43 protein-coding genes (2 of these 43 running past the window's edge) are annotated in these 57,671 nt (G+C 65.0%); 29 read left to right on the forward strand and 14 right to left on the reverse strand.

Going from position 1 to position 57,671, the window contains the following annotated elements; all coding sequences use genetic code 11:
- Positions 1 to 699, reverse strand: the 5' portion of a protein-coding gene (gene murA / locus ACDK93_RS15300; protein ID WP_458069751.1) for a UDP-N-acetylglucosamine 1-carboxyvinyltransferase. Its footprint begins 561 nt before the window's first position; the window shows 699 of its 1,260 coding nt (coding positions 1–699); the start codon lies at positions 697 to 699; its stop codon lies off the left edge, out of view.
- Positions 700 to 784: 85 nt separating this feature from the next.
- Positions 785 to 1,024 carry a BolA family protein gene (locus ACDK93_RS15305; protein ID WP_458069752.1) on the reverse strand — a complete coding sequence of 80 codons (240 nt, stop codon included), beginning with the start codon at positions 1,022 to 1,024 and terminating at the stop codon, positions 785 to 787.
- A 241-nt stretch (positions 1,025 to 1,265) separates the two neighbouring features.
- Here ACDK93_RS15305 and ACDK93_RS15310 point away from each other — a divergent pair, with 241 nt between their 5' ends.
- The 16 genes from ACDK93_RS15310 (at position 1,266) to ACDK93_RS15385 (ending at position 17,447) form a co-directional block, all read left to right on the forward strand.
- Complete coding sequence (locus ACDK93_RS15310; RefSeq protein ID WP_458069754.1) at positions 1,266 to 2,276, forward strand: KpsF/GutQ family sugar-phosphate isomerase; 1,011 nt, start codon at positions 1,266 to 1,268, stop codon at positions 2,274 to 2,276.
- A gap of 83 nt (positions 2,277 to 2,359) precedes the next feature.
- Positions 2,360 to 2,905, forward strand: coding sequence for a KdsC family phosphatase (locus tag ACDK93_RS15315; protein ID WP_458069756.1), 546 nt, complete (start codon positions 2,360 to 2,362; stop codon positions 2,903 to 2,905).
- A complete protein-coding gene (gene lptC, locus ACDK93_RS15320; protein WP_458069758.1) occupies positions 2,902 to 3,582 on the forward strand; it encodes an LPS export ABC transporter periplasmic protein LptC in 681 nt (226 codons plus the stop codon). The genes ACDK93_RS15315 and lptC overlap by 4 nt, the downstream gene beginning before the upstream one ends.
- Complete coding sequence (gene lptA / locus ACDK93_RS15325) at positions 3,566 to 4,084, forward strand: lipopolysaccharide transport periplasmic protein LptA (protein WP_458069760.1); 519 nt, start codon at positions 3,566 to 3,568, stop codon at positions 4,082 to 4,084. The genes lptC and lptA overlap by 17 nt, the downstream gene beginning before the upstream one ends.
- A gap of 3 nt (positions 4,085 to 4,087) precedes the next feature.
- Positions 4,088 to 4,807 carry an LPS export ABC transporter ATP-binding protein gene (gene lptB / locus ACDK93_RS15330; RefSeq protein ID WP_458069761.1) on the forward strand — a complete coding sequence of 240 codons (720 nt, stop codon included), beginning with the start codon at positions 4,088 to 4,090 and terminating at the stop codon, positions 4,805 to 4,807.
- 100 nt (positions 4,808 to 4,907) lie between these two features.
- The gene (locus ACDK93_RS15335) at positions 4,908 to 6,386 is read left to right on the forward strand and encodes an RNA polymerase factor sigma-54 (protein ID WP_458069763.1); all 1,479 of its coding nucleotides are present in this window, start codon (positions 4,908 to 4,910) and stop codon (positions 6,384 to 6,386) included.
- A 150-nt stretch (positions 6,387 to 6,536) separates the two neighbouring features.
- Positions 6,537 to 6,860 (forward strand): ribosome hibernation-promoting factor, HPF/YfiA family, encoded by a 324-nt coding sequence (hpf, locus tag ACDK93_RS15340; protein WP_179477652.1) that lies wholly within the window; start codon positions 6,537 to 6,539, stop codon positions 6,858 to 6,860.
- A gap of 216 nt (positions 6,861 to 7,076) precedes the next feature.
- Positions 7,077 to 8,027 carry an HPr(Ser) kinase/phosphatase gene (gene hprK, locus ACDK93_RS15345; protein WP_458069765.1) on the forward strand — a complete coding sequence of 317 codons (951 nt, stop codon included), beginning with the start codon at positions 7,077 to 7,079 and terminating at the stop codon, positions 8,025 to 8,027.
- A 4-nt stretch (positions 8,028 to 8,031) separates the two neighbouring features.
- Positions 8,032 to 8,937 (forward strand): RNase adapter RapZ, encoded by a 906-nt coding sequence (rapZ, locus tag ACDK93_RS15350; RefSeq protein ID WP_458069766.1) that lies wholly within the window; start codon positions 8,032 to 8,034, stop codon positions 8,935 to 8,937.
- Between the two features lie 37 nt (positions 8,938 to 8,974).
- Entirely contained in the window at positions 8,975 to 9,367 is a 393-nt protein-coding gene (locus ACDK93_RS15355; protein WP_179477655.1) for a PTS sugar transporter subunit IIA, read from the forward strand.
- Positions 9,368 to 9,375: 8 nt separating this feature from the next.
- Complete coding sequence (locus ACDK93_RS15360; protein WP_458069768.1) at positions 9,376 to 9,645, forward strand: HPr family phosphocarrier protein; 270 nt, start codon at positions 9,376 to 9,378, stop codon at positions 9,643 to 9,645.
- A gap of 165 nt (positions 9,646 to 9,810) precedes the next feature.
- Complete coding sequence (ptsP, locus tag ACDK93_RS15365; RefSeq protein WP_458069769.1) at positions 9,811 to 11,574, forward strand: phosphoenolpyruvate--protein phosphotransferase; 1,764 nt, start codon at positions 9,811 to 9,813, stop codon at positions 11,572 to 11,574.
- 111 nt (positions 11,575 to 11,685) lie between these two features.
- A complete protein-coding gene (gene lexA / locus ACDK93_RS15370) occupies positions 11,686 to 12,294 on the forward strand; it encodes a transcriptional repressor LexA (protein ID WP_458069771.1) in 609 nt (202 codons plus the stop codon).
- Positions 12,294 to 12,929: a translesion DNA synthesis-associated protein ImuA gene (gene imuA, locus ACDK93_RS15375; protein WP_458069772.1), complete on the forward strand. Its 636-nt coding sequence runs from the start codon at positions 12,294 to 12,296 to the stop codon at positions 12,927 to 12,929. Before lexA ends, imuA begins: the two co-directional genes overlap by 1 nt.
- Positions 12,930 to 12,939: 10 nt before the next feature.
- Positions 12,940 to 14,346 carry a Y-family DNA polymerase gene (locus ACDK93_RS15380; RefSeq protein WP_458069773.1) on the forward strand — a complete coding sequence of 469 codons (1,407 nt, stop codon included), beginning with the start codon at positions 12,940 to 12,942 and terminating at the stop codon, positions 14,344 to 14,346.
- Positions 14,343 to 17,447, forward strand: a complete 3,105-nt coding sequence (locus tag ACDK93_RS15385; RefSeq protein ID WP_458069775.1) for an error-prone DNA polymerase — start codon at positions 14,343 to 14,345, stop codon at positions 17,445 to 17,447. Before ACDK93_RS15380 ends, ACDK93_RS15385 begins: the two co-directional genes overlap by 4 nt.
- A gap of 14 nt (positions 17,448 to 17,461) precedes the next feature.
- On the opposite strand, the gene ACDK93_RS15390 is transcribed toward ACDK93_RS15385, so the two are convergent.
- Positions 17,462 to 18,349, reverse strand: coding sequence for a LysR family transcriptional regulator (locus ACDK93_RS15390; protein WP_458069777.1), 888 nt, complete (start codon positions 18,347 to 18,349; stop codon positions 17,462 to 17,464).
- 87 nt (positions 18,350 to 18,436) lie between these two features.
- Here ACDK93_RS15390 and ACDK93_RS15395 point away from each other — a divergent pair, with 87 nt between their 5' ends.
- Positions 18,437 to 19,474 (forward strand): YeiH family protein, encoded by a 1,038-nt coding sequence (locus tag ACDK93_RS15395; RefSeq protein WP_458069779.1) that lies wholly within the window; start codon positions 18,437 to 18,439, stop codon positions 19,472 to 19,474.
- Between the two features lie 161 nt (positions 19,475 to 19,635).
- Here ACDK93_RS15395 and ACDK93_RS15400 read toward each other — a convergent pair whose 3' ends face one another.
- Complete coding sequence (locus ACDK93_RS15400; RefSeq protein WP_458069780.1) at positions 19,636 to 20,634, reverse strand: MerR family transcriptional regulator; 999 nt, start codon at positions 20,632 to 20,634, stop codon at positions 19,636 to 19,638.
- Positions 20,635 to 21,036: 402 nt separating this feature from the next.
- Between ACDK93_RS15400 and ACDK93_RS15405 the strand changes: the two genes are divergently transcribed.
- From ACDK93_RS15405 to ACDK93_RS15425, 5 genes are all read left to right on the forward strand, one after another.
- Entirely contained in the window at positions 21,037 to 21,780 is a 744-nt protein-coding gene (locus ACDK93_RS15405) for a bacteriorhodopsin-like (protein ID WP_458069782.1), read from the forward strand.
- 201 nt (positions 21,781 to 21,981) lie between these two features.
- The gene (gene crtI / locus ACDK93_RS15410) at positions 21,982 to 23,463 is read left to right on the forward strand and encodes a phytoene desaturase family protein (protein ID WP_458069783.1); all 1,482 of its coding nucleotides are present in this window, start codon (positions 21,982 to 21,984) and stop codon (positions 23,461 to 23,463) included.
- Positions 23,464 to 23,474: 11 nt separating this feature from the next.
- A complete protein-coding gene (locus tag ACDK93_RS15415) occupies positions 23,475 to 24,440 on the forward strand; it encodes a phytoene/squalene synthase family protein (protein ID WP_458069784.1) in 966 nt (321 codons plus the stop codon).
- Complete coding sequence (locus ACDK93_RS15420) at positions 24,430 to 25,593, forward strand: lycopene cyclase family protein (protein WP_458069786.1); 1,164 nt, start codon at positions 24,430 to 24,432, stop codon at positions 25,591 to 25,593. The genes ACDK93_RS15415 and ACDK93_RS15420 overlap by 11 nt, the downstream gene beginning before the upstream one ends.
- Entirely contained in the window at positions 25,590 to 26,492 is a 903-nt protein-coding gene (locus ACDK93_RS15425) for a Brp/Blh family beta-carotene 15,15'-dioxygenase (protein WP_458069788.1), read from the forward strand. Before ACDK93_RS15420 ends, ACDK93_RS15425 begins: the two co-directional genes overlap by 4 nt.
- A 78-nt stretch (positions 26,493 to 26,570) precedes the next feature.
- On the opposite strand, the gene tsaB is transcribed toward ACDK93_RS15425, so the two are convergent.
- From tsaB to ACDK93_RS15470, 9 genes are all read right to left on the reverse strand, one after another.
- Positions 26,571 to 27,263 (reverse strand): tRNA (adenosine(37)-N6)-threonylcarbamoyltransferase complex dimerization subunit type 1 TsaB, encoded by a 693-nt coding sequence (gene tsaB, locus ACDK93_RS15430; protein ID WP_458069789.1) that lies wholly within the window; start codon positions 27,261 to 27,263, stop codon positions 26,571 to 26,573.
- Positions 27,260 to 28,642 carry a cell envelope integrity protein CreD gene (gene creD, locus ACDK93_RS15435; RefSeq protein WP_458069791.1) on the reverse strand — a complete coding sequence of 461 codons (1,383 nt, stop codon included), beginning with the start codon at positions 28,640 to 28,642 and terminating at the stop codon, positions 27,260 to 27,262. The genes tsaB and creD overlap by 4 nt, the downstream gene beginning before the upstream one ends.
- Before the next feature lie 225 nt (positions 28,643 to 28,867).
- Positions 28,868 to 30,405, reverse strand: a protein-coding gene (locus ACDK93_RS15440) for an IS3 family transposase (RefSeq protein ID WP_458069793.1) whose coding sequence is annotated in 2 segments (ribosomal slippage) — positions 28,868 to 29,946 and positions 29,946 to 30,405 — 1,539 coding nt in all. Because the reading frame shifts where the segments join, the coding sequence is not laid out codon by codon here.
- 384 nt (positions 30,406 to 30,789) lie between these two features.
- Positions 30,790 to 32,745 (reverse strand): ATP-dependent DNA helicase, encoded by a 1,956-nt coding sequence (locus ACDK93_RS15445; RefSeq protein WP_458069795.1) that lies wholly within the window; start codon positions 32,743 to 32,745, stop codon positions 30,790 to 30,792.
- Positions 32,746 to 32,803: 58 nt separating this feature from the next.
- Positions 32,804 to 33,343 (reverse strand): tetratricopeptide repeat protein, encoded by a 540-nt coding sequence (locus tag ACDK93_RS15450; protein ID WP_458069797.1) that lies wholly within the window; start codon positions 33,341 to 33,343, stop codon positions 32,804 to 32,806.
- A 2-nt stretch (positions 33,344 to 33,345) separates the two neighbouring features.
- Positions 33,346 to 35,703 (reverse strand): penicillin-binding protein 1B, encoded by a 2,358-nt coding sequence (mrcB, locus tag ACDK93_RS15455; RefSeq protein WP_458069799.1) that lies wholly within the window; start codon positions 35,701 to 35,703, stop codon positions 33,346 to 33,348.
- Between the two features lie 134 nt (positions 35,704 to 35,837).
- Positions 35,838 to 36,680 carry an SDR family oxidoreductase gene (locus tag ACDK93_RS15460; RefSeq protein ID WP_458069800.1) on the reverse strand — a complete coding sequence of 281 codons (843 nt, stop codon included), beginning with the start codon at positions 36,678 to 36,680 and terminating at the stop codon, positions 35,838 to 35,840.
- A 39-nt stretch (positions 36,681 to 36,719) separates the two neighbouring features.
- The gene (locus tag ACDK93_RS15465; RefSeq protein ID WP_458069801.1) at positions 36,720 to 38,456 is read right to left on the reverse strand and encodes a tetratricopeptide repeat protein; all 1,737 of its coding nucleotides are present in this window, start codon (positions 38,454 to 38,456) and stop codon (positions 36,720 to 36,722) included.
- Between the two features lie 135 nt (positions 38,457 to 38,591).
- Complete coding sequence (locus ACDK93_RS15470; RefSeq protein ID WP_458069803.1) at positions 38,592 to 40,715, reverse strand: RelA/SpoT family protein; 2,124 nt, start codon at positions 40,713 to 40,715, stop codon at positions 38,592 to 38,594.
- A gap of 198 nt (positions 40,716 to 40,913) precedes the next feature.
- On the opposite strand from ACDK93_RS15470, the gene ACDK93_RS15475 reads away from it, so the two are divergent.
- On the forward strand, positions 40,914 to 41,399 hold the full coding sequence (locus ACDK93_RS15475) for a hypothetical protein (RefSeq protein ID WP_458069804.1): 486 nt from the start codon (positions 40,914 to 40,916) through the stop codon (positions 41,397 to 41,399).
- 4 nt (positions 41,400 to 41,403) lie between these two features.
- On the opposite strand, the gene hrpA is transcribed toward ACDK93_RS15475, so the two are convergent.
- On the reverse strand, positions 41,404 to 45,675 hold the full coding sequence (gene hrpA, locus ACDK93_RS15480) for an ATP-dependent RNA helicase HrpA (protein WP_458069805.1): 4,272 nt from the start codon (positions 45,673 to 45,675) through the stop codon (positions 41,404 to 41,406).
- 114 nt (positions 45,676 to 45,789) lie between these two features.
- Here hrpA and ACDK93_RS15485 point away from each other — a divergent pair, with 114 nt between their 5' ends.
- From ACDK93_RS15485 to ACDK93_RS15510, 6 genes are all read left to right on the forward strand, one after another.
- Entirely contained in the window at positions 45,790 to 46,257 is a 468-nt protein-coding gene (locus ACDK93_RS15485) for a Dps family protein (RefSeq protein WP_458069806.1), read from the forward strand.
- Between the two features lie 231 nt (positions 46,258 to 46,488).
- Complete coding sequence (locus tag ACDK93_RS15490; RefSeq protein WP_458069807.1) at positions 46,489 to 49,110, forward strand: glycosyltransferase family 2 protein; 2,622 nt, start codon at positions 46,489 to 46,491, stop codon at positions 49,108 to 49,110.
- A 218-nt stretch (positions 49,111 to 49,328) separates the two neighbouring features.
- Positions 49,329 to 51,107 carry an autotransporter assembly complex protein TamA gene (locus tag ACDK93_RS15495; protein WP_458069809.1) on the forward strand — a complete coding sequence of 593 codons (1,779 nt, stop codon included), beginning with the start codon at positions 49,329 to 49,331 and terminating at the stop codon, positions 51,105 to 51,107.
- 14 nt (positions 51,108 to 51,121) lie between these two features.
- Positions 51,122 to 54,928 carry a translocation/assembly module TamB domain-containing protein gene (locus ACDK93_RS15500; RefSeq protein WP_458069811.1) on the forward strand — a complete coding sequence of 1,269 codons (3,807 nt, stop codon included), beginning with the start codon at positions 51,122 to 51,124 and terminating at the stop codon, positions 54,926 to 54,928.
- A gap of 206 nt (positions 54,929 to 55,134) precedes the next feature.
- On the forward strand, positions 55,135 to 56,883 hold the full coding sequence (locus ACDK93_RS15505) for a DUF3300 domain-containing protein (RefSeq protein WP_458069812.1): 1,749 nt from the start codon (positions 55,135 to 55,137) through the stop codon (positions 56,881 to 56,883).
- Between the two features lie 202 nt (positions 56,884 to 57,085).
- On the forward strand, positions 57,086 to 57,671 hold the start of the coding sequence (locus ACDK93_RS15510) for a M13 family metallopeptidase (RefSeq protein WP_458069813.1). 1,466 nt of this gene lie beyond the right edge of the window; only the first 586 of its 2,052 coding nucleotides appear in the window; its start codon is at positions 57,086 to 57,088; the stop codon falls past the right edge of the window.

Below are 57,671 nucleotides of genomic sequence, written 5' to 3' on the forward strand. Positions count from 1 at the left end.
GCGGTCGGGCAGCACTTCGTATTCGGCGCCGTGCAGGCGCTCCACGCCGTGGATGATCATGGTGGGGGTGCCCGCACCTTCGATCTGCGCGCCCATTGCGATCAGGCAGTGGGCCAGATCGACCACCTCCGGCTCCTGCGCCGCGTTTTCGATGATCGTGGTGCCCTGCGCCAGCGTCGCCGCCATCATGATGTTTTCGGTACCGGTGACGGTGACCATGTCCATCAGGATGCGCGCGCCCTTGAGCCGCTTGGCGCGAGCCTTGATATAGCCGTTTTCGACCGTGATCTCGGCACCCAGCGCCTGCAGGCCGCGGATGTGCTGGTCCACCGGGCGCGAGCCGATCGCGCAGCCGCCGGGCAGCGACACTTCGGCCTGACCGAAGCGCGCCACCAGCGGACCGAGCACCAGGATCGAGGCGCGCATGGTGCGCACCAGATCGTAAGGCGCCACGCAGGTGCTGGTGGTGCGCGGGTCGACGTGCATCTTCATGCGGTCGTCCAGCACCAGCTGCACGCCCATCTGGCCCAGCAGTTCAATGAACGTGGTGACGTCGTGCAGGTGCGGCACGTTGCCGATGCTGACGGGTTCGTCCGCCAGCAGGCAGCCGGCGAGTATCGGCAGTACGGCGTTCTTGGCGCCGGAAATGCCGACCTCGCCGTTGAGCGGCACGCCGCCGCTGATCAAAATCTTGGCCATCATGTTCCTAGGTTGGTGCGCTCCTTCGTGAGCGCCGAAAACAAACCGGCATCCCTGCCGGACGCTTCAATTCAATGCGACAACATCAACGGCGCGCCGCCGCTTCCTCTGGCGTCAGCGTTTTCAGCGCCAGCGCGTGGATCGCTCCGCCCATCAGATCGCCGAGCGTGGCGTAAACCAGACGATGGCGGGCCAGCGGCAGCTTGCCGGCGAACTGGCTGGCGATCACGGTCGCCTCGAAATGCACGCCGTCGGCGCCGCTGACGTCAACCTGGGCGCCGGCGAGGCCGTTTTCGATCAATGCCTGGATGCTGGCTGGATCCATGAAAGGGAATTTCCTCGGAAATGACAGCTGACTGGGCGTCAACCGATAAGCCGGTTTGCCGACGGTGGAATCCAACGCGTCGGCTTATGACGTTAAAATGCGAATGTGCCATGGTAATGGAAATAAGGTGGCGCAGAAATGGCGAAAGCGGCCCGCGACTTGGCTGGCCGCTGTTCGGTGTCATCATGGCGCCGGGTTTAAACCGCCGGTTGCCGATACTTTCCCTCTCTTTAGAGACTACATGAACGCTCGCATCGCCCCGCCTGCCGCCATCGCCCTGGATCCGGACATGATCGTTCGCAGCGCGCGCTCGGTGATCGGCCTGGAGGCATCGGCGATCGAGGCCTTGCGGCCGCGGATCGGGCCGGCGTTTGTCGAGGCCTGCCGCATCATCCTGGCCTGCAAGGGCCGCGTCGTGGTCAGCGGCATGGGCAAGTCCGGCCACGTGGCGCGCAAGATCGCTGCGACGCTGGCCTCCACCGGCACGCCAGCTTTTTTCGTCCATCCGGGTGAGGCCAGCCACGGCGATCTGGGCATGATCCTGCCCGAGGACGTGGTGCTTGCGCTGTCGTATTCGGGCGAAACCGACGAGCTGCTGTTCATCCTGCCGATGATCAAGCGTCAGGGCATTCCGCTGATCGTCATCACCGGCAAGTCCCAGTCGTCGCTGGCCACCGAAGCCGACGTGGTTCTCGATGGCAGCATTACCAGCGAGGCCTGCCCGCTGGGCTTGGCCCCCACGACCAGCACCACGGTGGCGCTGGTGCTCGGTGATGCGCTGGCGATCGCGCTGCTGGAAGCCCGCGGCTTCACTTCGGACGATTTTGCCCGCTCGCATCCGGCCGGCAGCCTGGGCCGACGGCTGCTGCTGCACATCAGCGACGTGATGCACAGCGGCAGCGACGTGCCGCGGGTGTCGCCCGATGCCAGCATCACCACCGCGCTGGTTGAGATGACTCGCAAGCATTTGGGCATGACAGCCGTGGTGGGTGCCGACCAGCGCCTGCTCGGCGTGTTTACCGACGGCGACCTGCGCCGCGCGCTGGACGACGTCGGCGTGGACCTGCGCGGCGCCAAGGTCGGCGAGCTGATGACGCGCGAGCCGAAAACCATCGGCGCCGGCAAGCTGGCTGCCGAGGCGGCGCAGCTGATGGAAAAGCTCAAGATCAACGCCCTGCTCGTCGTCGATGATGAACAGCACGTGGTCGGCGCACTGAATATTCATGATCTGCTCCGTGCGCGCGTGGTCTGATTTGGCGCTGTCTGATTTCACTTGGCAAATCAGAAAAATCAAACACGCCGTTCTTGACTTGGCTCTCCTCAGAACATCATCCCGTGCCCAATAATTACCTTACCGACATCCCTCCCGAGGTTCTGGCCCGCGCGGCCAATATCCGCGTCGCCGTATTCGACGTGGATGGCACGCTGACCGACGGTCGGCTCTGGTATGGCGAAGATGGCCGCGAAACCAAGGTGTTTCACGTACACGACGGGCTCGGCCTGAAGCGGCTGAAGCAGAATGGCGTGGTGGTCGCGATCATCAGCGCGCGGATCAGCCATCCGGTGGCGCTGCGCGCCGAAGAGCTCGGCATCGAGCACGTGTATCAGGCGCAGGACAACAAGGCCGCCTGTCTGCTCGAACTGCTGGATGCACTCCATCTCACGGCCGAGCAGGCCGCCTTCATCGGCGACGACCTGCCCGACGTGCCGCCGATGAGACTCGCCGGGCTCGCGGTAGCCGTGGCCAATGCCCATCCGGTCGTTGCCGAGCAGGCGCACTGGCAGACCACGAAGAGCGGCGGGCTCGGTGCGGCGCGTGAGGTATGCGATCTGATCCTGCATGCGCAGGGCAAAGACGCCGCCGCGGTGCCATCCCATTGAGTATTCGCCGCTACCTGCGCGATCGCAGCCTGCTGGCCGCGACGCTGGCCATCGGCCTGCTGGCCGGCGCCGGTCAGTTGGTACTATGGTGGATCGGGCCGGCCGTTGCGCCGAATGATTTTGTCGGGCCGCCGCGCTCGGGCTACACGCTGATCAACAGCCACGTCACCGAGTACGACGTGCTGGGAAAACAGAGCATGCGCCTGCAGTCGCCGCATATCGAACGGCGCGAAGGTGATGAGTCGCTCTATCTCAATACACCGACTTTTCAGCTGCCGCCAAAGGTCCCGGGCCTGCCCGACTGGGACGGCAACTCGCTCTACGGCTGGGTCAACAAGGAAGGCACCCTGCTCAAGCTGCAGGGTCCGGTGTACCTTCATCGCCCGGCCTACGTCGATACCAAGGGCGTCGCCCAGGCTGAAACGATCATGCACACGTCCGAAGTCACCGCGTGGCCGAAGGAACAGCGCATGGAAACGGCTGAACCGGCGAATATCGTGCAGGGCCAACGTACAATGAGCGGGATCGGCATGCGTGCCAGTCTCAACGACAACCATCTGGAGCTGCTCGATGCTTCCCACATCACCTTCCCGCCGCGCACGCCCAAGCCGTCCCCTGCTCGGCCTGCTGCTCCTAAGCCTGCTCGCCCTGCAGCCAGCGATGGCACGACAGGATGATCGGCAGAAGCCGATGAACCTGGACGCCAAGTCCATCGATGGTTTCAACACGCCCAATACCGTGACCACGCTGACCGGCAATGTCACGGCGACACAGGGAACGTTGAAAATGACCGGCGCCAAGGGCTTGGTCAGCATCGATGCCAATACGCAGATAAGCCATATCCACGTCATTGCCGGGCCGGGCAAGCTGGCGCACATCGAGCAGATCGATGATGCCGGTAACCTGATGACCGGTGACGCCGACACGCTGGACTACGACAACATCAACGGCATCGCCGTGCTTACCGGCCATGCGGTGGTGCATCAGCAGGGCCGCGGCGAATCGCACGGCGACAAGCTGATCTACAACACCCAGACCCAGCAGATGACCGGCACCAGCGGCAGCGATGGTCAGGTGCACATGGTACTGCTGCCCAAACCGCAGCCTGCTGCTGGCCCCAAGCCCGCTTCCGCACCGCCTGCTCCCCCCAGCAGCGCGCCTTCCTCCAAGCAGCCATAACCGATGCTTTCTGCCGAAGGTCTGCAAAAAAGCTTCAAGGCGCGCCAGGTCGTGCGCGACTTCGCGTTTTCCATTCGCGAAGGCGAAGTGGTCGGCCTGCTCGGACCCAACGGGGCGGGCAAGACCACCTGCTTCTACATGGTGGTCGGGCTGATCGAAGCCGACGCCGGCAGCATCAAGCTGGACAAGCAGGACATCACCGGCCTGCCGATGCACTCACGTGCCAAGCTGGGCATTGGGTACCTGCCGCAGGAGGCATCGGTGTTCCGCCGGCTCAGCGTGTCGGACAACATCCTGGCCGTGCTTGAGCTGCGCGACGGCCTGAGCCAGCAGCAGCGCGCCAGCGAACTGGAAAGCCTGCTCGATGAATTGAAGATCGGCCATATCGCCGACCAGAAGGGCATCAGCCTCTCCGGCGGCGAGCGGCGACGGGTGGAAATTGCTCGCGCACTGGCCGCGCAGCCGCGCTACATGCTGCTGGACGAACCGTTCGCCGGCGTTGATCCCATCTCGGTCGGCGAAATCCAGCGCATCGTGCGGCACCTGAAGGAACGCGGCATCGGCGTGCTGATCACCGACCACAACGTGCGCGAAACCCTGGGCATTTGCGACCGCGCCTATATCCTCAACGACGGCGAAGTGCTGTCGCGCGGCACGCCGGCGCATATCCTGGCCGACGAGAAGGTGCGCGAGGTTTACCTGGGTCGCGAATTCCGTCTTTGAGGCGGCGGTCACAACCCGCGTATTCACCGTTTGCACACGCCTATGGCCGCGTCGGCAGCCACGCGCTAGGATGTGATCGAGTTCCTTCGATTGGTCTGGCATGAAACCTGCTCTACAGTTTCGCCTCCATCAGCAGCTGACCCTGACGCCACAGCTGCAGCAGGCGATCCGCCTGTTGCAGCTGTCGCAGCTGGAGCTGGAAGCGGAGTTGCGGCAGATCGCCGAGAGCAATCCGCTGCTCGAGTTCGCCGAAGAAAGCGAGGATGTCGAATCGGTCGACGGTGCGGACGAGGACGCCGAGTACACCAGCCCCGAGCGGCCGAGCGCCGCGGCAGGTACCGAAAACGACAACAGCAACGACGACACCAGCGAATGGGCCGACGGCGGCGGTGCCGCCGAATCGCCGATCGATTTTTCCAGCGGCGGCCTGGGCAGCAAGAGCAGCGGCACGGGGTCGCGCGGCGACGACGATTTCGAGCCGCAGAACGCCGCTCCGGAGACGCTGCAGCAGCATCTGCTGTGGCAGCTCAACATGGCCTCGTTCAACCCGCGCCAGCATGCGATCGCCCTGGTGCTGATCGACGCGATAAATGCCGACGGCTATCTCGACGACAGTCTGGAGACCCTGCTGACAGCGCTGCCTGAGGGCATCCGGGCCAGCATCGAGGACATGGAAGCCGTGCGCCGGCGCCTGCAGGGCTTCGATCCGGCCGGCGTGGGTAGCCTGGACCTGCGCGACTGCCTGCGCGTGCAGCTGGAACAGTTCGCCCCCGACACGCCGCATCGCGATCTGGCGCTGCGCATCGTCGACACCGAGCTGGAGCTGCTGGCGCGCAACGACCGTGCGCGTCTGGCACGGCGACTGCGCGTCAGCGAAGACGACGTGGTCTCGGCCGCCCTGCTCATCCGCAGCCTCGACCCGCGCCCCGGTGCCGCGCTCGACGCCACGCCGGTGGAATACGTGGCTCCCGACGTATACGCCCTGCGCGACGGCACCCGCTGGCGGGTCAGCCTCAACGCCGACTGTCAGCCCAAGCTGGGGCTCAACCAGCACTACTGCGGCCTGATTGCCCGAGCACGCGGCGAAGATGCCAGCTGGATGCGCGGCCAGCTGCAGGAGGCGCGCTGGCTGATCAAGAGCCTGGAGTCACGCGCCGAAACCCTGCTCAAGGTCGCCGAGGTGATCGTGCGCCGGCAGAGCGCCTTCCTCGACTACGGCCCGGAAGCCATGCACCCGCTGGTACTGCGCGAAGTGGCCGAAGAAGTCGGCATGCACGAGTCGACCATCTCCCGTGTGACCACACGCAAATATTTGCATACGCCACGTGGTACGTTCGAGCTGAAATACTTTTTCTCCAGCGGCGTCTCCACCGAAGACGGCGGCAGCGCATCGGCCACCGCCATCCAGGCGATGCTGCGCAAGCTGATCGGCGCCGAAGACGCGCGCAAACCGCTATCCGACCAAGCCATCGCCGAGGAACTTCATCGCAAGGGCATCCAGGTTGCCCGCCGCACCGTCGCCAAATATCGCGAAGGCCTGCGCATCCCCAGCTCCAGTGAACGTCAACGCGCCAATTGACCGATCGCGGAAATCCGGGGGGAACTTGTCCATGTCCAAAGCGTCCACATACCTGTAGAGAGTGATAAACGACGCGTCTCCTGCCGCATGACAGAGACCCGTCGCACCCGCCGCGAAATGCGGCAAATGCACCAAGTAGAGGAGGCGCCCATGCAATTCCAACTCAGCGGTCAGCATATTGAAGTCACTCAGGCCTTACGGGACCACGTTACTGCCAAGCTCGACAAACTCACGCGACTGGACAACCGGCTGATCAGCCTCTCCGTCGTCATTTCCGTCGACAAGCTGCAGCAGTTTGTTGAAGGCACCCTGGCCACCACCGGCGCCACCCTGCACGCCGAAGCCGCTGAAACCGACATGTACGTCTCCATCGATGTGATGTTCGACAAGCTGCTCTGCCAGCTGCGCAAGCATCGAGAAAAAGTCTGCGACAAGCACCAGCGCGAGGCGCGCGAAGTCCGCCTGGCGGTGTAAACCCCCACGCTACGGCCCGCTGTGCCACCGATCCATAATCGGTCAATCCGCGATCGCCGGCACAACGGGCCGATTCGTCGTGATGTTCTTCTCCATATTCGTCCACAAGACTGCGGCTGAAAGGCCGCAGCGTGAGCGCCACCACGTCCAAACTGGCACAATGGTCACGCTGCCGCACCGGCCCACCGGGCTGTTATTGCGGCGCAAGGACCGGCCTTGGATCGAATCAGCGCGCGACAACTTTACGATGGTGTTCACGAACGCATGGGCCTGCGCTGGATTTCCGGCATGCGGGGCGAGGCGCGTGCGCTCGATCCCGGCGCTGCGCAGTCGCGCCGGCCGTCGTTGATCGGCTATCTCAACGTCATCTACCCGAACAAGATCCAGATCGTCGGCACCGAAGAGCTGAATTTCCTCGACGGGCTGGATTCGCGCCAGCGCTGGGAAGTGATACACAAGGTTGCCGCATATCAACCGGTCGCGCTGATCGTCAGCAAAGACCAGGCGATTCCGTCGGACCTGCGCGAGGTCGCCGAGGAAACCAATACGCCGCTGTGGAGCAGCCCCAAGCGCGGACATGAGCTGCTGACCTATTTGCAATATCATCTGGCGCGGCAACTCGCGGCCAAAACCACCCTGCACGGCGTGTTTCTCGAGGTGTTCTCCATCGGCGTCTTGATCACCGGCGAAGCCGGCTCGGGCAAGAGCGAGCTCGCGCTGGAGCTGATCAGCCGCGGCCACCGCCTGGTCGCCGATGACGCTACCGAATTCACCCTGATCGCGCCGGACGTGATCGACGGCACCTGTCCGGAGTTGCTGCAGGATCTGCTCGAAGTGCGCGGTCTTGGCGTGCTCAATATCCGCGAAATGTTCGGCCACATGTCAGTCAAGCCGTCGAAGTATCTGCGACTGGTCATCCATCTCAAGCCCATGCGTGATGGCGAGGAAACCGACGCGCTGACACGGCTTACGGGCGACATCGGCCATCGCGAAATTTTCGATGTGGCCGTGCCGATGATCACCATTCCGGTCGCCTCGGGACGCAACCTCGCGGTGCTGGTGGAGGCTGCGGTGCGCAGCCACGCACTGAAGAGCAAGGGCATCGACCCGGCGCAGACCTTTATCGATCGCCAGGCGCATCAACTGAACCGGCTACCGCCGTGGTGATGGCATGACTGACGACGGCAAACCGCTGATTACCCCGCTGGTCGACGCGCGCGAGATTCATCTGATCGTGCTGACGGGTCTGTCCGGCGGCGGCAAGACGGTGGCGCTGCGCGCGCTGGAAGATCTCGAATTCTATTGCGTCGACAACCTGCCGTCGGCACTGCTGCCGGAGCTGGTCAACGCGGTCATTCAAGGCAACGGCGGCATGCACCGGCGCATTGCCGTGGGCGTGGATGTGCGCAACCGCGGCACCGATTTCGTGCATATGCCGAAGGTACTTTCCGACCTGGCCGCCGCTGGCGTGCAGGTGCAGCTGGTGTTTCTCGACTGCCGCGACGAGGTGCTGATCAAGCGCTACTCGGAAAGCCGGCGGCGCCATCCGCTGGCCATGCGCGGCGTGTCGCTGGCCGACGCCATCGCCGAGGAGCGACGCCTGCTGCGCCCGCTGATGGCGATTGCCGAAAAGGTGATCGACTCCAGCGAGCTCAACGTGCATCAGCTGCGTCGGCTTATCGCCACCAGCTACGCGCGGGCCACCGAAGGGCTGACGCTGATGTTCCAGTCGTTCGCGTTCCGGCGCGGGCTGCCGCTGGATTCGGATTTCGTATTCGACGCGCGCTGCCTGCCCAATCCGCACTGGCAGCCGCATCTGCGGCCGCTGTCCGGCAAGGACGCGGCGGTGCGCGATTTTCTCGACGTGGAGCCGCTGGTCGGCGAATACTTTGCCGACACCGCACGCTGGCTGGACGCCTGGGTGCCACGCTTCGAACAGGACGACCGCAGCTACATGACCATCGCCATCGGCTGCACCGGCGGCCGCCATCGTTCGGTCTATCTGGTCGAAAAACTTGCCGCCCATTTTCGCGCCCAGCGCGAGGGCGTACTCACCTTTCATCGCGAACTCGAGTGACCATCATGCCTCGTCATATCACTACAGGGTCGCCGGCATGAACGTCAGCGTGCTTTTGATGACACACGAAGCAGTCGGCAATGCGCTGATCGCCGCCGCGCACCACGTCATGCCCAAGCTGCCGCTGCAAGTTGCCGCCGTGGAGGTGCCGCCACAGGCCGATCCGGACGTGATGCGAACACTCACCGCGCGTCACGCGCGCGAACTCGATCACGGCGACGGTGTCCTAGTGCTGGCCGATCTGTATGGCGCCACGCCGTGCAACATCGGTCTGTCGCTCGGCGCACTCGGCGTGCATCTGCGCTGCGTCTCCGGACTCAACCTGCCCATGTTGCTTCGTGTACTCAATTACGCCGACAAACCGCTGGACGAACTGGCCGAAATCGCGGCCAGCGGTGGCCGCGGAGGAATCTTCATTGACCATGCATGACGCTATTTATGTTTGAACAAGAGATCGTGGTTTCCAACAAGCTCGGCCTGCATGCGCGAGCCTCGGCGAAGCTGGTGCAGCTGGTTCAGGGATTCAAGTCGACCGTTTGGCTGGTCAGTCGCGGCCGCGAGGTCAATGCCCAGAGCATCATGGGCGTGATGATGCTGGCCGCCGGTATCGGCACGCCGCTGATCATTCGCGCGGACGGCGCGGACGAGCAGGCCGCCGTCACCGCCGTCGCGGATCTGTTCGCGCGCAAGTTCGACGAGGGAGCATGAAGTGAAGCAGGGAACAGGGAACGGGGAACGGGGAACGATAGCGCTTGAGGCGCGGTCGGGGACCTATGCTCTTTTTTCTGCCTGTCCAGAGCTGCTTCGTTTTCACTCGACGCCACACGTTCCCCGTTTCCCACTCCCCGTTTCCCGCTCCAAAGGAGCCGCCCCATGAGGCACGTCCTCAGCGGCACGATTGCGGCTCACGGCATGGCGCTGGGTCGCGCGCGTCTGGTGCAGCCGAGCCGCTACAGCGTCGATACCCGACCGCTGGCCGAGGACGAGGTCGAGGAACAGATCGATCTGCTGCATCGCGCGCTCGATACCGCGCGGCAGGAGCTGCGCGAGCTGCGCGGCAAGCTGCACGGTGCGCTGGCGCGTGAGGTCAACGAATTCATCGACGCGCACAGCCTGCTGCTGGACGACGCCGAATTGCTGCGCGGTCTGGACGACATGGTGCGCATCGGCCATTACCGTCCCGGCGCCGCGCTGAAAAAGCAGCGTGATCGTCTGGCTGCCGTGTTCGAGGCGATGGACGATCCGTATCTGCGCAGCCGCAAGGAAGACATCGAGCAGGTGATCAACCGGGTCATCTCCGCGCTGCAGCGCCAGACCAGCCCGGAAGAACGCAAGCTCGCCGCGCGCGTGGGCGAAATCCTGATTGCCGACAGCATCGCGCCCGGCGACATGGCGCAGCTGGCCGGCAACGGCCTGCTCGGCGTCGTCGGCAGTTCCGGCAGCCCGTATTCGCACAGCGCGATTCTTGCCCGCAGCCTGGGCCTGCCGATGCTGGTGGGCACGCGCGACGCGCTGTCGAACATCCACGACGATGACCTGATCCTGCTGGACGCCGAACGCGGCGAAGCGATCGTTCATCCCACCGCCCAGGATTTATCACGCTATCGCGCCTGGCAGCGCGAGGCGGCGATCGAAGGCAGACGCCTGGCCATGCTGGCCAATGCGCCCACGCGCACCCGCGACGGCGTCGACATCTGCCTGCTCGCCAACGCCGAAAGCGCCAGCGACGTGGCCGCCGCCCGTTCGCGCGGCGCCGATGGCGTGGGCCTGTATCGCACCGAATTTTTGTTTCTGCGGCACAAGGATCTGCCGTCGGAAGACGAGCAGTTCATCGCCTATCGCGACCTGGTGATGGGCATGGGCGGCCTGCCGGTGACGATCCGCACGCTCGACCTCGGCGCCGACAAGGCCGATGCCGCCGGCCTCGTGGTACGCGGCGAAGAAAACCCCGCGCTGGGCGTGCGCGGCGTGCGCCTGTCGCTGCGCTACCCGGCCGTGTTCACCACGCAGATCCGCGCGATTCTGCGCGCCGCCTGCTACGGCCCGGTGCGCGTGCTGGTGCCGATGGTCACCCAGCCTGACGAGTTGATCGCCGTGCGCACCCTGTTCCGGCTGGCCCGACAGGATTTGAAACGCGAAAACGTCGACCTGCCGGAAAAGCTGCCGCTGGGCGCGATGATCGAAGTGCCGGCCGCGGCGATCAACGTGCGCGCGCTGCTGGAGTATTCGGATTTTCTCGCCATCGGCACCAACGATCTGGCCCAGTACGTGCTCGCCGCCGATCGCGGCAACGACGCGCTGGAAAACATCTATAACCCGCTGCAGCCCGCGCTGCTGCGGCTGCTGTCGCACGTCATCAGCGCCGGCCGTCGGGCCAGGAAGCCGGTCAGCCTGTGCGGCGAAATCGCCGGCGATGTGAACTTCACCGCGCTGCTGCTGGTGCTGGGCCTGTGCGAATTCAGCATGCATCCGACGCAAATCCTGCACGTGCGCGACCGCCTGGCCACGCTCGATCACGCGCACCTGCGCCGCCAGGCCTCGCGCCTGCTGCGCGCGCACACGCACGAACAGGCCGAGGCGCTGATGGGCCAGATTCTTGCCGAATGCCCGGCGCGCGCCGATCACGCGCTGAGCTGATTGCCGGCCGCGCCGCGGCCGAAGCATGCGCTGGCGCTGCTTTCGAACCACGATTTCCTTGTCCGTCCGTCACTTGCATAACCGACGCCGGATGGTACTAATATTAGTACCATGCCGCTCTCGCCTACCCAGCAAACCCTGCTCGATTACCTGCGCCAACACATCGATGCGCAGGGCTATCCACCGTCGCAGATGGAGATTGCGGCGGCGCTGGGCTTTCGGCAGAACCGCTCCGCGCGGCTGCATCTGGAGGCGCTGGCCAGGGCCGGCCATATCGAATGGCTGGGCGGTCAGGCGCGCGGCATCCGGCTGATCGACCGGCAGGCGCCGGCCACGCTGGTGCAGGTGCCGCTGCTCGGTCGCGTGGCGGCGGGCAAGCCGATCTCCTCCGATGCCGAGGTGCGTCGCCAGGTGTCGCTGGATGCCTCGCTGTTCCATCTGCGCCCCGATTACCTGCTGGAAGTGCTCGGCGAATCGATGCGGCTCGATGGCATCCTGCCGCATGACCTGATCGGCGTGCACCGCACGCCCGAAGCGCGCAGCGGCCAGACCGTGGTGGCACGGCTCGATGGCGAGTTCACCGTCAAGCGGCTGGAGCGCAGGGGCGCGCGCATCCGCCTATTACCGCGCAATCCGGCGTTCGCCCCGATCGAGGTCGATCCGCGCAGCAGCGACTTCGCCATCGAGGGCCTGTTCGCCGGGCTGATCAGGCCGGGCTGATGGCCAGCGTCGTCGCCCTCGACAGCCTGCTCGATTCACGCCGGGTCTGGCGCGGCCAGCCGCAGGCGCGCCCACCATCCAGGCAGCCGACCGGCTTTGCCGCGCTGGACGCCCAGCTGCCCAGCGGCGGCTGGCCGGAATCGGCGCTCAGTGAATTGCTGCTGCCGATGGACGGCATCGGCGAGCTGCGCCTGCTGTGGCCCACGCTGGCGCGGCTATCGCAGGCCGGCGATGCCGCGTCCGATGAAAAAATCGTGCTGATCGCCCCGCCCTACCTGCCGTTTGCCAGCGCCTGGGCAAATGCCGGCATCCGCCTGGACAAGCTGCAGATCGTGCTGGCGCAGCCGCGCGACGTGCTGTGGGCGACCGAGCAATGCCTGCGCTCGGCGGCGTGTGCGGCCGTGCTGTGCTGGCCGCTGCAGGCCGACGATCGCGCGCTGCGCCGGCTGCAGGTAGCGGCGGAAACCGGCCAGTGCCTTGGTTTCGCCATGCGCGACGCCAAAGCCGCGGCCAATCCGTCACCGGCAGCCCTGCGCATCGTCATCGATGCCGCACCGGCGCAGCTGCGCGTCATCAAATGCCGCGGCGGCAATCCGCCGACGCAGCCGCTGCCGCTTTCCGCGCTCACACGTTGAGGCGGACGCGATGCTGTGGGCCTGCATTCTCTTGCCGCAACTGGCGCTCGACGGCGTCCTTCGCCGACACGCCGCACCCGACCAGCCGCTGGCGCTGATCAGCGGCCCGTCGCAGCGACGCGTGCTGCATGCGGTCAACGAGGCCGCGGAAGCCGAAGGCCTGCATTCCGGCCAGCCGCTGACCACGGCGCAGACGCTTTGCCATCACTTTGCCAAGGTCGACGTCGACAGCGCCGCGGTCGAGCGCACGCACGATTTCCTCGCCGCCTGGGCGTACCGCTACGGCTCGCTGGTCAGCCGCAGCCTGCCCTCGACGCTGCTGCTGGAAGTGGAAGCCAGCTTCAAACTGTTCGGCCCGTGGCCACGGCTGGAAGCGCGCCTGCGCCACGATCTTTCCGAGCTGGGCTTCCGCCACCGCATCGTGCTGGCGCCCAATCCCTGGGCCGCGCGCGCGCTGGTCAACCGGCACGATGGCCTGGCCATCAGCCAGGAGGCGCCGCTGCAGAAGGCGCTGGGCCAGCTGCCGGTCGATGCCAGCGGCCTGCCGCTCGACGTCTGCGAAAGCCTGGGCCGGATGGGCCTGCGCACGCTGCAGCAGGTATTTGCCCTGCCGCGCGCAGCGCTGGGCAAGCGCGTCGGTGCGCCGGCGCTGCAGCAGCTCGATCGCCTCACCGGCGCCTTGTCCACGCCGCTGCCGTATTTCCAGCCGGCCGATGTGTTCGAGGCGCGCATCGAGTTCAACTACGACGTCACGTCCAGCCAGGCGCTGCTGTTTCCGCTGCGTCGGCTGATCGACGATCTGGCCGTCTATCTGGCCGGTCGCGACGGCGGCGTGCAGCAGTTTTTGCTGCGGCTGGAGCACGATCGCGGTCCGGTCACCGACGTGCGCATCGGCCTGCTGGCGGCCGAGCGCGAACCGGCCATGCTGTTCGAATTCGCACGCGGACGGCTGGAACCGCTGACGCTAACTGCATCGGTCGGCGCGATGCAACTGATCGCCAGCGAGCTGCCGCCGTTCGTACCGGCTGCCCGTGATCTGTTCGATGCACGCCCACAGCAGGCCATGCCGTGGCAGCAGCTGCGCGAACGGCTGCGCGCGCGGCTCGGCGATGACGCCGTGCATGGACTGGCCATACGCGCCGATCACCGGCCCGAACGGTCATGGCAAATAGACGTCCAAACCAAATCATCGCCACTACCCCTGCCGCGGCCGGGATGGCTGCTTAAACAGCCCATACCGCTACGCGATCATCGTCTGCGCGTTCTGGCTGGCCCCGAGCGCATCGAAAGCGGCTGGTGGGAGGCCGATGTGCGCCGCGATTACTACGTGGTGGAAACCAGCATGGGTCAGCGCGCGTGGGCCTATCGGCCGGTCGGCGAGCTGGGCGAATTCATGCTGCACGGCTGGTTTGCGTGAGCGTGTCGCTGCCCGACTATGCCGAGCTGCACTGCCTGTCGGCTTTCAGTTTCCAGCGCGGCGCGTCGGTGGCGATCGAGCTGTTCGAACGCGCCACGGCGCTGGGCTATCACGCGCTGGCGATCACCGACGACGGCTCTCTGGCCGGCATCGTGCGCGCGCTGCAAGCCGCGCGGAAAACGGAAATGAAACTGATCGTCGGCAGCGAAGTGCAGCTGGATGACGGCCCCAAGCTGGTGCTGCTGGTCGAATCACAGGCCGGCTATACGCGGCTATGCCAGCTGCTCACCCTCGCACGTCGGCGCGCGCCGAAAGGACACTATCAACTGCGCCGCGATGACGTGACGGATACCGAGGGCCTGCTGGCGCTGTGGCTTCCTCGCGAGGAAAGAGACCTGGCATGCGACGACGCGCACGGCACATGGGTCACGTCGCGCTTCCCGGACCGCTGCTGGCTCGCCGTCGAACTGCATCGTGGTGCCGACGATGCGGCCAGACTCAGCCAGCTGCAGGCGCTCGGCGAACGCCTGCAGCTGCCGTTGGTGGCCAGCGGCGATGTGCACATGCACGTGCGCTCGCGCCGCGCGCTGCAGGACACGATGACTGCGATCCGTCACAAGACCACGGTGGCCGAGGCAGGCCACCGTCTGTTTGCCAACGGCGAACGGCATCTGCGCTCGCGCAAGGCGCTGGCCGCGATCTATCCCCCGGAACTGCTGGCCGAAAGCGTGACGATTGCCGAGCGCTGCCAGTTCGATCTTGGAAAACTGGAATACGCGTACCCAAAAGAACTGGTGCCCGAGGGCTACAATCCGGATACCTGGTTGCACCATCTCGCTACAGAAGGCGAACGCTGGCGCTGGCCGGAGGGCACACCCGACAAGGTGAGCCAGCAGATCGCGCACGAATTGGCGCTGATCACGGAAAAGAAATACGCCTCGTACTTTCTGACCGTGCACGACATCGTGCGCTTTGCGCGCGCGGAAAAAATCCTCTGTCAGGGTCGCGGTTCGGCGGCCAACTCGGTCGTCTGCTACGTGCTCGGCATCACCGCGATCGATCCCACGGAAATGGAGATGCTGTTCGAGCGCTTCATCTCCAGCGAGCGCGACGAGCCGCCGGATATCGACGTGGATTTCGAACACGAGCGGCGCGAGGAAGTGCTGCAGTACGTGTTCAACCGCTACGGCCGCGATCGCGCCGCGCTCACAGCGGTCGCCACGCAGTATCGCGGCCGCGGCGCCGTGCGCGATGTGGCCCGCGCGCTGGGCCTGTCATCCGATCTGGCCGGCGAACTGGCCGCGACGATGGATCGCTGGAGCGAGGAAGCGCCGATCCCGGCATATCTGCGCGATTGCGGCTTCGATCCGGATTCGCCGCTGCTGCGCCAGGTAATCGCGCTGACCACCGAGCTGATCGGCTTTCCGCATTACCTCTCGCAGCATCCCGGCGGCTTCGTGATTTCCGAGCATCCGCTGTCGACCCTGGTGCCGGTGGAAAACGCGGCGATGGACAACCGCACGGTCATCCAGTGGGACAAGGACGACCTGGACGCGATGCGCATGCTCAAGGTCGACTGCCTCGCGCTCGGCATGCTCACCGCGGTGCGCAAAACGCTGGCATTGTTGCGCGAGCACGGCCGCGGCGACCACACGATGGAAAGCCTTCCCAAGGACGATAAAGCGACCTACGACATGATCGGACGTGCCGATACGATCGGCGTATTCCAGATCGAATCGCGCGCGCAGATGGCCATGCTGCCGCGGCTGAAACCGGCCTGCTATTACGACCTGGTGATCGAAGTGGCGATTGTGCGGCCCGGGCCGATTCAGGGCGACATGGTGCATCCGTACCTGCGCCGGCGTAACGGGCAGGAGCCGGTGGTCTATCCCTCGGAAAAATTGAAGGCGGTGCTGAAACGCACGCTGGGCGTGCCGCTGTTTCAGGAGCAGGTGATGCAGATCGCCATCGCCGCCGCCGATTATTCGCCGGGCGAAGCCGATCAGCTGCGCCGGTCGATGGCGGCATGGAAGCGCCACGGCGGGCTGGAGTCGCATCGCGAAAAGCTGCTCGCCGGCATGCTGAAAAATGGCTATACCGCCGACTTCGCCGAGCGCCTGTTCGAGCAGATCAAGGGCTTTGGCAGCTACGGCTTTCCCGAATCGCACGCCGCCAGCTTCGCCCTGATCGTGTGCGTCAGCAGCTGGCTGAAGTGCCACGAACCGGCAGCCTTCGCTTGCGCACTGATCAACTCCGCGCCGATGGGTTTTTATTCGCCCGACCAGCTGCTGCAGGACGCGCGACGTCATGGCATCCGCGTGCTGCCTCTGGACGTGCGCCACAGCGCCTGGGACTGCACGCTGCAGGATCACGTCGATCGCCGCGAGCAACCGGCGATCCGCATGGGCCTGCGCTTGATCAACGGCCTGCATCCGGCGACGGCCGAACGCATCGCGCTTCAACGCAAGCGGCAGCCCTTTATCGATGTCGCCGATCTTTGCGCACGCACGCACATCGATCGACGCCAGCAGTCGCTGCTGGCCGATGCGGGTGCACTACGCGGGCTGGCCGGCCATCGCCATCGCGCGCGCTGGGCCATCGCCGGCGTCGAATCATCGCTGCCGCTGTTTGCCGATCTGCCAACACAGATCGAGCACGAACCCATCGCACTGCCCGCGCCTACCGCCAGCGAGAACATGCGCGCCGACTATCTGCTTACCGGCACCACGCTGGGCCAGCATCCGCTGGCTTTTCTGCGCCCGGAACTGCAGCGGCGGCGCTATCGCGATTCCTCGGAACTCGGCGCGATACCCAACGGCCGGCACATCCGCGTGGCCGGCATGGTGACCTTGCGGCAGCGCCCGCAGACCGCCAGCGGTGTGATCTTTCTCACCCTGGAAGACGAATACGGCCTCACCAATGTCGTGGTGTGGACCACTGTCTCCGAACGCCAGCGCCGCGTGCTGCTGCAGTCGAATCTACTCGCCGTGCATGGTTACCTGGAAAGCCAGTACGGCGTGCAGCATCTCATCGCACAGCGGCTGGAAGACCTCACGCCGATGCTCGGCTCGCTCGACGTCAAGTCGCGCGATTTCCATTGACACGACCCGGCCACTCAGCGTTTGGGCTCGACACTTTCCAGAAACGCATCCAGCAGCACGCCGCGGTATTTCTGCCGGTGCAGCACGATCGATAGCTTGCGCTGCAGATCGAGGAACGGCGTTTTCAAGGCCTTCAGCCGGCCTGCGGCCAGCGCATCGGTGACCGCCACGGCGGGCAGGAACGCGATGCCCAGACCGGCCACCACGCTTTGCTTGATCGCCTCGATCTGATCGAGCTCCAGTACGGTTTCACCGGGTGGCAGCTGCGCCATCACGCGTTCGCTGATCGTGCGCGTGGCCGAGCCCGGCTCGCGCATGACCCAGCGCGCGCCGGAAAAATCCGCCGGCTTCAGGCCGCGCTTGCGTACCAACGGATGATCCGGCGGGGCGCACACCAACAGTACGTCATCGCGCCACGGCCGCACCTCCAGGAGGGGATGCGTCACCGGACCTTCGACACAGCCAACATCGAGACTGTGATCGAGCACGCCCGCAGCGATGGTTTCCGTATTGGCCACGCGCAGACGAATAGCAACCTGCGCGTGGCTGCGCACGAAGGCGCCCAGCAGTTCGCCGACGCGGTAATTGCCCACCGTATTGCTGGCGCCGATGCGCAGCTCTCCCGTCAGAGCCGCCGCGCCTTCGCTGCCGCGGCGCCCGAACTCGGCGTGACGCTCCAGCAGCTCCTGCGCGAGCGGCAGCAACTCACGGCCGCGTGCATTCAGCCGCAGGCGACCGCGCTCGCGTGCAAATACCGGCGCGTCGAGCTGACGTTCCATTTCCGCCAGCGCCATGCTGGCGGCCGGCTGGGTCAGATGCAGGCGCTCCGCCGCCGCGCGCACGCTGCCGTGCAGGGCGATCTGCACAAACACATCGAGCTGGCGCGGACTGATATTGATCATAAGTCGATCTTATCGCTTCTATCAGATATTCCAAGTTTTCCTGATGGATGGCAGCGGGGACAATGGCGCATCCCAAGGACACACGCCATGAACACTCAAGCCATCCACACGCAGCCCACGCAACGGCACACAGTTGTCCCCGGTCTTGCCCTGGCGGTCGGCATCGCGCTGGTCGCGCTCTGGCTGGGCCACCGGCTGCCGCTGGTCGGCGGCCCGGTGATCGGCATCGTGCTGGGCATCATCGTCGGTAACCTGGCCTCGCCGGGCGAGCACTTCCGGCCGGGCGTCGCCTTTGCCGGCAAGTACGTGCTGCAGTGGTCGATCATCGCGCTGGGTTTCGGCCTGAGCCTGAGCCAGGTGGCGAAGACCGGGCTGCAGTCGCTCTCCGTCACGCTGGTGACGATGACGGTGGCGTTTTTCTCGGCCTGGCTGCTCGGCCGCTGGCTGGGCGTGCACGACAAGCTGAAAATCCTGATCGGCGTGGGTACGGCGATCTGCGGCGGCTCGGCGATTGCCGCCGTCACCCCGATCATCCGTCCGGAAGATCACGATACCGCCTTCGCCATCTCGACGATCTTCCTGTTCAACCTGGTCGCCGTGCTGCTGTTTCCCCTGCTGGGTCACCTGATGCACCTGTCGGATCTCGGCTTCGGCCTGTGGGCCGGTACCGCGATCAACGACACCTCGTCGGTAGTCGCCGCCGGCTACAGCTACAGCAAGACCGCCGGCGACTTCGCCACCATCGTCAAGCTGACCCGCGCCACCCTGATCATCCCCATCTGCCTGGTGCTGGCGTTCGTCGTCGCCGCGCGCGAAAAGCGCAACGCGGCGCAGGACGGCACCGCCAGCAACTTCAGCCTCGCCAAGATCTTTCCCTGGTTCATCCTGTGGTTTCTGGTGGCCTCCGGCATCCGCACTGCCGGCCTGATTCCTCTGGCCATCCAGCCATCGATCCACTTCGCCGCCGAGTTTCTGATCATCGTGGCGCTCACCGCCATCGGCCTGTCCGCCAACCTGCGCCGCATGGCCGCCAGCGGCATAAAACCCATTCTGCTGGGTCTGGGTGTGTGGGTGGCTGTGGCGGTAAGCAGTTTGCTGGTGCAGCGGGTGATTGGGCAGCTTTGAGAACGCGGCTCACGCTCGCTCGGAGCAACGCGCCCACGTCAGAAGTTGGGCGGGCTACCGGCCACGAACGCAGACGATGTGTTGCACCCAGAATGCGCGCGATGAAATGTAGGTTGCCCGGCAAGAAACCGTTCCGCACCGACTCGCACAACGACATGCCGTCACTTTTTTCTGCCGGTGGATTTGACTGTCGGCTTCGCCGGTTCCGGTATCGACGCTTCAAGGTCCGCATGTTCAATCGCGCGCGAAAGCGCATATTCCAGCAATTCGCGACACCGCACCGCAGCCTCCGCCATCATGACGTGGAGTGAAGCGTCTTCGGCGTTGCGATCCTCGCACTGGTAGTTGTACTGCTCGAATGCGTTGATACGTATGAGCAGATCGGAAAGATGATTGGGGCACTCGCAGTCGACGGCGTTGGGCATCTGATTGATCTTGGCAAGCTGCGCGTCATCGAAGCGCCTGGGAGCTGCGCTGCGCATCGGCTGCGCCGCGGCCATTCCCGAGAAGTTGAGCAGGCACAGGCGCGCCAGGTGCGCTGCATTGACCGGCGCAGGCAGCGCGATGATGCCCTCGCGGTCGATGCCGGCAAGACTCTTGCTTCCGCCAATGCTGTAGATCACCAGCGTCAACGACGATCGACCGGCCTTGTTCAAACGTCGAAGGGCTTCGATCGAGAGGTCCTGCAGCGACGCAACCTCAACAATCGTCACGTCTGCTGCGTCGGCTCGTGGCGGCTTGGCAAACACGTCTTCCAGCGGATGCGCGACCAGCCGGATATCCGCCCGGCTTTTCCACGCGTCGGAGAGAAGGCCTGCAAGGGCATCGCCGTACACGGCCACTCGAACGGCACGATCGATCGCCTGCTGACGTGGCGCGTCCTGCGCCCGTTCACGCAGCTGGTCGGCTCCTAACTCGGCCACGGTGCTGATGGGATGTCCGGCGTCCACCGCCGCCTTCACCAGCACCAGCCGTTGGATATCCGCCTGACTGTAAAGACGCAGATTGCCGGCACTGCGGTGCGGACGAACCAGGCCATAACGACGCTCCCAAATCCGGATAGTCGGCGCGGGTATACCCGTGAGCGTCGCCACCGATGCAATCCGGTACGAGCCCGCAGCGGAAGCAGGCTCGGAAGTTTGGGGGTTTTTTATCGCCATAGAAAGCCACGGAAGGTTTTTATTGCCGGAGTTCGATTCTGGGTGCGCCCCAGCCTTAATTCAAACAGCGTGCAGCGGCAGTTGATCGTTGCCGGCACTGAAACACGTCATTACAACGCCTTGTCCATTTTTTGAATAGGTTTTTGAAGCCAGCCGGGAGACAAAAAGTGCCACCGCTGAACCGATCGCGCGAAGCCGGAGAAAAGCCTTGTTAATAGTCCTATCGACCAATTGCTGCGGATGTACTTGCAACCAGAAAACACATGTGCATATATTCGCAGTTGAACAAAGACTAAACATTTATCATGGATTTCCCGCATAATCCGCGCGTTGAATAGTCTTTGTCCAATGTGATGAAGTTTGTCGCGTCCACACGAAGATCGACCACATGAGGATCCAGCAATGGGCATTACCGTCGGACAATACGACCTGGTCTACAACGCTTTCTCTTTCGCCATCGCCGTGATGGGTGCGGCGACGGTTTTCTTTTTTATATCGCGTGACCGGGTGGCACCGGCCTATCGCACTGCCGTGACGATCACAGGGCTGGTCACGCTGATTGCGTGCTACCACTACTTTCGAATCTTCAACAGCTGGGAAGCGGCTTACGCGGTGACTGGCGATGTCGTGACCGCGACCGGCGTGCGTTTCAACGATGCCTATCGCTACGTCGACTGGCTGCTCACCGTGCCACTGCTGCTGGTGGAGCTCATTCTGGTGATGCGCCTGTCGCCGGAAGAAACTACCCGCAAGGGCGTCAAGCTCGGCGTGTTGGCCGCGCTGATGGTGGTGCTTGGCTACCCCGGAGAAGTTTCTTCGGAAGGTGGCACGCGCTGGCTCTGGTGGGTTTTGGCGATGATCCCGTTCCTGATCATCGTGTTCGATCTGTTCATTGGTTTGCGCAAGTCCATCAGCGACCAACCGGCAAATGCCCGCGGCATGGTCAGCGCGGCGCGCTGGTTGACCGTGATTTCCTGGTGCTTCTACCCGGTGGTGTTTATCTTCCCGATGATCGGCTTTACCGGCGGCACTGCGACGATTGCCGTGCAGGTCGGTTATTCGGTCGCCGATATCGTGGCCAAGGCAATGTTCGGCGTGTTCATTTTCCTGATTGCGGTACGCAAGTCCGAGTCGGAAAAGTACTGACGCGCGATGAGCGCACGGACGACAAGAGGGTACGCGGCGGAGCCTTGCGCTCCGCCGCACCCGTTTGACGCCCGCGAGTGCCTCTCACTTTCAGGCGCCGAGGATCGGGGCTATCCATCAGACGCTTCCCCGCTACAGGCAGTTATGCCCCCTGTGGCCGGAGCAGGCCATCGTGGCCCCCGGAATATTCGGAAAGATGCCATGCATGCCATCGTCATCGGTGCTGGGTACGGAGGCATGGCCGCTGCGATACGACTGCGTGCAAAGGGCTATCGCGTGACGCTGCTGGACCGCTGCGAGCAGCTCGGTGGTCGGGCGCAGGTGTTCGAGAAGGACGGCTTTCGCCACGATGCCGGGCCTACCGTGATCACCGCACCGTTTCTCTTTGAGGAACTTTTCGCACTGTCTGGCGAACGCATGGACGATCACGTTCGCCTCGTGCCGCTCAAACCGTGGTATCGATTCCACTTTGCCGATGGCGAACACTTCGACTACGGCGGCACGCTGGATGAAACGCTGGCCGAGATCGAGCGCATCGCTCCGGGCGAAAGCAAGGGCTATCTGAAACTGCTGGAACACTCGCGGCGGATTTTCGATGTGGGTTTTACCCAGCTGTCCGGACGTCCATTCCATCGACTGGCCACGATGCTTCGACAGATTCCTGCGCTCGTGCGGCTGCGCTGCGATCGCACGGTATGGCGGATGGTCTGCGCCTATCTCACCAGTCCCAAACTGCGGCAGGCGTTTTCGATTCAGCCGCTGCTGGTCGGCGGCAACCCCTTCGATACGACCAGCATCTACGGTCTCATTCATTATCTTGAGCGCACACACGGCGTGTTCTTTGCCATGGGAGGCACGGGAGCCATCACTGAGGCGCTGGGAAAACTGATGGAGCGGCAGGACATCGACATTCAGCTGGGCACCACGGTCGAGCGTGTCCGCATAAAAGACGGAGCCGCCACCGGCGTCGAGCTGGCCGATGGCCGATCGCTGGACGCCGATCTCGTCGTCTCCGATGCCGATCCCACCCATCTCTACCGCAGCATGGTGGCGGGCAGGCAGCAAGGGCGATCGGCGCGGCTGAAGCTGAAAACCGCGCGCTATTCGATGGGGCTGTTTGTTCTGTATTTCGGCACACGGCGCACGTATCCGGATGTCGCGCATCACACCATCTGGCTAGGCGCGCGCTATCGCGAGCTGCTGCGCGACATTTTCACCGGTCAGACGCTGCCGGACGATTTTTCGCTGTATGTCCATCGCCCCACCGCCACCGATCCCAGCTTTGCGCCGGCCGGCTGCGACAGTTTCTACGTTCTTTGCCCGGTGCCGAATCTGCAGACCGATATCGACTGGGCGACGGAAGGGCCGAAGCTGCGCGATCGTATCGTGGCCGCGCTGGGCGCAACGATTTTGCCGGGGCTTGCCGACACCATCACCGCCGAGTTCCACAAGACCCCGGCCAATTTTTGCGATGACTACCTCAGCGTTCACGGCGCGGGATTTTCCGTGGCTCCGTTGTTCCGTCAATCGGCCTGGTTTCGTTTCCATAACCGCGCCGAAGGCATTCGCCAGCTTTATCTGGTCGGAGCCGGCACCCATCCGGGTGCCGGCCTGCCCGGCGTGTTGTGTTCAGCCAAAGTGCTCGACGCACTGATCGGCCCTGCGCTAGCCCAAAGCACCTGAGGAGAGCCATCATGATCCACTCATTCCCTGCCAATCAGGCGACGGATCCGGCCTATGCATCGGCCAACGCCGCGCTGACTAGACATGGCCGCAGCTTTTACTGGGCTCGCCACCTGCTGAGCGAACAGCACGCAGAGCGAGCCACCATCCTGTACGGATTTTGCCGCCTGATCGACGACCTTGCCGATGGCGATATCACAGCGACGCCGCGCGAGGCGCTCGCCGCCATGTCCGCAGCGCTGGTGCGCGGTCGATCAACCGATCCGCTTACCGCTTCCATGATCCGGCTGATGCGCGAGTGCCACATCGACCCGGCCATTCCACTGCAGCTCATTCGTGGCGTGGAGAGTGACCTGGGCACCGTGCAGATCGCCGACGAAGCCCAACTCCTGCGCTACTGTTACTGCGTCGCCGGCACGGTAGGCCTGATGATGAGCGCTGCACTGGATACGTCCGACCCAAACGCCCTGCCGCATGCCATCGACCTTGGCGTGGCGATGCAGCTGACCAATATCTGCCGCGACGTCAGCGCGGATGGCCTCGCCGGGCGTCGCTACCTTCCCGCCTCGCTGATAGGCCCGTTGTCGCCAAGAGCTCTGGTGATACCCGATCGCACGCATCAGCCTATGCTCCGCTCGGCCATCACCACCCTGCTGGACATGGCCGACCGTTACTACCGCAGTGGGGAGGCAGGGCTGGCGTATCTGCCGGCGCGCGCGCGGTCCGGCATCCTCGTCGCGGCCCGGATCTATCGCGACATCGGAAGCGAACTGCGACGGCGCGAGTGCGATTACTGGTCCGAGCGGGTGCATGTCACCATGACCCGGAAAGTCGCCATTACCCTTGGCGCACTGGCCAACGTGTCGCTTCTGCCGCGCTTTCGCCAGCCCCTGCGCCCGCACGACGCCGCACTTCACGGGCTGCTGGAAAACCTGCCGCACGCGCACGTCACGTTCACCCAGCGGCATGCCTGCTGACGTCGACCTCGTCATCCTCGGTGGCGGCTGCGCCGGGCTCAGCCTCGGGATGCGCCTGGCGGAAAATCCTGGAGCGTGTCGTCGCGTGATGATCATGGAATCGCGCACAAGCTACGTCAATGATCGTACATGGTGCTTCTGGCGGCTCGCGCCACATCGGTTCGATGCATTGATAAGCCACCGCTGGTCGCGGATGGCGGTGCGCTCCGCAGACCGATCGGTGCTGGCGGATTGCCGACGCACACCCTATCAGATGCTCGCCGCAGAAGATTTTTACGCCGAGGCGCGCCGCCTGATCAGCGGCAGCGACGCGGTATCGCTTTCGCTCGGTACGGCGTTTCGCGGCGAGGTGAAGCGCGTGGGCCGGCACTGGCAACTGGACACCGGCCGCGGCTTGATCACCGCAAACGCCGTTATCGATACCCGTCCGCCCGCGACGGCAGTGGACGATGTGCTGCTGTGGCAGTCCTTCAGCGGACAGGAGATCAGCTGCAGCGCGGCGCCGTTTGATCCCTCCACCGTTCAACTCATGGACTTTGCGTCAGCGAGCAACGACGAGGTGCGCTTTACTTATCTGCTGCCGATGACACCCGAGCGCGCACTGGTGGAAACCACCGTGTTCGGCACGCAGCCGCGCAATGCTGCAGCATTGGCTGGCAAACAACTGTGCGCGGTCGAAAGACACTGCGGCAGTGCGTCGTATGAAGTGCATCGCACTGAGAGCGGCCTCCTGCCGATGGGATGGCGAACGCGGCGCGCGATGTCCAAAGGCAGCCTTGTCAGTGCAGGCATCATGCACGGCGGCGCGCGACCCGCCAGCGGTTATGCGTTTGAGCGCATTCAGCGCTGGGCGAGCAGCACTGCCCAAACGCTCCGGGAAGGAGGCGCGCCAAAGCCGCATCGACCCGATCCGCTGCCGACGCGCGCGATGGACCGACTGCTGCTGCAGGCGCTCCGCACGCGGCCTGATCTGGGACCGCGGCTGTTTATGGATCTTTTTATGCGCGCCGATCCGGCGCGGATCATTCGATTCCTGAGCGACAAGGGTACGTTCGCCGATCACCTGGCCATGATTGCCGCGCTGCCGGCGCGACCGTTTTTACACGCCCTGGCCGGTCGTGTCAGCGCGCCGTCGCCCGGAGTCACACCTTGAGCACGCTGCTGCGCAAGCAGAGCGCGCTGTTTTGCGTCGTGGCGCTGGCCATGGCTGTGCTGGCACCGCTGTTGCCCGCCGTGGACAACACAGCAGGCCTGCTGATCATCGGCGGCCTCATCCTGCTGCTGGGTGTTCCCCACGGTGCGCTGGACCCCGTCTTTGCATCGCAGCTCTGCGGCGTGCGCAGCGCGGGAGGCTGGCTGGTTTTTGGCTTGTGCTACGGCGCGGTGGCCGCTCTGGTGATTCTCTGCTGGCAGGCCGCGCCGACCTTTTTTCTGCTGGCTTTCCTGCTGGTGTCGGTCGTCCATTTCTCCGGCGACCTCGACAAAGAGGTGCCGCTGCTCGCCAAAGCGCTGTATGGCGGAACGATCATCGTGCTGCCCGCGCTTTTCCACGCTGCGCAGATCGAACCGCTGTTCCGCATGCTGGTGGGCGCACCGAGCGCGCAATGGATCACGCGATGCCTGCACTGGCTGGCATGGCCATGGGCCGCCGCGCTGGCGCTGACGGCCATTGCGCTGCGACGTCGCAAGAGTCGACCGGCGCTCGAGCTGGCCGCGCTCGGCAGCCTCGCGCTCGCAGCACCGCCGCTGTATGCCTTCACCGTGTTCTTTTGCCTCATGCACGGTGCGCGGCATATTCTGCGAACGCTCGACTACGCGCGCGACACACCGGCGCGACGGCTTATCGCAGTGAACGCATTGCCGATGCTACTGGTGGCGGCCGCCTTGGTGGTTGTCGCCACCCGCGTCACCCACCAACCGCTCAACGCCACCATCGTGCGCACGATTTTTGTCGGGCTGGCCGCGCTCACCGCGCCGCACATGATGCTGGTCGAACGCGTTCGTCACGCCGGCTGGAAGCGCCCAGATGAAAGCTTGCCGCTCGCTGGCTGAGGCAATGCTGCAGCGCTTTGCATCCGGTGCGACACAGCTGAAGAGACCGGCTTTCCAGCTTCCACAGCCCAAATCAGCTCACGCCTTACCCTGCTCCACCAGAGTCAGCGCCACCTTGTCGCGCAGATAGACAGGCAGGGCGAGTTCGGGCGCGTGGACACGTCCGGCGTTGAACGCCTGCATCGCCAGTTCGGCAACGTGCGTGGCCTGCGGATAGCGCGCGCCGTCAGCGGAGCGCAGCACGCCGGTGAAGCGTTCGCTGATGATGGTGGCATACGTCGCCCAGCCAGTGCCGACGACCTGCCAGGTCGGCGCGTCGGGCAGCTGTAGCGATTCGGGCGTACACACGCACTCGTCGTCCAGCGCGATCAGGCCGCCGTTGACATCGCGGCGATAGCACGCGGCGTAGATCTCGCCCATGCGGGCATCGATAACAGCGAGGATGGCAGCGTCCGCGTCTTCAGGCGATTCCAGCGCCAGCGCGGCCAGCGAGGAAATGGTGATCACCGGCAGGTCGAGCGCCAGTGCCATGCCCTGGGCCAGCGACACGCCAAGGCGCACGCCGGTAAAGGCGCCCGGGCCGCGGCCCACAGCGATGGCATCGAGCGCGTGGCGACCGATGCCTGCCTCGGCCAGCAGAGCGTCGGCCATCGGCAAGACCAGCTCGGTGTGCCGGCGCGGTGCGATTTCGCTGCGGGCGATGATGTCCTGCCCGTGGATCAGGGCAACGGAGCAGGCTTCGGTGGCGGTTTCGATGGCGAGAATGTTCATGGCTGCTCCATGATAACCGGCGGCGGCGTTGCTGGCGCCGACGCGCTGGCAATGTGCGCGTACCAGTCGATGCGGCGGGTGAGATACATCATCAGCGCTACCATCGCCAGCAGCACCAGTGCGCCGATCAGCAGCGCGTACTGCTCCGCGGCGATCAGTGCGTACAGCATCACGTAGATCAGTCCGATGGCGGCGGCCAGCAAGGCACCCGCGCGTGCGGCGCGCAGCACGGCAGTAGCGTAGCCGCCCACGATCAGCACGACCGCGCTGGCCGCCAACGTGTAGGCCGCTGTAAAACCTATTTGCTCGGACAACGCCAGCAGCACGACATAGAACGTCGCCAGAGCCGCGCCGACCAGCAGATACTGCACCGGGTGCACGCGCAGCTTTTTCAATGTCTCAAACAGAAAGAACGCGACAAAGGTCATCGCAATGAAAAGCAGACCGTATTTGCCCGCCCGCTCATTGCGCTGGTAAACATCCACCGGCTGATAAAGCTGCACGCCGAAAACGGAGGCTTGCAGCGCGCCGGTCATGTCCGCCGCTCCATCGGTCCAGTGCTGACCGTAATTGCGGTTGAGATCGAGCATGTGCCAGTGCGCGCTGAAGCCGTGTGCGTCCACCCGATGCTCCAGCGGCAGCGCCGCGCCGATAAAGCTTGGATCGCGCCACGGCGCGCGCATCGTCACGTCGGTGCTGCGCGCCAGGGGCAGCAGCTGCAGCGATTGCGTACCTGCCAGCTTGAAGCTGATGTCGACCTGCAGCGGCTGGTCCGCTGTCTGAGCCGTAACCGTCGGCGCCAGTGTGTCCAGGTCCATCGGCACGACGATGGTGGTCCATGCGCCGAGATGTTCCGCCGAAGAATCGAACTGCGCCGCCTTGTCGTTGATCAGCAGGTGAGTCACCTGCTGCAGGCCGCGCAGATCGCTGATCGGCACACGCAACTCAGCCTTGCGGTCCAGCCACGGCGCTCCAACGGACTGGCGAAGCTGGGCCAGATCGTCGGCGCGATAGCTCGCATGCATCTGCACCGTGGCAACGAACACCGGCACGCTGTAGATGCCGTAGCTGCGTTTCTCTACCGCCATCGCTACATCCAGCGTCGTGCTGTCCGCCAGCATGCTTTGCGTACCGGCACGCCACTGCGCCGGGCTGCCGCTCGCCACCGGCAGCGCCTCCCGCGTCGGTACCACCAGCACCGGGCTGCCCAGCACCTGCTCACCGCCCCAACCCTGCGCAATTTGCGCAATCGCCTTTTCGCGCAGCTGCTGACGCTCGCTCACCAGCCCACTCACCTGCATCAGCGGTATCGTCATCAACAGTGCCAACAGGGCGATACCCAGAACTTTCGCTGTTACCGTTTGCATCCATCCATTCATCGTGTCGATCTCCACGTGGGGAGCGTCGATCAGAACAGCCGGTGGAGGCGTACTTCAGGCAACGTCGGTGTTTTGCATGACGGCTGTGTGGCGCACGAAAGTCGAAAGACAAAGCATCGCGTATTCACGGCGACTCCATTGATCACCCCCATCCCTTCGACTTTGGCCCGCGGGTCCACGCTCAGGGTGAGCCGGCGTGCGTCAAGGTAGTTGTCGCGTCGTGCGTTATGCCGCGTGCTTCAGTTCGGTTCGTTCTGGGTTGAGATAGACCTCGTTGGCGAGTGTCCAGTCGCGCGTATGCCGCGCCCAGCGCGCGGGATGTCGTTGACGTGCCTTCGCATAGAGCTCGGCACGTGCGGCCAACAGGCGTTCTGCATGACCGCAGTGGCGCTGGCTGGGCGTGACGTAGTTGAGTGCGCTGTGGCGGTGCTCGTGGTTGTACCAGGCGACGAAGCGGTTGACCCATACGCGCGCCTCGTCGATCGTGTCGAAGGGGCGTTCGGGCCAGAGCGGGCAGTACTTCGCCGTGCGGAACAGCGCTTCGGCGTAGGCGTTGTCGTTGCTCACCCGCGGACGACTGAACGACGAGGCGACGCCAAGTTCGTGAAGCGTGGCGAGCATGACGGCACCCTTCATCGCCGAGCCATTGTCCGAGTGCAGCACCAGCGGCCGACCGACGATGCGTTCGCGCAAACAGGCCTTCCTGATCAAGTCACTGGCATGATCGGATGACTCGGCCTCGTGCACCTCGTTGGCCACCAGCAGGCGGCTGTGGATGTCCTTGACCATGTACCAGTAAAAGTAGCGGCCCTTGACGGTGCTGGGCATCCAGGTGATGTCCCAGCACCAGACCTGGTTGGGGCCGGTCGCCCTATGGGTGGTGGGCGCACGACGCTGGGGCGCCTTGCTGCGTCCCCGATGCGCGGTTTGACTGGCCGCTTTGAGCACGCGGTAAAACGTCGACTCACTGGCCAGGAAGATGCCTTCATCGGCCAGTTTCGGCACGATCTGGTGCGGCGTCATCTGGGCATGGGCCGGTTCGTTGGCGACGGCCAGAAGGTGCCGACGTTCTTCGTCACTGAGCTGATGGGCCGGTGCGGGCCGATGCGCCTGTGGGCGCGCATCTTCGGGCTTCTGCCGCCATCGCTGCACCGTGCGGATGCTCAGCGCCAGCATCGCGCAGGCTGGCGCAAGCCGCGCCCCGGCAGCCACCGCGTCATCGAGAAGAGCCAACGCCTCGCGGCGATCTGAGGGAGAGGTCATGCGTCCTCGTCCTTGCCCCAGATCGCCTCGGCTTTTTTTCGCAGCACCAACAGCGCGGCGGTTTCCGCCAACGCCGCATCCTTGCGGCGCAGTTCGCGCTCCAACTGCCTGATGCGCTCGCGCGCCATGCCGCTATCGGGCTTCACCACACCTTGGGCGGTGGTCATCGGCGCATTGGCCTGCTCGCACGCCACGCGCCATTGCCGGATCTGCTCCGGCAGCAACCCTATCCGGCGACAGTACTCGGAGAGCTCTGCCTCATTCATCGGCGCACTTTCCACCACGATCCGAAATTTCTCCGGACCGGACCAACGCTCGCTTTGTCCGCTGTCCTTACGCACCAGCGATCCCTCGATCAGCGCTGCATTTCGCCACGTCCGCAGCGTGACTTCCGTAATGCCCGACGCCAAGGCCAACGCACGGATTCGGCGGTTCGTCGGTGGCCCCATCTGTTCGATCGCCCATTGCCGCTGTTCGGCTGTGTAACGTACCCATTTCATGCTCTCGCTCGCTGCCGCCTTCCAGTGTGATTGATCAAATCAAACGAGGCGACAACTAGTCTGACGTGGAGGGGAGCGGTAGAAATAAAATAAGTGACGCAACTGCTCTGAGCTAAGGGCTTTGGCCTGGAATACTTAGCTTTCATAGCTTTTGCAGTTGATCTACCAAACCCCTATGCGGCGGTGAGGCGAGGTCGCCAGGCCCGCAAGGGGAATCGACATGGGTTTCGATTCCTTTTCGCTAGTACATGGACTCACTGGCGAAAAGCCAGACCTCGGCTCACGTACTTGGCGGGCGCAGCCCGGCAAGCGCCAAGTGGGGTGGCCTTCTCTTTACTCCGGGCATCAAAACCGGCTTCACCCGAGCAACACGACAACTGTCGATCAGCCTTCCTCACGACCAGAAGCGACCCTCGAAGACACCTCTGCGGCAAAGAAACTCCGCACATCAGCCAACTCCCGCGTGCGCGGCATCGGCGGCAGGCTGGCCAGAAACAGACGTCCATATCCTTTGCTGATCAAACGCGGATCGCACAGCACCAGCACGCCGCGATCGTGCACGTCGCGTATCAGCCGGCCAGCGCCCTGTTTCAGTGCAATGACCGCATTGGGTACCTGCCAACCCATGAACGGGTTGATGCCGGATTGCTCCAGCGCCTGCAGGCGCGCCATCAGCACCGGATCGTCCGGCGCGGCGAACGGCAGCTTGTCGATCACCACGACCGAGAGCACCTCGCCGGCGACGTCGACGCCTTCCCAGAAACTGGCGGCGCCGAGCAGCACGCCGTGGCCGCTGGCGCGAAATTCTTCCAGCAGGCGCGGTCGCGGCGCCGTGCCCTGCACGAACAGCGGCCACGGGCACTTGTCCTGCAGCAGTTCGGCCGCGCGACGCAGCGCGCGATGCGAGGTGAACAGCACAAACGCGCGGCCGTTCGACGCGTGCAGCACCGGCAGCACGGCTTCGATGACCTTGTCGGTGTAGTCGCGCGCGTTCGGATCCGGCAGCGGCGGCGGCAGATAGCACAGCGCCTGCCGCGCATAGTCGAAGGGGCTTTGCAGGCTCAGCGTCTGCGGATCGTCCAGACCGATCTGGCGCGCGAAGTGGCCGAAGTCTCCGGCCACCGACAGCGTGGCCGAGGTGTGTATCCACGCGGCCTGCGTGCGCTCGCGCAGGCCGCGCATTGGCGCAGCCAGATCGAGCGGCGTGGCGTATAAAACAAAGCCACGCGGGTAATGTTCGTACCAGCGCACGTCGCGATCGGTGTGGTTTTCGACGATGCGGTCGAGTCGACCGACCAGCAGCAAAGCACGCTCATGCAGGTTGTCGAAGCCGCGCGAACGCTCGGCCTGCGAAGCCAGCAGCTCGGCCAGCGTGGATAGCAGATCGCGCAAGTCGTTGAGCGCCACCTCGACGCCCGGCTGATCTTCCAGCTGCTGGAACGCGCCGCGTGCCGGCAGCGCATCCATCGTCAGGCGCAGCTGGCGCACGGCGTTCTGCAGGGCTTCGACCGGCTCCAGCAGCAGGCCGATCGCACCAGTGATGCCGCTGCATTCGGCCAGAGCATCCTGCGCCAGTTCGGTGAGCTGGCGCGCGCTGATGCTCTGCGAAAAGAACTGGCCGGCGAGCTCGGGAATCTGGTGCGCCTCGTCGAGAATGAAGGCCGCCGCACCGGGCAGGATTTCGCCGAAGCCTTCCTGTTTCAACGCGAGATCGGCAAACAGCAGGTGATGATTCACCACCACCACATCGGCTTCCTGTGCTTCGCGCCGCGCCTTCACCACATGGCAGTCGTCGAAGAACGGGCACTCCAACCCGAGGCAGTTTTCCGGCGTGGAAGTGACTCGCGGCCACAGCGGCGACTCCTCCGGCACCTCGGCCAGCTCCATGCGATCGCCGCGGCGCGTGCGCGCCGACCATGCGCGAATGGTCGCCAGCTGCGACGCCTGCGTGCTATCGAAGGTGGCGCCTTCGCGCACGGTCTGATCGAGGCGGTACAGGCAGAGATAGTTGGCGCGACCTTTCAGCAGCGCGGTTTTCAAACGCGAGCCCAGCACCGAGCGCACCTTTGGCAGATCGCGGAAATACAGCTGATCCTGCAAGGCCTTGGTGCCAGTGGAAATGATCACGCGCTCGCCCGACAGCAGCGCCGGCACGAGGTAGGCATAGGTTTTACCGGTGCCGGTGCCGGCTTCGGCGATCAGCGTGTCGCGACCGGCAATGGCCTGCTGCACGGCGACCGCCATCGTCTGCTGCGCCTCACGCGGCGCAAAGTTCGGCAGCTCGCGGGCAAACGGGCCGTCGGCGCCGAGCAGGGCGCCGCTGTCGTCGTGTTCAATCATTCATGCAGTATCGCCTGCCGCAGCCATGCGGCAAACCGACGGCAGCGAAAGCGCGGCATCAATAGCGCGGCTGGCCCGGCTTATGGCACTGCTGCACCCACTTGCGCGCGGTCTCGGCGCCGGCCTGATCGTTGTACTGCAGGCGAATCTCGACCACGGTTTGCCAGTTGCGCGCGCACAGCGGCCCGAGCTTGGGGCCGAGCGACCAGGACTGGTGCGCCAGCTTTTCGGCCAGCGGGTAATCCTTCATGCGCACGGCAATCTCGGCGCGATCCTGCATCAGATCAGGCGAGTTCGGGCTGAGCTTGAGCGCCTGATCGAGCTTGCTCGCAGCGTCGGCATAGTGGCCGGCCTGCTCGTCTGCCTTCGCCGCGTCCTGCAGATCGGCCACGCCGGCGTCGCGCAGCGGATTGACGTCGATCACCGACTTTTCGCGCGCGCCCGCGGCGCGAATCGAGGCGACCAGATCGTAGGTCGGCGGCGTGTAAGCCGGCTTGGCCGGTGCGGTCGGCTGCGGCTCGAACAGGCTGCACGCGCCCAGCGAGGCGACGGCAAGCACAAGCAGCAACAAGGAAGCAGATTTGGTGACAGGCAGCATGATCAATTCCGGAGCGTATTATCGGGCGGTGTATCGGGGTTGGGTGGCGGCGGCGCGCTTCCCGCGGCGGCAGGCTGATCGCCCACGCCGAACAGGCTTTTGACACCTTGCCAGAAACAGCCCTCGGTGTCCGCAGGCAGCGAGCCCGCTACTACCTCGAACTGACGCGCGCCCTGGCACGACGACTGCGTCGGCTTGCCGTCGGCCGGATTGATCCAGGCCAGTTCAAGACCCGGCGCGGGCGTCGTGGACAGCGGCTTGGTCGGCAGCTTCTCGAACAGCTCGCGCCACGCGCGCAGGGCACCGGTGGCGCCGAACAGCACGGTCGGCTTGTTGTCGTCGCGGCCCATCCAGAACACCGCCAGGTGCTGGCCGGTGTAGCCGGCAAACCAGCTGTCGCGCATGTCGTTGCTGGTGCCGGTTTTGCCGGCCGCATTGAGGCGCGCAAGGTCGGAATCGCCGATCGCATGCGCGGTACCGAACTGGGTGACCTGCTGCAGTGCCCAGGTAGTCAGGCGAACCGCGTCCTGGTACTCGCCCTGGCCCGTCTGCACCTGATAGCGCTTGATCGTCTGGCCGCTGCCGTTGACCACGCCGCGCACCGCCACCAGCGGCAAGGCGTGACCATCGGCGGCGAGGTATTGATACATCTGCGCGACCTGCAGCGGTGCCAGGTCGAGCGCACCGATCAGCAGTGACGGGCTCGGGCTGACGTTCTCCAGCCCGAACGATTTCAGGAACGCCTGGATGCGCGGCAGGCCCACGGCGAGGCCGAGATGGATGGTGGCCAGATTCCACGAATGCGCCAGTGCATCGACCATCGGCAGCTGGCCGTGGCTCTGGTTGTCGTCGTTATGCGGCTCCCAATAGCTGCCATCGGGCTGGCGCAGGCTGACGGGGCTGTCGTCGAGCAGCGTGGCCAGATTCCAGCGCGCGGGCTGGGTCAGCGCCACCAGATAGACGAAGGGCTTGACCAGCGAACCGATCGGACGCCGCGCATCAATGGCACGATTGAAGCCCTGCTCGCCCGGCGTGCGGCTGCCGACCACGGCCAGCACGCTGCCGGTCGGCGCGTCGGTCACCACGCCGGCGGCCTGCACTTCGTTCGCGCGTTTGCCGAGCCCCTTGAGCGCCGCGGTGATCGCCTGCTCCGCATAGAGCTGCGCGGTAGGATCGAGCGTGGTGAAGATCGACAGGTTGCCGTCGCGCAGCGACTGCTCGTCGAAGTCGGCGGTGATCTGCGAGCGCACCAGTTCCATAAATGCCGGAAAGCGGTTGTGCGGCAGCTGGCCGTCGCTGATCACGCCCAGCGGCGAGGCTTGCGCGGCATTCGTCTGCGCCGCCGTCAGCAGGCCGGTATTGGCGAATTCCTGGATGACCAGATTGCGCCGCGCCAGTGCGCGATCGGGCGCGCGGCGCGGGTCGTAGTAACTCGGCCCCTTGACCATGCCCACCAGCAGGGCGATTTCCTGCGGGCGCAGATCCTCCAGCCGGCGGCCGAAGTAGAACTCCGCCGCCGCGGCAAAACCGTGCACCGCTTGATCGCCCTGCTGGCCGAGGAACACGTCGTTGACGTAGGCCTCGAGGATGCGGCCCTTGCTGTAATGCGCTTCGAGCAGCAGCGACATCAGCGCTTCGTTGAATTTGCGGGTGAAATTCTGATCGCGCGTGAGAAACAGGTTGCGCACCAGCTGCTGGGTCAGCGTGGAGCCGCCCTGCACCGTGTGGCCGGCGCGCATATTGGCAAACATCGCGCGCGCGATCGCACTGAAGTCGATGCCGATATGATGCTTGAAGTCGCGATCCTCGACCGCCTGCAACCCGCTCAGCAGCAGCGGCGGCACGTCGGCAAGGCGCACGAATCGGCGCTCCTCCTGCTTGGCGCCGTAGAGCGTGGCGATGCGCGCAGGGTCCAGATGCGCTACCGGAATCGCATCGTTCGTGGCGGCGTCGCGCACCTGCTGCACGCTGCCGTTGCCCAACGTCACCTCGATGCGCTTGGGCAGCTCGCCGCCGTCCGGACCGGCGTAACCGCGCGAGGAGATGCTGTACGTCGATCCCTGCCTGGTCCAGCTGCCGGCAACCTGACCCCCGTCGCGACTGTAGCCGGAAAAGGTCAGCTCCAGCTCCAGCGCAGCAGGCGTCATCGGCGTGCCGACAGACAGCGCCAGGGGGCGGGCATAGACACGCGTGGGCACGGCGAACACCAGATCGTTGAAGCGATCCTGCACGCGCTTGTTGAGAATCAACGTATAGGGCAGCACGAAGCCGAACAGCAGACCCAGGCCTACCCAGACGGGAATGCGCAGCCAGGGCCAGCAGCGGCGCGCGAACGCGCCAAGACGATTCAAAAAATCCAACGTGGGAAAATCCGGCAATCAGGTGCGCCGATCATAAGGCCTGCACCCTCGCGCGCCCATGAACACGGCAGCCGCTTTGCGGGCAATTTGCGGGCAATGCGTGAAGGGGTTTTACACATTCACGCCCGCAGGCATCAGCGATGCGTCGGCATCCAGACGGAGGCATCAGGACGAAACGGTCGCGGATTGATGCCGAGCAGGCGCTGCAGTTCGCCGTTGTCGGCAATCAGATCGGCGTCGAGCCGATGCAGCGGACCGCGCAGTCGAGGCACGCCGTGGCGACCCAGCCGCAGCAGCCACGAAGGCAGTGGCAGCGGCAGCGTGGCGCACGGCAGGCTGCGGTGCACGCGGGCGAACATCTCGCCCGCGGTCAGCCGCTCGCCGCCGCCGATGGAAAGAATGCGCCCGCCCGAGGCCGGGCAGTCCAGCGCGGCGATGACCGCCTGCGCGATATCGTCGGCGTGCACCGGCTGGCGCAGTCCGCGTCCAGACGGTAGTGGGAACAGCCGCCATCGCATCGCTCGGCGCGCCATTGGCGTGAGGCTTTTGTCCCTGCCGGCGCCGTAAATCAGCGTGGGTCGCAGCACCGTCCAGCTGCAGCCGTGACGCGCGCACGCGGCAGCGAGAGCGGCCTCACCGTCGCGCAATTGGCGCGAAATTTCCCGCTCGGCGGGCACGCTGGAATCGCGCTTGGTTTCCGCACTCATCGAGCTGGTGGCGATCACGCGCGGCGCGCCGATCAGCGGGTTGTCCGCCAGCCACTGCGCCAGCGCCAGCAGCGGTCCAAAGCTGATGATCGCCGACAGCGGCGGTAGCTCAGGTACGGCATCGGGCAGCTGACCGAGCCGCCATTGCACCGCCGATGTATCGCCCGGCGGATGTCGGCTCAGCGCGATAACGGGCTCGCCGCGTTCAAGCAGACGCGGCAGCAGGAAATGACCGATCTGGCTGCTTCCCCCAAGAACCAATACGCTCAAGGCGACTTCCTTTGGCGTGAAACCGGCATCATGCGCGGCTCACGGACTGCCCTGCAAACGCGCAGCAAGATCGAGCACGCGCGGCTGATTGGGCGACAGCTTGCGCGCCCGGTCGAGCGACTGTGTCGCGCCGACGCGGTCGCCATCGCGCAACTGCTGCTCGGCCTGGTCCAGCCATGCGCCGGCCAGGCGATCACCCAACGCACTCTGCGACGCCTCGCCGGGAGCGAGTTGGGACAGATTATCCAACATCTCGCTGGCCTGCCCCAGATTGCCGTTGGACAACGCCTGGTTGAACTGTTTTTCCACGATCACCGGCAGCGCCTGCAAGCCCTGCAGCGCGGCCGCGTTGCTGCCGTCGATCACCAGCGCATTGCGGTACAGATCGTAAGCGCTGTTGCCCGGCGGCAGCATGATGTCGCCACGCGCGGCGGCAACCTGCGCGCGCTTAATCAGACCCGCAACGGCAACGCTTTGCTGCGGCGAAAGCACGACCGGCGCAGAGGGTTCAATCGAGTCATCCACAGTGGCATTGTTCGGATCGCCGGCCTGGGGCGGAGCACCCGGCGCCGGGCCACTTTTGAGCCGCGCGCGCGCCGCCGCGAGGTCGGCCGATTTCGGCGCCAGCACGGCGGCCTGATCGAGCAACTGGGTCGCCTGCGCCGTATCGCCGGCGTCGATCGCCGCGCTGGCCTGCACGGTGAGCGCCTGCGCCACCTTGCCGAGCCCGGCGTGCGCCTCGGCGTTGTCCGGGTCGATGGCTAGCGCCGCCTTGTAATGTGCCAGCGCGGTGTCGTCGCCCTGGCCCACGATGCGGCCGGCGCGAAACGCGTCGGCGCCCTGCCTAAGTTCGGTGTCCAGTGCGCTGTCGTCCTGCTTGCGCGTTTGCGCCTGCTGCGCGCGCAGCGCCGGCAGCGCGCCGCTGTTCGGCTGCAGCGCGGCCAGTTCTTCGACCAGCGCATTGGCGGTGCTGCTGTCGTTGGCGTCGAACGCCTTGTGCGCCTGGACCGCGAGCGCGTCACCGACCTGATCTAGTCCGTGCGCGGCCACCGCGTTGTTCGGGTCGGCCTGCAGCAGCTGCTTGTACAGCGCGCCGGCGCCGTGCGGGCCGTCAAGCTTGCCGTCGGCCAGCGCCTGCTCGGCCTGATCGACCAGGTCGACAGTCTTCACCTGCGACGAACCCTGCGTCGCGCGCGCCTGCGCGATCTGCGCATCGAGCCGGTCGACGTCGCTGCCGCCGCCCAGCAGATCGCGGGCCGATGCGGCCTGCTGGGCGGCCTGGTCGAGATGACCAGCCTGCAGCGCGGCATCGGCCTGCGCCAGCTCGGCCTGCCCGACCTGGCGCAGGCCGTCGGTGGCGCGATCGTTGTCCGGCTGCAGCGCGATGGCGGATTGGAAAAGTTCGCGCGCGCTGGTGCCGTCCTGGCCGTCCAAATGACCAGCCTGCAGCGCCTGCTGCGCGCGGCTGAGCACATCGTTGAGCTCGGTATTGGGCAGCTTGCCGCGCAGCCAGCCCTGGTTGAGCCACGCCGTGGCGATCACGCCGATAAACACGAGCAGCAGCACCGGCAGGAGCCAGCCACGCTTGCCGTCGCCGGAAGGTCTACTCGAACGGGGTGTCGGGCGGCCGGGCCGAGGGCCGCGCGCTTCGACCTTGACCTGCGGCAGGCCATCGCTGGCCGGGCCGCGGGGCGAATCCAGATGATCGATGTCGCCGAGCGTGGGCTCGGTGCGGCGAGGGGGATCGGCTTCGTGCTGGTCTCGACGTCCGCTCATGGTTCCGGGGTTTCAGGTGGGTGGCGGCAGCTTAGCATCGCGCCACGGGCCTGCTTCCGCCCGAAAAATCGCGCGTTCAGCTTGCGCGCAAGGCACGCCGCCCGATCACGTCTTCGCGCCGCGATGCCGGCACGCTTAAGCCGTGCCCAGGCGCCGCGCGTCGACCACGTTGGGCAGCACGGTCAGCTTGCTCAGCAGGGTCGAGAGCTGTTCGAAATCGCGCACGCGCAGCGTGTAGCGCATTTCCACTTCGCCGGTGCGTGCGAACAGGCGGCTGGACGAGGCGATGATGTGCGCACTGGTATTGCTGATGATGCCGGTCACGTCCTTCTGCAGACCCTTGCGGTCGTAGCCGCGCACTTCGATATCGATCTCGTAGGCCTGGTTGGCGGCGTTGCCCCAGCTCACCTCGATGACCCGATCCGGATCGGTGCGCATCAGCCGCGCCAAGCTCGCGCAATCGGCGCGATGCACGGACACGCCGCGACCCTTGGTGACGAAGCCGCGCACCGCATCGCCCGGCAGCGGCTGGCAGCAGCGCGCCAGCGTGGTGAGCAGGTTGCCAACGCCCTCGATGCTGAGCGCGCTGTGATCCAGCGACGACGGGCGCGCGACGTAAGCCGGTGCGACAGGCGCGGCCGGCGGCTGCGCCGCTTCCTGCAGTACGCGCGAGATCTGCCCGGGCAGCAGTTCGCCGAGCGCCAAGGCGACCAGCAGCTCCTCGTGATTCTTCAGATGAAAGTGCGCCGGCAGCTTGGCGATATCCATGCTGGGCAGCGCCAGCCGCTTCATTTCGCGCTCGAACATCGTGCGGCCCACGGCCACGTTGGCGTCGTGCGCGATGCGCCGGAACCACGCCCGCACCTTGTCCTTCGCGCGCGCCGTGGTGAGATAGCCGTGATGCGGCGACAGCCAGTCGCGGCTGGGCTCGCCCAGTTTGGTGGTCAGTATCTCGACCCGATCGCCGCTCTGCGGCTGAAATGTCAGCGGTACGATGCGGCCGTTGACCTTGGCGCCGCGGCAGCGATGGCCGACTTCCGTATGCACGAGGTAGGCAAAATCCAGCACCGTCGCGCCGTGCGCAAGATCGAAAATCTCGCCTTTGGGCGTCAGCAGGTAGACGCGGTCTTCCAGCAGTTCGCTGTGCAGATCGGCGGCCAGCGCGCTGTCGTCTTCGCCGCGCGGTTCGAGCAGCTTGCGCATCCAGGCGATCTTCGCCTCGAACTCGACGTCGCTGCTCCCGCCCTCCTTGTAACGCCAGTGCGCAGCCACGCCCAGCTCGTTGGCGTGATGCATTTCGTGCGTGCGGATCTGCACCTCCAGCGTCTTGCCGGAAGGTCCGAGCACGGCGGTGTGCAGCGAGCGGTAGCCGTTGGCCTTGGGCCGCGCGATGTAGTCGTCGAACTCGCCGGGCAAGTGCGGCCAGCGCGCGTGCACCAGGCCGAGCGCGGCATAGCAGTCGGCCACGCTGTCGACCAGGATGCGTACCGCGCGGATGTCGTACAGGTCGGAAAAGTCCAGCGACTTGCGCTGCATCTTTTTCCAGATCGAGTAGATGTGCTTAGGGCGACCGGCCAGGTCGGCGCGAATGCCGGCCGCCTCCAGCGTCTGACCCAGCTCGGTCAGCGCCTCACGAATAAACTTTTCGCGGTCGCCGCGGCGCTCGTCGAGCAGCTTGGCGATGCGCCGGTAGACATCCGGCTGCAGGAAGCGGAAGGCCAGATCCTCCAGCTCCCATTTCAGCTGCCAGATGCCGAGGCGGTTCGCCAGCGGCGCATGGATGTCGCGGGTCAGCCGCGCCAGCGCCGCGCTCTGCTCGCCCGGCAGGTCGACCGCGGCGCGCATCCGCGCCAGCTGCCGCGCCAGCAGGACGAACACCACGCGCAGATCGCGCACGATCGCCAGCAGCAGTCGACGCAGACCTTCCGTCGCCTTGTCCGGCGCGTGCTGGGCGTGCAGCGCCCACACCTGCTCGGCCGCCTGCTGACCCTCGACCAAACGCTTGATCTCGGCTGGCAGGGTGGCGCCTTGCGCTTTCCATACCTCGGGCGCGACGCGCGCCAGCTCGAACCACAGCGCCGCCGCCTGGGTCTGGGCGTCGCAACCCAGCAGGTCGAGCAGGTCCAGCACGTCGCAGCATTCGGCTTCTGGCAGCTTGTGTGACGCACAGGCGTCTAGCGCCGCCACCATCACAGGCGGCAGCTTGCCGGCGCGGTCGCGCCACTGCTGCAGGCTGGAAGGTTTGACGGCTGGCGGCACGAGACGGTAAGTCCTTGAGCTGAGCCGTCATATTAACCGTTGGCCGACACGCTGCGCCGGCCACGGGTGACCTTGCGCTGGGATGCCGAAAGGCAATGCTTGGCTTGAGGGTGAATTACCGCGCAGAATCGCGCATCGGTCGGCGACTCAGACCCAGCCGCTACGCCCACGTCAGCCTGCTATCAAAGGATCCACACCATGATGATTCGTCTGCGCTACACCCTTCTGTCGGCAGCCCTCGCCCTGTGCTGCCTGTCCGCACACGCCCAGCAGGCCGACGGTCTGCAGCAGCGCATGAGCGCGGACGAGTTCAAGGCTGCCGGCCTGGACAAGCTGTCGCCGCAGGAGCTGCAGAGTCTTGACGCGTGGCTCAGCGCGCATGCCAAGGTCACGACGCGCGTCGTGACGAAAGTTGTTACGGAGACAGGCGCCCCCGTGTTCTATTCAAGCAATCAGAAGCGCACACGTATCGATACTCGAATCACTGGGCATTTCGATGGCTGGAACAAGGATCATGAATTCACTATGGCTAACGGCCAAGTGTGGAAAACGATCGACCCGGATCCGAAAACTTGCCAGCCAAGCGAGAATACGGCTGTACAGATCAAGCCGTCCCTGATGGGCACCTGGATGATGTATGTGCCTTCATGCTATGAAAACGCGCATGTGAAGCGCGTTCGGTAAAAGCTCACTGCGGGACGGTAGCCAGCGCTCTTGCCAACCGCTTCGCCGATACCGGCTCGGCGGTTTTAAGCTCTTGGGCGAACAGCGACACGCGCCACTCCTCGATAAGCCAGCGCAGTTCGGCAAGGTCCGCGTCGTTGACCCCAACGGCGCGATGTTTCAGATATTCGCGCCAATACGGCAGCACCTGCAGCAGACGCTGCTGGTCCTTGGTCGGGTCCTGCTGCAGCCGTTCGGCGCGCAGGCGCATCGCTTTGAGATAACGCGGAAAATGCGCCAGCCGCGTGAGCGGCAGCTCGCATAGAAAGCCCGGACTGAGCAGGCTGTCGAGCTGCTCGTGGAGGTCGTCGTAGCTGGCCTTGGCAAAACCCAGCAGCGGCGGCCGCAGCCATGGCCTGAGCTCGGCCTGGGCCTCGATGATAGGCTCGGCCAGCTTCAGCCGCTCGACGCCAGCAGCAAAGAGTTCGCGCGCGCACTGCGTGCGCAGCGCCTCGAAGGCGCCGGCCGTCCGGACGTCCAGATCGTGTCGCGCCAAGAGATCATCGAAGCCGCCCTCCAGCAAGTCCTCACGCAGACCATCGACACCTCCCATAGGCCGCTCCTGCGCATCCTGCGCTCGCGGCACTCGGCCATCCATGGCCAGCGGCGCATATTTCAGCGCCAGCGCATTGCCGACCGGCAATCGACGCCTCGCTTGCTTCGCATCGCTGGCCAGCGCATTGCGCAGCAGCCGGATGACGCCCTGCCGATGCGCTCGCGCGGCTTCGTCGCTGCGCTCGAACACCCGCAGCGCCACGGTTTCGCCGAGATCCACCAGCGCCGGAAAAGCCATCAGGCCACCGTCGGACTGCACGCGCGCCGGTATCTCCTCGAAATCCCAGGCAGCTACCTCTTCTCGCGTGAACTCGATATCGGTCTTGCGCGAAAACGCCTCGCGTGCCTGGCCCTCCCACTGCCGCCGCAGCGCCACCAGATCACGGCTGGTCGCCAAGGTACGACCCTTCGAGTCGTCGCCTTCGTGCAGACGGTAGCGCATCGAGAAATGCGCCGGCAGTTCGACCGCGGCTAATTCGGCCGCAGTGATCTCCACACCGGTCGCCCGCTTGAGAAATGCCGCCAGCGCTTTCGCCAGCGGTTCATCACGCGGCGACTCGGCTTCGATAAACGCACGCGCAAAATCCGGGGCGGGCACAAAATTGCGCCGCAGCGGTTTGGGCAGGCCGCGGATCAGCTCGGCCACTTTTTCACCCAGCAGACCGGGCACCAGCCACTCGCAGCGCGCGGTCGGCAGCGCGTTCAACATCGCCAGCGGCAGATGAAGCGTGACGCCATCGGCTTCGTCGCCGGGCGTGAAGCGGTATTCGAGGCGGTATCGCTGGGGCCGCTCCTGCGCATCTTGCGCCCGCGGCATTCGGCCATCCATGGCCAGCGGCCGCTCCTGCGCATCCTGCGCCCGCGGCACTCGGCCATCCATGGCCAGCGGTGGAATCTCCAGCATCGCCGGAAAGGCCTTGGCATCCAGCCCAAGCCCGCCCACCATCACATCATCCAGTGACCAGCGCAGCGCGGCCTGCTCGGCAGGGCGCGCCTTGCGATACCACGCGTCGAGCGCACGGCTGCTGGCGATCTCTTCGGGAATTTTGCCTTCAAAGAAAGCGACGAGATCGTCTTCGTGACGGATCAGTCCCTCGCGCCGCTGCTTCGCCTCGACGCCGAGGGCTTCTCCGAGCACGCGCTGGTTGGCGCGCACGAAGTCCGCCCGACTGTCGATATCGCCGCGGGTCAGCGCTTCGCGCAGGAAGATCGCGTGCGCCAGCGGCGGATCCTGCAGCTGAAACGTCACCGGCCGCTTCTCGACCAGCACCAGCCCGAACAGGCTGACCTGTTCGTACGCCACCACGCAGCCGCGCTTCTTCGACCAGTGCGCGTCGCGGCAGCTGGCGCGCAGCAGATGCGCTGCCTGCTGCTCGATCCACAGCGGCTCGACGCGCGCATTCATCATGCCCCACACGCGACCGCCGACATCGAGAATCTGCGCAGAAAAAATCCAGGCGGGCGGCACTTTCGATAGTGAGGAACCCGGAAACACGTGAAACTTTCTTTCGCGCGTGCTGCGATACACGCCCTTGTCGTCCTTGTGGCCGACCTGTGTCGGCAGACCGGCAAGCAGGCTGCGATGCACCGATTCGAATAGCGCCTCGCCCTTGTCGACCGGCTTGGTACCCGGCACGGCGGCGTTCTGATCGGCATCGGCTGGACCACGATGCGCCATTGCCTGAAAGACTTTCGCCGCGGGCTTTTCAGCCACCGCAGGCGCGCGCCGGCCCCGTCGGCGGCGTCCCGATCCCTGCGACTGGCCGGCTTCCTGTCGCGGCGCGCGCGCGGCAACGTCATCGGCGTTCGCCTTACCATCTTGCCGCCACCCCAACTCCTGCATCACCAGCAGCAGCTGCCGATGCAGCTCGCGCCACTCGCGCATGCGCATAAAGCTGAGAAAATGGCGCGAGCACCAGTCGCGCAGCTTGGACTGGGTCAGCTCTTCGTGCACGTCGTGATAGGCGCGCCACAGATTCAGCACGCCGACGAAGTCGGACTTGGGATCGGCAAACAGCGCATGCGCCGCGTCGGCCTGCTGGCGCGCATCGGCCGGGCGCTCGCGCGGATCCTGCACGCTGAGAAAGCTCACAATGGTCAGCACGTCGCGCAGAGAACCAAGCTTCTCGCCTTCGACCAGCATGCGCGCCAGCTGCACGTCGATCGGAATTTTCGCCAGCATGCGGCCGATCGCCGTGAGCTTGCGCGACTCGTCGATGGCCGAAATTTCGGCCAGCCGGCGATACCCGTCGGTGACCACGCGCGGATCGGGCGCATCGAGAAACGGAAAGTCTTCCACTTCGCCCAGCTGCAGGGCGAGCATGCGCAGAATCACGTTGGCCAGCGACGACCGCAGCAGCTCGGGGTCGGCAAATTCGGCCCGGCTGGCGTAGTCGGCCTCGTCGTAGAGCCGGTAGCAGATGCCGGCCGACACGCGTCCGCAGCGGCCCTTGCGCTGGTCGGCCGCCGCCTGGGCGATAGGCTCGACGTGCAGCCGTTCGAGCTGGCTGCGCTGGCTGTAGCGCTTGACCCGCGCGGTGCCGGTGTCGATCACGTAGCGGATGCGCGGCACGGTCAGCGAGGTTTCGGCTACGTTGGTGGCCAGGACCACGCGGCGCTTGTTGCCGGGTTTGAACACGCGATCCTGATCACCCGCCGACAGCCGCGCGTACAGCGGCAGAATCTCGGTTTCTCGATACTGCCGACGTGACAGCAGCAAATGCGCGTCGCGGATCTCGCGCTCGCCCGGCAGGAACACCAGCACGTCGCCGCGCGGATCGTCGTGGCTGATTTCATCCAGTACCGCGGCGATATGCTCGGCGCTGCCCTGCTGCATGTCCCGGCTGCCGCGCGAGGATTCCGACGCGGTCCCGATCTGATCGAGCGAGCGCCAGCGCACTTCCACCGGAAACGCGCGGCCTTCCACCGAGACGATCGGCGCATCCTCAAAGTGTTCAGCGAAACGGGCCGTGTCAATGGTCGCCGAGGTGACAATGATCTTCAGCTCGGGACGCTTCTTCGCCAGCCGCTTCAGATAGCCCAGCAGAAAATCGATGTTGAGGCTGCGCTCGTGCGCCTCGTCAATGATGATGGTGTCGTAGTGGCTGAGCCAGGGATCGCCCTGCGTTTCGGCCAGCAGAATGCCGTCGGTCATGAACTTGATCAGGCTGCGCTCGGACACCTGGTCGTTGAAGCGCACCTGGAAGCCGACGATCTCGCCGAGCGGCGTGTTCAGCTCCTCGGCCACGCGCCGCGCCACCGATCGGGCGGCCAGCCGCCTCGGCTGGGTGCAGCCGATCATGCCGGCTTCCCCGCGGCCGGCCGCCAGACACAGCTTGGGCAGCTGCGTAGTCTTGCCCGAGCCGGTCTCGCCGGCGATTACCACTACCTGATGCTTACGGATCAATTCAACGATATCGTCGGCGCGCGCGGTGATTGGCAGCGACTCGTCCAGCGTGATGACCGGCTTGGCCGCCACGCGGGCGCGGCGCCTTGCCGCGGACGCTTCGATATCGGCCGCGAGCGAGGCGAGCTTGTTTTCATCCGGACGACGCTGCAGACCGCGCCAGCGCCCCAGCAGCCGGCCAAAATCACGGCTGCTTGCGCCGTCGAGCGCCCGGCGCAGGTCGCGCAGGCGTCTATCGGCGGCGGGGTTGGCGTCGGAATGGGCGGCATTATTCATACAGCCGCACATCATAGCCGGTGACTATCAGCGACATCGGCACGATTCATTTCCTTCGTGCGCTGGCAGCGGCTAATGTGGGCGCCAGAGACTTCACCTCGGAAGGAGCACGACATGTCCATTTCCATCGGCATCGACAAAAAAGATCGTGAAGCCATCGCCAAGCACCTGTCCAAGCTGCTGGCCGATACTTACTCGCTCTATCTGAAGACCCACAGCTTCCACTGGAACGTCACCGGCCCGCAGTTCAACTCGCTGCACGCCATGTTCGAGGTGCAATACAACGAGCTGTGGCTGGCCGCCGACGAAGTGGCCGAGCGCATCCGCACGCTTGACGTAGCCGCGCCCGGCTCCTATAGCCAGTTCGGCAAGCTCACCTCGATCAAGGAAGAGGCGGGCGTGCCGGACTGGAAGGAGATGGTCGCCCAGCTGGTCGAAGGCCACGAGATTGCCGCGCACACCGCCCGCGCAACCATAAAAGCCGCCGATGGCCCGGGCGACGAGGGCACGGCCGATATGGTGACCGGCCGCCTGAAAGAGCACGAGAAAACCGCCTGGATGCTGCGTTCGCTGCTGAAATAAGAGCCGACGAGACTTCCGCTTAATCGCCCAGCGGCGCCATTACTCGATGGCGCCGTTTTCATCTCGGCAGCCGGCTCCCGGCAATCATTAAACACGTGTCCGACGGCGCTTTCCCCGCCCGTCCTGACCTCGCGCTGACCATCCTGGGCAAGCTTGGTTGAGCCTGCCTCCCTGTATTGGTTAAGCTTCCCGAGCTTATGCGCTTTAACGCAGGCTTTTCCGGGAATTTTTTTGAGCGCGACGGCAACAAACCAAGACAGCAGGTACCCGCTTCTCTCCGCCCTGGCGATTGCGCTGGTCGTGGCCGCCCTGAATATCGGCTTGTGGTGGTGGGGTAACCTGCCCAACGGGCCGGGGGACTGGCATGGTCAGATCGGCGGTTTCGCGTACTCGGGCTTCCAGCGTTACCAGAACCCGTTCAACCACGATTTCCCAAGCGACGATCAGATCGACGGCGACCTCAAGCTACTTAGTCGTTACACCTCCCGCATCTCTACTTACGGCATGTTGGAAAATCCGCAAGTCATCCGACTGGCGGAGAGAGAAGGCCTGAAGGTGATGGCCAGTGCGCAGATCCTCAAAGGTCTGGACGGCAATGAAAAAGAAATCGATGCGCTGATCGCCCAGGCTCGCCGCTACCCCGGCACGATTGATAGGGTCATTGTGGGCAACGAGGTGCTTTTTCGTAATGACCTCACGCCTGAACAGATGATGGCGTACGCCGATCGCGTACGCGCTGCGCTACATCAGCCTGTATCAATCGCCGAGCCCGAATTCATCTGGCTGAAATATCCGGAACTCGCCGACCACGTTGACTTCATCACCATTCACCTGTTCCCTTTCTGGAACGGCGTTACCGTGTCCAGCAGAGAAGACGGCAAGTCCGACGCTGTTGGAGAGGCGCTTGGCGCCTACCACGCGATCCAGCAGCGCTTCCCGAACAAGCACATCGTGGTCGGCGAAGTCGGCTGGCCGTCGGCCGGCGATCGGCAGAAACAGTCCTATCCGTCGATCTCCAACGAGGCGATTTTCGACCGCCTGTGGCTCAACGAGGCCAAGAAAGAAAACATCGACTACTACCTGTTCGAAGCCTTCGACCAGCCGTGGAAAGAAAATCTCGGCGAAGGCCGCACCGGCGCCTACTGGGGCGTGTTCAACGCCGATCGCCAGCTGAAGTTTCCGCTGACCGGCTCCATCATTGAGGACACCAGCTGGCCGTGGAAAGCGCTGGCGGCCAGCCTCCTGGCGCTGCTGCCGATGATCTGGTTCGCCCGTCGCTTCAGCCGCTTCAAGCCGATGGGCCGGCTGTTTTTCTGCGCCTTGATCCAGCTGGCCTGCGGACTGCTGACCTGGTCGGCGACGCTGCCGTTCAACTTCTATCTGAGCTGGATCGACTGGACCATGCTGGCCCTGCTGTTCCCGGCGCAGATCGCGATCCTGGCCATTTTGCTGATCAACGGCTTCGAATTCACCGAAGTGCTGTGGCGCCGCCAGTGGGTGCGCAGTGCCGGCATGCTGCGGCCGGATCGCCCGGAAAAGCAGCCGTTCGTGTCGATCCATCTGGCCTGTTACAACGAGCCGCCGGAGATGGTGATCATCACGCTCGACTCGCTGGCCGCGCTGGACTACGCCAACTTCGAAGTGCTGGTGATCGACAACAACACCAAGAATCCGGACGTGTGGAAGCCGGTGCAGGCGTACTGCGAGCAGCTCGGCAAGCGCTTCCGCTTCTTCCATCTGGAACCGTGGCCGGGCTTCAAGGCCGGCGCGCTGAACTTCGGCCTGAAGGAGACCGACCCGGCCGCCGACGTGGTGGCGGTGATCGACGCCGACTACGAGGTGCGCAGCGACTGGCTGGCCACACTGACCGGCCACTTTCACGACCCCAAGGTCGCCGTGGTGCAGTGCCCGCAGGCGCATCGCGAGTTCGAGAACAATACGTTCCGCCGCATGACGGCGTGGGAATACGACGGCTTCTTCCGCATCGGCATGCATCACCGCAACGAGCGCAACGCGATCATCCAGCACGGCACCATGACCATGGTGCGACGTTCGGCGCTGGAAGGCACCGGCGGCTGGTCCGAGTGGACGATCTGCGAGGACGCCGAGCTCGGCCTGCGCCTGATGCACTCCGGCTACGACCTGGTTTACGTCGACGAGCTGATGGGCAAGGGTCTGACCCCGGCCGACTTCAAGGCGTACAAGAGCCAGCGCTACCGCTGGGCCTTCGGCGCGATGCAGATCCTCAAAGGCCGCTGGCGCTGGATGACCAAGCCCGGCCCGCTGTCCGGCAGCCAGCGCTTCCACTTCCTCACCGGCTGGTTCAGCTGGTTCGCCGACGCCCTGCATCTGCTTTTCAGCCTGATGGCGATTTTCTGGACCGCTGGCATGGTTGCCTTCCCCGAACTGTTCAGCCTGCCGATGCAGCTGTTCCTGATTCCGATCATCGGCTTCTTCTTCGCCAAGGCGATCTTCGGCATCGTGCTGTACCGCGCCCGCGTGCCGTGCAGCTGGTACGACACGCTGATGGCATCGCTGGCCAGCATGGGCCTGAGTCACGCGATCGCCCGCGGCATTCTGCACGGCCTCACGCGCGAGAAAACCTCGTTCGTGGTGACGGCGAAGAGTCGGCGCCTGGGCGAATCGAGCTTCGCGGCGTTCGCACCGGTGCGCGAAGAAATGATGATGGCCTTCGCCATCAGCATGTGCGTGGTCGGCATCGCCATGGGCTACGCCTCGCACCTGATCGAAGGCAAGCTGTGGATTTTCATCCTGTGCGCGCAGTCGATTCCGTATTTCTCGGCGGTTGCCGGTGCATGGATCGCCCATCGTGCGGGCGACAAGGCGGGCTGACCGCTCGCCGCGGCGGCGCATGCCATCGACGGTTACCCGGCATGGCCCGCCAGCGGCCGATGCCGCGGCGTACGCAATCCTTCGAGAAAGGTCATGAACTCATCGGTGCTGCACTGATGAGTTCTGTATCGCCGGGTTACTTTCATACAACGCGGACATTTGTGTAAGTAAGTTCGACGCCACGCTGTGTCAAAGCCAACGAGGACGGAACCCCCCGCATGCGCCGATTTTCACGACGCCCGCCACTTTTGCTGACTTTTTCGCTGCTGCTGTCGACGCCGCTGGCTCACGCGGCAGTGCAGCTGACGGTGGATGGCGTGGACGACACGCTCAAGGGCGCGGTGACGTCCGGCGTGGAGTTGTCCCAGTACGCTGCGCGCGATATCAGCGCGGCGCAGGCGAGGCGGCTTTACGAGCGCGCGCCCGACCAGATCAAGGCAGCGCTTGCGCCCTACGGTTACTACGACGCGACAACCACCGGCGATATCACTCAGGTCGGCAGCGACTGGAAGGTCACCTTGCACGTCAACCCCGGTGCGCCGGTGAAAATTACCGCCGTCCATCTCACGATGGACAAACGGGCATCCGATATTGCGCCGATCCGCCGTTCCATGCGCGCGCTGGAGCGCCAGCAAGGTCAGCCGCTCAACGACGGCGCCTACGACGACCTGCGCGACCGCATCAGTGGCTCCCTCACCGCCAACGGATTTCTCGATGCGAAGCTGGTCACGCACCGGGTCGAAGTGAATCGTGCGGAGCACAGCGCGGTGATCAACCTTTCGTGGGAGGCCGGCCGACGCTATCGCTACGGCCAGGTGCACTTCGACAATTCGCAATTCAGCGAGGATTTTCTCGATCGCTACGTTCCGTTCAAGCCCGGCGACTATTTCTCTCAGGACCAGCTGCTGCAGCTGCAGCAGGCGCTGAACGGCGCCGACTATTTTTCGGTCGTCAACGTGCTGCCCGATGTGGACACCGCCAAGCACGGCGTGGTCGACATTACGGTGCAGCTGGCCCCGGCCAAGCGCACGATCTATACCGGCGGTCCGTTTATCGGCACCGACACCGGCGTGGGCGTTCGTGCCGGCATCGAACGACGCTGGGTCAACGACCGCGGCCACAAGTGGAAGAACGAGGTTGTGCTGGCGCAGCGCCTGAAGACGCTGACTACGCTGTATACGGTGCCGCTGCCCGGCGCCAATCAACGCAGCCTCAATTACGGCGCTACCTACCGTGATTCCAACACGGTTACCTCGCAGTCGCGCACGCTGGAGCTGGTCGCCAACGAGACCGAGCTGTGGCACGGCTGGACGCGCACGCTGGGCATGCATGCGTTGTCCGGCACGTTCACCGTGGGCAAGATCGGCAACGAGCCGGACAGTACGCCGGGCATCGAGCACGGCCGCAGCACCGAGGTATTCGGCGAGGCATCGCTGTCGCGCAAGAAGGTCGACAATCCCAATTTTGTCCACCACGGCTGGTCGCTGAGCCTCTCCGCCAGCAGCACCGCCGGCACGCTCCTGTCCGATGCGCGCTTCAGCCAGCTGATGGCCGATGCGAAATGGATCGACGCGTTTGGCGCAAACGACCGCAATCGACTGATTCTGCGCGGCACCGCCGGCGTGACCTGGACCAACGACTTCACCGCGCTGCCGCCGCAGCTGCGCTTTTTCGCAGGCGGCGACCGCTCCATCCGCGGCTACGCCTACCAGGAGGTCGGGCCACTCAACAGCTACGGCCGCGTGATCGGTGGTGAAAACCTTCTCGTTGCCAGCACCGAAGTCGAACACTATTTCACCCGTACCTGGGGCATGGCGGCGTTCGTCGACGCGGGCAACGCCTTCACCGGCACCGATTTCAGCCCCGTCATCGGTGCCGGCCTCGGCGTGCGCTACCTGTCGCCAGTCGGCATGATCCGCGTCGATGTCGGCACCCCCATCCACAACTCGCGCCAGAGCGGTCTCGAACTGCATCTGGTGATCGGGCCGGATCTATGAGCAACGTCGGCAGCATGAATCCACCCGCCACCCCGGCGAAGCCGCCGCACCATCGCTGGCTGCGGTGGGTCGTTGCGTTCGTGCTGCTGCTGTTGGTGCTGATCGTTGTGACCAGCGCGTGGCTGCTCGGCACGTCATCGGGCCTGCGGTTTGCGCTCGCGCGTGCGCAAGCGGCCACCGGCGGCGCGCTGCAGGTACAGTCGGCCGAAGGACGTCTGATCGGGCCACTGGATCTCGCCGGCGTGCGCTATCGCGATGGCAGCGGTCTGGATGCGCAGGTTGCCAGGGCGCATCTGGACCTGCGCGTCTGGCCGCTGCTGAGCAAACAGCTGCACGTGCTCGATGTCGACGCCGACGGCGTCAACGTGACCCTGGCACCCAGCGCTCCCGCGCCAGCCAAAAGCGACTCGACTTTTTCCCTGAAACCACCGCTCGACGTGCTGCTCGACCGCGTGCACGTCGGCACGGTGAGGATCACTCGAGGCGGCCAACCGGTCTTCGCGTCCAACACGCTTGATCTGGCCGGCAGCTGGACCGCCAACGGCATCGAACTGCGCCAGCTCGATCTAAAGTCGCCGGACGGCCACGCCGCGCTCGGCGGCAAGCTGGCGATCGGCAAAAATTACCAGGGTGACGGCAGCGCCAGCTTTGCCTGGAAGGTCGCTGGCACGGACTACGCGGGCAGCCTCGCCGCGCACAGCGACGGCTCGCGCGCCCACGTAAATTTCCAATTGACGCAGCCGACGGCCGCGCAGCTGCAGCTCGATCTTCAGCAAAGCGGCGATTTCATGTGGACGGCCAAACTCGACGCGCCAAGCTTCGATCCGAAGCCGCTGATCGGCGCCAGCTCGCTCACCGCGCTGGCCGTTTCGCTGCAGGGTAACGGTGACCGCTACAGCGGCGATCTCGATGGCACGCTCGGCCTCAACGACTACACGCTGCTGCTGCAGCCGCTCAGCGTGCAGTTCAGCCATGACTTCAAGACGCTGACCCTGCGCCAGCTCAACCTCGGCTCGCCGCAGATCAAGGGCAGCGTCACCGCCAGCGGCACGGTGCAACTCGATGCGCAGCCGGTCAGCGCGGATCTGGCCATCCAGTGGAACGATCTGCAGCTGCCAGCCGAGCTGGTCGGCCAGCCGCTGGCCAGCCACGGCACGCTGAAAGCCAAGGGCAGCGCCAACAGCTACCACGCCGAAGGCGATGTCGCGATCGGGCCACCGGGCAAGCTGGCTTCGCTGGCCTTGAACCTCGACGGCACGGCGCAGCAGATCGCGCTGCACACGCTGGCGCTGAAGCAGGCCCGCGGCGGCATGCAGGTCAATGGCACGCTGACCCTGAAGCCAGCGCTGGCCTGGCAGGTCGACGCCACCGCCGACCAGCTCGACCCCGGCCAGCTGCTGGCCGACTGGAACGGATCGCTGAACTTCGACATTGCCAGCCACGGCACCCTGCCGCAGAACCGCCCCGACGTGACGCTGGAAATCCGCAAGCTCAGCGGCACGCTGCGCCAGCGCGCGATCAAGGGTGACGGCAGCCTGCATCTTTCGCCCGACGAAGTCGTCGACGGTCAGCTCAACCTGGCCTCGGGCGGCAGCACCGTGGGCATCAACGCGAAAAGGTCCGGCACCGGAGCCACCGCCGCCAACGACATCGCGCTGAACCTCGCCGTGACCTCGCTGGGTGACTGGCTGCCCGATGCCGGCGGCCGTCTGAATGGCGCATTCCACATTCGCGGCCGGCAACCCAAGCTTGTCGTCGATGGTCAGCTGCAGGGGCAATCCATCGCCTACCAGCAGCAGCGCGTCACCGGGCTGCAGCTGGACGCCAACGTGCCGGACATCAGCAACCCCGGCGGCAAGTTCAACCTGCAGCTGCACGGCGTCAACGCCGGCGGCCTGCTGTTTTCGCAGATCAGCCTGCTGGCCAGCGGCACGGCGGCGCAGCACAGTTTGAATCTCGATGCGCGCGGTACGCAGCTTTCGGCGACGCTGGCGCTGAGCGGCTCGTTGAAGGGTGCGGACTGGCGCGGCACGCTGTCCACGCTCACCCTGCAGCCGCAAGGTTTGCCGGGTCTGCGCCTGCAGCAGCCCTCGCAGCTGGCGTATGTCGGCGGTGCCATAAGCCTGTCCGAAGCCTGCCTCAGCGCCGGTGATCCGCTGCTGTGCGTGCAGGCCAGGCAGGACAAGGCAGGCAACCTCGACGCCAGCTATCGCCTGCGCCAGCTGCCTCTGGCCCTGCTGATGAACGCCGCCGGCGAAGCCAACCTGCCGATGCGCGCGGACGGCACGCTGGAAGGCAACGGCAGCATTCGCCGCAATGCCGCCGGTGCGCTCAGCGGCAGCGCGTCGATGACTTCGGCGCATGGCAGAGTCACCTATACCGATCATGCAGAAGCACCGCTGATCACGTACGACCAACTGGCCATCAATGCCACGCTGTCGCCCGACAGCCAACACGTCGAACTGCATGCCGGCCTGGACAGCGGCGGACGTCTGGACGGCCAAATGACCGTGAGCGGTGCGCAGCAGGCGCTGGCGGGCCAGCTTGATCTGCGCCTCAACCGGCTTGGCTTTGTCGAGCTGCTTACCAGCGACCTGGCCAACGTCAAGGGTGCCCTCGGCGGCAGATTTCGTCTCGCCGGCACGCTCAAGCAGCCTTCAGTACTGGGCAACGCCACGCTCAGCGGCTTCGCCGCCGAGGTGCCGGTAGCCGGACTCAAGCTGACCCAGGGCAAGCTCGTCGTCAGCGCGCTCGACAGCCAGGATTTCCGACTGGACGGCACGGTGCAATCGGGTAAAGGTTCCCTGGCAATCGGCGGCAACATCGGCCTCGGCACCTCGGCGCAGACCCTCGTGACCTTGAAGGGCAGCCAGTTCACGGCGGCGGATATTCCCGCGGCCAAGGTGGTCGTTTCGCCGGATCTGAGCATTCATCAGGATGCCAAGGGCATCACCGTCGGCGGCGCCGTCACGCTGGACAGCGCCGACATCAATCTGGAAAAGCTGCCCGGCGCCGGCGCCACCAAGGCATCGCCGGACATCGTGCTGGTCGATCAGAAGCAGCAGGATAAAGAGCGGGCCGACGCTTCGCTGCCAATCAGCGCGCAGGTGAAGGTGGACCTCGGCGGCAAGACGCACCTGGCCGGCAAGGGACTGGACGGCCGATTGAGCGGTCAGCTCACGGTGAGCGAAACGCCAGGGCGCGCCACCACGGGCCGCGGCCAGATCGGCATTGACGGTACGTACAAAGCCTATGGCCAAAATCTGCAGATCGAGAACGGCCAGCTGCTGTTCGCCACCACGCCGATCGACAACCCCGGCCTGAACATCCGCGCGGTGCGCAAGATCAACCCTAACAACACCATCGACGACGGCCAGGTCGTGGGACTGCTGATTGCCGGCACCGCGCAACGGCCCAGCATCACCGTCTTCTCCAACCCGGTCATGCAGCAGTCCGATGCGCTGTCGTACCTGATCACCGGCAAGCCGTTGTCCGACGTCAAGGGCGGCGAAGGCAGCGCGGTGAGTTCGGCCGCGCAGGCGCTGGGTTCAGCCGGCGGCAATCTGCTCGCCAAGAGCATCGGCACGCGCCTTGGGGTTGACGATATCGGGGTCACCAGCAGCGATGCGCTGAACGGCAGTTCGGCGTTTACCGTGGGCAAGTACCTGTCGCCACGGCTTTATCTGAGTTACGGGGTCGGCCTGTTCGACCCCGGTCAGGTGATCACCCTGCGCTATCGGCTGACCCAGCGCTGGAACTTCGAGGCGCAGAACGCCACCGACTTCAACCGCGCCAGCCTGAACTATCGCTACGAGCGGTAGTGATCGCGACAGCAACCGTTCAAATCGCGCCCTGATAATTCCCTGCAACCCTCACCGGCGGTCGGACATCGGTGCGGATGAACCACGCTGCGGCGTTCGCCGGTCGTCTTGGGTGGGTCGACACATTGACAGAACGCCACTGAAAGAAACCCCATCGCAGCATTTTCCCCTGACCCTTCCACCTTAGAGGTTGCACCGTGACCCGCATGCCGCTTGCACGAAACGCGATGTATACCCTGCTTTGCGCAGGCTTCGTAGTTATGGCAGGCTGCAATCAGCCGGCAACACCAGCACAGCCGCCGGCCAGTTCTGCCTCGGCACCGGCACCCGCGCAAACTGCCGCCGGCGCGCAACAGGCGGCTTACACCCCGCCGAGCGCCGATCAGCTGTATCAGATGGTGGCACCCATCGCCCTGTTTCCCGACAAGCTGGTGGCGCAAGTGCTTGCGGGTTCGACCTACCCGGATCAGATTACCGCCGCCGACGGCGTGGTCGATCAAAACCCGAATCTCAAGGGAGACGCTCTACAAACCGCGATCGCGCAGCAGCCCTGGGATCCCAGCGTCAAGGGGCTGACCGTTTTCCCCAGCGTGCTCGATCAGATGGCCAAGAACATCGACTGGACCACCGCACTCGGCGAGGCCTACGTCAATGACCCGACCGACGTGATGAATGCGATCCAGGTGATGCGCCAGCGCGCGTCATCCCACGGCAGTCTGAAAACCTCTTCGCAGCTGACCGTTCAAACGCAGTCGGCCACGCCCGTCGATTACGCGACCAACGGCGGCCAGCCGGTGTATTCCGTGGTGCCCGCGCCAAGCCAGGTGATCGAGATCCAGCCGACCAATCCGGATACGGTCTACGTACCCGAATACAACCCGCAGGTCGTCTACGGCGGAGACGTGCCCTACTACCCTGGCTATACCTACGAGCAGCCGCGCGGCTACGGCGGAGGCGATCTGATCGTGGCGGGCGCCATCGGTTTCGGTGCTGCCATCCTGGTCGGCTCGCTGTTCGACCACCACCATGACCGCGGCTACGGCTGGAACAACTGGGGCATGAACTGGGGCGGCCATCGCGGCGGTGGTTATGGTGGCGGCTACGGCGGTGGCGGACGCCCTGCCGTGATCTACAACAACAACACCTACGTTTCGCGTTCCTCCACGGTGATCAATCGCAACGTCACCAATAATAGCTACAACCGTACGGTCAACACCGTCAACAACAATCGCAACGTCGGCAACGCGGTGGTCAACAATCGTCCCGGCGTCGGTCCGGCTGGCGCGATGGCAAACGGACGTCCAAATGGATTCGGCCAGCGCGGCGCGGCCAACGCGCCCGATTTTGGCGCCAACGCCGCCCAGCGCGGTTTGCATGGCGAGCCCGGCGCGCGCGGCATTGCGGGAAATCCCGGCGTCGCTCGGAGCAACGTCGCCGGTGCGCCGCACGCCCCGATGAGCATGCCGCACTTCAATGGCGTCCCTCGCCCGGGTGTGACCACCGCGCAAAGCGAGCGCGCCGCCGGTCACGCGGCACCCGACCGTTTCGCCCACTCCAACATGCCCGACATGCAGCACGGCGTGTCGACGGCGCAGCCCGACCGCGGGCCGATGAACAGGGTGGGCAATGCCGCACAGCACCCCGTCGCGCCAATCCGCGGGGCCGCCTTTTCTCCGCAACAGCATGGGAACGCGGGCATTCAGCCGCACGTCCCTGCGCGGCCCGCCGAAGCGCAGCGCTTCAGCCAGCCGCAGCGGGCAAGCCAGCCGGAGCATCAGGCGATCGCCCCGCGCCAGATGCAGCGCCCCATGTCGCCGCCGCGCCAGCCGATCGAGCAACCGCTTCAGCAAGCCATGCATCAGCCGGCTGCGCCTCACCACCCGCAGGCTCAGCATGAAGGCGGCCACGCTGTTCCGCATCCGGCCGAACGGCACAAGGACGACAAGCATCACTGAGAGAGTTCATCGGGCGGACGCACCTCGTCCACCCGATGAACACCCGCATTCACGATAGGCGCAAGCCTTTCTGGCCTGCGCGCAGCGGCCGCGTCGGGACGGGGCCGCGCTGCAACGAAGCGATCGAGGGATCATCAGTCATGCACACAAAGACCGCTCGCCGGTTTATCGTGGGGCACTTTTCCTGAAGGTGCCACGAGCCATGTCTTCCCCACGATGGATTCTCGCCACTGCCATTCTCTGCAGCCTCAGCGTCGCTGCCGCCGACGCTCCGCGTGGCCCGTCGGGCATCGACCTGGCCGGCATCGACCATAGCATCAGGCCTGGCGATGATTTCGACGGCTACGCCAACGAGAACTGGCGCAAGACCGCGGTCATTCCTGCCGACCGCTCCAGCACCGGCGTGTTTCTGCAGGTGTTCGAGAAGGCGGAAAAGCGCAACGCCGAACTGATCAAGACCATCGCAGCCAGCAAGGCGGCGGTCGGAACCAATCAGCGCAAGATCGCGGACTACTACGCCGCGTTCATGGACACGGCGAATATCGAAAAGCGCGGCCTCGCGCCGCTACAGCCGCAGCTCAAAGCGATTGCCGCCATCGACAGCAAAAAGGCGCTGGCGGCCGAATTCGGCAGCGAACTGCGCGCCGACGTGGACCCGATCAACGCCACCCATTTCAGCACCGAACACCTGTTCGGCCTGTTCGTCACACAGGGCCTGGAAGACCCTTCGCACAGCGTGCCATACCTGCTGCAGGGCGGACTGGGCATGCCCAACCGCGACTATTACT

The sequence above is a fragment of the Rhodanobacter sp. BL-MT-08 genome, assembly GCF_054161255.1.

Coding starts and splice junctions, on each gene's coding strand:
- ACDK93_RS15305 (WP_458069752.1), bottom strand. CDS start 1,024: ATGGATCCAGCCAGCATCCAGGCATTGATCGAAAACGGCCTCGCCGGC.
- ACDK93_RS15310 (WP_458069754.1), top strand. CDS start 1,266: ATGAACGCTCGCATCGCCCCGCCTGCCGCCATCGCCCTGGATCCGGAC.
- lptA (WP_458069760.1), top strand. CDS start 3,566: ATGGCACGACAGGATGATCGGCAGAAGCCGATGAACCTGGACGCCAAG.
- lptB (WP_458069761.1), top strand. CDS start 4,088: ATGCTTTCTGCCGAAGGTCTGCAAAAAAGCTTCAAGGCGCGCCAGGTC.
- ACDK93_RS15335 (WP_458069763.1), top strand. CDS start 4,908: ATGAAACCTGCTCTACAGTTTCGCCTCCATCAGCAGCTGACCCTGACG.
- hpf (WP_179477652.1), top strand. CDS start 6,537: ATGCAATTCCAACTCAGCGGTCAGCATATTGAAGTCACTCAGGCCTTA.
- rapZ (WP_458069766.1), top strand. CDS start 8,032: ATGACTGACGACGGCAAACCGCTGATTACCCCGCTGGTCGACGCGCGC.
- ACDK93_RS15355 (WP_179477655.1), top strand. CDS start 8,975: ATGAACGTCAGCGTGCTTTTGATGACACACGAAGCAGTCGGCAATGCG.
- ACDK93_RS15360 (WP_458069768.1), top strand. CDS start 9,376: ATGTTTGAACAAGAGATCGTGGTTTCCAACAAGCTCGGCCTGCATGCG.
- ptsP (WP_458069769.1), top strand. CDS start 9,811: ATGAGGCACGTCCTCAGCGGCACGATTGCGGCTCACGGCATGGCGCTG.
- lexA (WP_458069771.1), top strand. CDS start 11,686: ATGCCGCTCTCGCCTACCCAGCAAACCCTGCTCGATTACCTGCGCCAA.
- imuA (WP_458069772.1), top strand. CDS start 12,294: ATGGCCAGCGTCGTCGCCCTCGACAGCCTGCTCGATTCACGCCGGGTC.
- ACDK93_RS15380 (WP_458069773.1), top strand. CDS start 12,940: ATGCTGTGGGCCTGCATTCTCTTGCCGCAACTGGCGCTCGACGGCGTC.
- ACDK93_RS15390 (WP_458069777.1), bottom strand. CDS start 18,349: ATGATCAATATCAGTCCGCGCCAGCTCGATGTGTTTGTGCAGATCGCC.
- ACDK93_RS15395 (WP_458069779.1), top strand. CDS start 18,437: ATGAACACTCAAGCCATCCACACGCAGCCCACGCAACGGCACACAGTT.
- ACDK93_RS15400 (WP_458069780.1), bottom strand. CDS start 20,634: ATGGCGATAAAAAACCCCCAAACTTCCGAGCCTGCTTCCGCTGCGGGC.
- ACDK93_RS15405 (WP_458069782.1), top strand. CDS start 21,037: ATGGGCATTACCGTCGGACAATACGACCTGGTCTACAACGCTTTCTCT.
- crtI (WP_458069783.1), top strand. CDS start 21,982: ATGCATGCCATCGTCATCGGTGCTGGGTACGGAGGCATGGCCGCTGCG.
- ACDK93_RS15415 (WP_458069784.1), top strand. CDS start 23,475: ATGATCCACTCATTCCCTGCCAATCAGGCGACGGATCCGGCCTATGCA.
- ACDK93_RS15420 (WP_458069786.1), top strand. CDS start 24,430: ATGCCTGCTGACGTCGACCTCGTCATCCTCGGTGGCGGCTGCGCCGGG.
- tsaB (WP_458069789.1), bottom strand. CDS start 27,263: ATGAACATTCTCGCCATCGAAACCGCCACCGAAGCCTGCTCCGTTGCC.
- creD (WP_458069791.1), bottom strand. CDS start 28,642: ATGAATGGATGGATGCAAACGGTAACAGCGAAAGTTCTGGGTATCGCC.
- ACDK93_RS15445 (WP_458069795.1), bottom strand. CDS start 32,745: ATGATTGAACACGACGACAGCGGCGCCCTGCTCGGCGCCGACGGCCCG.
- ACDK93_RS15450 (WP_458069797.1), bottom strand. CDS start 33,343: ATGCTGCCTGTCACCAAATCTGCTTCCTTGTTGCTGCTTGTGCTTGCC.
- ACDK93_RS15465 (WP_458069801.1), bottom strand. CDS start 38,456: ATGAGCGGACGTCGAGACCAGCACGAAGCCGATCCCCCTCGCCGCACC.
- ACDK93_RS15475 (WP_458069804.1), top strand. CDS start 40,914: ATGATGATTCGTCTGCGCTACACCCTTCTGTCGGCAGCCCTCGCCCTG.
- hrpA (WP_458069805.1), bottom strand. CDS start 45,675: ATGAATAATGCCGCCCATTCCGACGCCAACCCCGCCGCCGATAGACGC.
- ACDK93_RS15485 (WP_458069806.1), top strand. CDS start 45,790: ATGTCCATTTCCATCGGCATCGACAAAAAAGATCGTGAAGCCATCGCC.
- ACDK93_RS15495 (WP_458069809.1), top strand. CDS start 49,329: ATGCGCCGATTTTCACGACGCCCGCCACTTTTGCTGACTTTTTCGCTG.
- ACDK93_RS15500 (WP_458069811.1), top strand. CDS start 51,122: ATGAATCCACCCGCCACCCCGGCGAAGCCGCCGCACCATCGCTGGCTG.
- ACDK93_RS15505 (WP_458069812.1), top strand. CDS start 55,135: ATGCCGCTTGCACGAAACGCGATGTATACCCTGCTTTGCGCAGGCTTC.